A 57,671-nucleotide genomic window follows, 5' to 3' on the forward strand; every position below is an offset into this window, starting at 1 on the left:
CCACCGGGCAGGACCCCGAACCGGACCCCGACCGGCGACCCGATCCGGACCTTGACCGGACCCAGGGCTCCGAACCAGCCCCCGCCCCAGGACCCACCCCCGAACCCGCGGCACCGCACCATCCCGGCTCGCCCGGCTCGCTCACCCTCGCCCGCGCACTGCTGGGGGACGGCAAGTACGAGCAGGCCATCCGCGCCTCCCACCTCGCATGGCGCGAGGCACCCGACCGGCCCGATGTCTTCCTCGAAATGATCGACATCCACTGCGAGGCCGCCATGGCCGACCACAGCCCGGCGCACTTCCCCGACGCCGAGCGCTGGCTCAAGTGCGCCAACTCCCACGACCCCAGCAACCCCAAGGTCCGCGACCACCTGGCCGAGCGCAGCTACATCCAGGCCGCCGAACTCGCCCGCCAGGGACACACACGCCAAGCGCTGAAGACCCTCGCGAAAGCCCTCGAATGGTCCCCTGACCACCCCGCTTCCCGCGCGCTCCACCACCGCCTCACCAAGGACACGGCACGCCCCAAGCGCGGTAAACAGTGAGGTCGGGGTGGTGCTAGGTGCACCCCGGAGCCGGTGGCTCAGGCCAGTGCCCCGGTGCGGGTGCACGGCGCAGAATGGGAGCGTGCCCGGGGAGCGGGTGCGCCGAACACGAGCGGGAGCACCGGGGTGAAGGGCATGAACGGTCCATTGAAGAGCGAGGTGAGAAGCGAGGGCGCCGCGAGCACGGGCGGTACGGGCGGTACGGGCACGAACACGGCGACGCCGGGCGCACCGCGGCCACCGGCAGGACCCCGCAGGCCCTACGTAGTGGTGTCGCTGCTCAGCGGCGTACGCGGCCTCGGACTCGTCTTCATGTCGATCGGCGCCTCGATGGCCCTGTTCGTCCTGACGCTGGTCTCCCTCGTGCTGATGGCACTCGGGGTCGGCGTCTTCACGACTCCCTGGCTCCTCGGCCTCGTACGGACGCACGCCAACCAGCGCCGCATGCTGGCCCACGACTGGGCCGGCGTCGAGATCATGGAGCCCTACCGGCCGCTCCCGACGAACCCGGTGGGTGTGGCGGGGCACGTCGAGCGCTGCCTGATGATGCTCAAGGACCCTGCCACCTGGCGGGACTTCCTGTGGCTGATCGTCGACGGCATCGCCGGTTTCCTCCTGGCACTCTTCCCGCCCGCGCTGCTGTTCTACGGCATCGAGGGCTGGCTCCTCTTCCTCGGCCTGTGGCGCGCGGTGGCGGGCGGCTACTGGTACGGGTTCATCCACATCGAGCACTTCTCCGACGGTGTGCAGAGCGCCGCGCTCGGCACCGTCATCCTCGGCATCGCGCTCGCGGCCAACCCGCACATCCTGCGGGGCCACTTCGTCCTCGCCCGTTCCTTCCTCGCGCCCACCCGCGGCGCGCTCCTGGCCGAGCGCGTCGAGCGGCTCTACGAGACACGGCACGACGCGGTGGACACCTCGGCGGCCGAACTGCGCCGTATCGAACGCGATCTGCACGACGGCGCGCAGGCCAGGCTGGTGGCGATGGGCATGGACCTGGGCACCATCGAGGCCCTCATCGAACACGACCCCGCCAAGGCCAAGCAGCTCATCAGCCAGGCCCGCCAGAACTCGGCCGAGGCGCTGACGGAACTGCGGGACCTCGTACGCGGCATCCATCCCCCCGTACTCGCCGAACGCGGCCTGGGCGACGCCGCCGAGGCGCTCGCGCTGCGCATGTCCGTACCCGTAGAGGTCGACATCGAACTGCCCGGCCGCTTCTCCGAACCCGTCGAGTCCGCCGCCTACTTCGCGATCAGCGAGGTCCTCACCAACGCGGCCAAGCACGCGGACGCCGACCGCGTCTGGCTCGACATCCACCACACGTTCGACGCCGGCGGCATGCTCCGCATCAGCGTCACCGACGACGGCCACGGCGGCGCCGACCTCCGCAAGGGCTCAGGCATGGCCGGCATCGAACGCCGACTCGGCCAATTCGACGGCGTCCTGGCCGTCAGCAGCCCCCCAGGCGGCCCCACCATGGTCACCATGGAAATCCCAGCCCACCCCCTGACCCCCTGACGGCCCCCGCACAGGGCGCCCCGAAGGGGCGCGGGCCTGTCACATATGCGGCTCCGCCGCGCGAGCGCGCCAAGCCACAAACACAGCGGCAGCCCGCAACGCACAAACAGGGGCACGTCTCTCACGCACCGGGCAGCAGGGGGGAGCCCTAACGCCCCAACACACCCCGCACGGCATCATCGGTACGAGCCACGACCGCCGACCCATCATCGGCAGTGATGATCGGCCGCTGAATCAACTTCGGATGAGCCACCAAAGCCGCGATCCACTGATCGCGGCTATCCGCATCGCGCCCCCACTCCGCCACTCCCAACTCCCGCGCCACCGCCTCCCCGGTACGCGTGATGTCCCACGGCTCCAACCCCAGCCGCGCGAGCACATCCCGCAGCTCCGCCGCGTCCGGCGGGTCCTCCAGATACCTGCGCACCGTGTACTCCGCGCCCTCCTCAGCAAGCAGCTTCACCGCGCTACGGCACTTCGAACAGGCCGGATTCACCCAGATCTCCATGCGCACACCGTAACGCCGGCCCCTCGGCGCCCCGCGGGGGAACGGCGCGACCGTCAGCCGGTCGCCCACCGCTGCCGGGCCAGCGCCGCCAACTCCCGTACCGCACGCGTGGGACGCCGGCCCCTGTGCCGTACGAAGTAGACGTCCAGCACCGGTTCGCACGCCCACGGCAGCGCCGTCAGCTCGCCGCGCGTGATCTCCTCGTCCACCGAGCCCGCGGGGGCGAGCCCGACCCCGAGCCCGGCGGCCACGCACCGCCGCAGCGCCTCCAGGCTGAAGAACTCCACCGTCGGCGGGCGCAGTCCCGCCCTGCTCAGCTCCCGTTCCATCGCCGTGCGCTGTGCGCACCCCGGCTCCAGCAACAGCACGGTCTCGTGCGCCAGATCGGCCGTCTCCACCCGGGTGCGGGCGCCGAGCCTGTGCCCGGGCGCCGCGATCAGCCGCAGCGGTTCACGCAGCAGCCGTTCGGCGTGCACGCCCGGCTCGCGCACCGCCTCCTCCTGGAGGAAACCGGCGTCGATGGTGCCCTCGGCGAGCCCGTCCAGCAGCGGTCCGCGCGGCGCGGGCTGGAACGCCAGGCGCAGCAGCGGAAACCGCTCACGTACGGCGCGCAGTACCGGCGGCAGATGGTGCGCGCACAGGCTCTCGGGTGCCGCGATCCGCAGCGTGCCCCGTACCTGTTCGGGGTCCTCGCCCGCGCCCCGTACCGCCTCACGCGCCTGCTCGGCCTGGCCCAGCAGTACCCGCGCGTGCGCGCACAGCTCCCGCCCGGAGTCCGTGAGCACCACCCTGCGCCCCAGCCGCTCGAACAGCGCCACCCCCAACTCGGCCTCCAGCGCCTTCACATGCGCGGTCACGCTGGACTGCACAAAGCCCAACTCGCGTGCCGCGCGCGTGAAATGGAGGTGCCGGGCGACGACGACGAACGTCTCAAGCTGCTTCAGCTCCATGCCCTGAGTCTAGGAACGCATCGAGGATGCCGATCAGACATATCGGAAACCTTCGTTGGACGCGATGAGTCCGGCCCACCTACAACTCGTACATGCGCACCTCATGTCTTCGCGGTCCCCGCAGCACAGCGGGCCGCTCAGCTCGCGGGCCCGCGCCCCGCACCGGCCTCGCGGGGCGGGACTTCCTGCTGCTGCTCGCCGCCACGGCCGCCGTCTTCGGCAACTCCGCACCGCTCCTGTCCGTCGTACCGCTCTGGGCCGAACACGGCGGCAGCGGACACGGCGGCGCCGGTGCGACGACCGCGCTCACCATGGGCACCACCGTCGCGGCGCAGCTCGCCATGGGCCGTGTGCTGCGCCGCTTCCCCGCCCGCCACGCGCTCACCGCAGGGGCGCTGACCATGGGTCTGCCCGCCTTTGCCTACGTGGTCTCACCGGCGCTGCCCCTCACGCTGGCCGTCTCCGCCGTACGCGGCATCGGCTTCGGCATGGTCACCGTCGCCGGCAGCGCGCTCGTGGCCGAACTGGTGCCGCCCGCACAGCGGGGGAGGGCCGTCGGCTGGTACGGCGTCGCGGTCGGCCTCCCCGCCGTCGTCCTGCTGCCCGTTGCCGTGTGGTGTGCGACGGAGTTCGGCTTCGTGCCCGTCTTCCTGACCACCGCGGCACTCGGCGTGCTGGCGGCCCCGCTCAGCGCCGCCGTCGGCCACCGCACCGCCCCCGCCCACGACGCGGCAACCGGTCACGACACCGCCGGCCACCGCACCGCCGGTCACCCCACCGAAGCCGCGCCCCACGAGAACGGAACCCCCGGCACGCGCCCCGACTTCCGTACGCTCGCGACCCCCTGGCTGCTGCTGTTCGTCTCCGTATGCGCGCTCGGCAGCCTCATGTCGTTCCTGCCGCTCGCGCTCACCGCGCCCGGCGCGGCACCCGCCGCGCTCCTCACGATCTCCACGGCGCTGATCGCGGGCCGCTGGGCGGCGGGGGAGTGGAGCGACAGGCGCGGCAGCGCCGGAAGGCTCGCCGCGCCCTCGGCGCTGGCCTGCGCGCTCGGTACGGCCGGCTTCGCCGCGACCGGCACCCTCTCGGGAGCCGCTGCGTTCCCCGCGGGCATCGCGGCGGGCCTCGTCTTCGGCCTGGGCATGGGCGCCCTGCAGAACGACACCCTGGTGGCGATGTTCCACCGCGCGGGGCCCGCACGTCACGGCGCCGTCAGCGCGGCCTGGAACATCGGCTACGACGGCGGTTTCGGCGCCGGAGCCCTGCTCACCGGAGCGCTCGCGCAAACCCTCGCGCTCGCCCTCCCCACCGCGTTCCTCGTCCTTGCCACAGCCCTCGCCGCCGTACTGCTGGCGACGACGACCCGGGCGACGACCCGGCTGACGGCCCCGACGACGACCCGGCTGACGACCCGGCTGACGACCCGGATACGGGGACCGCGCGGCGGGGCTCGTAAGAACGCGCCAGGCATCGCCCGTAAGCACGCAACAGGCAGCCGCAGCGCGACGGGCGACGCCGACAACACGGGCGACGCCGACAACAGGGGCGGCAGGGAACGCCCGAGCCGCCCCAGCCACGCGGAGGGCTCGGGCGGCTCACAGGACGAGGCGTCGCGCGCGGCGTCACACGAGGGTTGAGACCTTCTCGCGGTACTGCCGTACCGCGGCGGCGTCCCGATAGGGCTCAAGCCGCCGCTCGAAGTCCCGCACATACTCGTGCGCCCGCACCGACCGCATCTCGGCCGCCTGGTGCGCTGCCTCGACACCGAGCGCACACGCCTGCTCGATCTCACCGAGCCCCAGCCGCGCCGAGGCCAGCACCACCCGGCAGAACAGCCTGCTGCGCGCGAACCCCGCCGCCCGTAGCTGGAGCGAACGCTCCGCGTGCTGCGCCGCGGCGCGGTACTGCTGGAGGTCACGGTGGCAGTGCCCGAACTCGTCCGCGAGCTGCGCCTCGTCGAAGAACCGTGCCCACTGCGGCACGTCCTCGCCGGGCCGTGCCGTCTCCAGCGCGCGCTCGGCCCGCGCCATCGAAGCCGTGCAGGCCCGCACCTCGCCGAGCACCCCGTGCCCCCTCGCCTCCGCCGCGTGCAGCAGCGCCTGGACGACGGGGGTGGCCGAGGCGCCCACGCCCTGCTGCGCCACCCGCGCCAGCTGGACGGCCTCCCTGCCGTGCCCGAGATAGACGGCCTGCCTGCTCATGGTCACCAGCACATAGCTGCCGAAGGCGCGGTCGCCCGCCGCCTGGGTGAGCCGCAGCGCCTGCACGAAGTAGCGCTGCGCGAGCCCGTGCGCGGCGATGTCGTACGACGTCCAGCCCGCCAGCCGCGTCAGGTCGGCGGCTGCCCCGAACAGGCGCCTGCCCAACTGCTCGCCGTAGACGCCCCGCAGCATCGGCTCGGCCTCGTGCTCCAGATACCGCACCAGCGCCTGCCGCGCGTGCCCGCCGCCGTAGGCGTGGTCGAGCGCTCTGAACAGTTCGCACACCGAGCGCAGCGCCGCCACGTCACCGCCGGAAACCCGCTGCCCCGGGCCGCGTTCGATGCGGTCGAGCCGTGCCGCCGACAGCGGTGCGCGTGCCACGGCGCCGGGCACCCGGGTCTGCGAGGGCACCCGTACCCCGCCGCCGTGCACCAGCGCGGGGCCCGAGCTGTGCCCCGCGGCGAGCGCGGCACTGTGTCCGGGGCCGTGCTGCCCGTGCCCATGGCCGTGCCCGTGTCCCGCCACGGGCCCCTGCTGAACGGGCAGCGCATGGCCCCCCGGCCCGTGCTGGCTGTGCTGGCCGGGATGCCCGTGCTGGCCGTGCTGGCCGTGCTGTGCGGGCGCCGCTGTGCCGGGGGCGCCGCCGGTTCCCTCGGGTTCGGGACCGCGCGCCACCCGTTCGTCGGCGCGGCCGATGAGCCAGTCCCGGCTGGGCACCACGAGCCCCGCGGGCGTGAACGCGATCTTCCGCAGTTCGGCGTGGCTCCCCGAGTCCTTGCGCCACAGCCCGCTGACGATGTCCACCGCCTCTGCGGGCGTCGCGGCGAACTCCAGCCCCGCGTACACCGGGGCACACGCGTCCAGGCCGAGATCCTGTGCGGTCAGCCGCCTTCCGAGGCGGCGGGTGAACACTTCGGCGATCAGCGCGGGCGTCGTGCCTCTTGGCTGTTGCCCGCGCAGCCAGCGGGTCACGGATGTCTTGTCGTAGCGCAGGTCGAGACCGTGCTCCAGGCCGAGCTGGTCCACCCGCCTGGCGAGGCCCGCATTGGAGAAGCCCGCCTCGGCGATCAGCGCGGCGAGCTGGCGGTTGGGGATGCGCTGCTGTGATGACTGGGTCGGCGAGTTCACAGTAGTGACAGCGCTCCCAGGTCGTTCCATCGTCATCGGAGTCCTTGCGTGGGAACGCCCGGCATGGGCCGGGGGAGGGAACGGATCATCGGCCGTGCGACGTGGAGTGCCAGGGCGCCCGGGAGAGAGCCCCTGCCGGGCTGTCGGCGCGGACGTGGCCGTCCGTTCGGTGCGGGAGAACGGGATACGGGTACCGGCGGCGCCGGACCCCGCCGGAACGGAAGCCGAGGCCGTGGAGCGCGTAGCCTCCCCGGCCGCGGGGAGGAACGTAGGGGTGGACAGGGCCCCGGGCGTGCACAGGGCCGGGGGCGCGGACGGGGACACCACAGGGAGGAACGGGTCCGGTGCCGAGCGGTGTCCCCGCGACACCGCGAGGGACACCTCTCCGCTCCCACGTGGCCGGAAGACAGGCACGGGCTCCGGGCCCGTGCGGCGTGCCGTGTCGGTGGTCGCCTTCCAGCGCTCCTCCTCCGTCGAGGGACTGGCGGGCCTTCCGTTCCCCGGGGAACGTAGCCACCTGGTCACCTCCCTGTTGTCGTGGCGATCTGTTGTCGTGGCGATGGGTCGTACTGGCGGCGGCGCCCGTGCGTCGGGCCGGAGGCCCTGCCCGGGGAGCCTTGGACAGGTGATCCCGCTACCAGGTTCTCGGTCTCCTGGCCCGCAATACGGCGAGGCCAGATGTCCTGCTGGAACGGCGCGAATGTAACGGGCCTTCGCACATCGTTCGCCCCCTTCGTCGCGTATTCATCCGTACGTGTGAGGAGGCAGCCACGTGCCGGACGCACACACCCCGCCCGTAGAGTGGCGGTGGGCGGGACCGCGGCACGACGCGGCACGGCCCGCGACAGCGCGTGTACGGAGGAGGAACGGCATGGGGCAACTCCCGGCCAACGGCCGGCCCGGCGACGAACTGCGCTTCGTCCACCTGGGGTTCGGAGCCGAAGCCGTCGAGTACCAGCAGGCGTGGCAGGAGCAGCGACGGGTGCACGCGGCGCGCTTCGCCGACGAGATCCCGGACACCTGTCTGCTGCTGGAGCATCCCCCCGTGTACACGGCCGGACGGCGCACCGAGGACAGCGAGCGCCCGCTTGACGGCACACCCGTCGTGGACGTCGACAGGGGCGGCAAGATCACCTGGCACGGCCCGGGACAGCTCATCGGCTATCCCATCCTCAAGCTGCCCCGCCCGGTCGATGTCGTCGCGCACGTCCGCCGCCTCGAAGAGGCCATGATCCGAGCCTGCGCCGAACTCGGCCTGGAGACCACACGCGTCGAGGGCCGCAGCGGGGTGTGGGTACTGGGCGACCCCGAAGGCGGGGCACCCGTGTCCGCGCCCGGCCTCGACCTCGACCTGGCCCCGCGGGTCGCGGGCGGCGGGGGCGGCGCAGGCGACGGGGACGAGCTGTACGACGCCCGGCTGCGCGGCCCCGAGTACGCGCCGTCCAACGCGGGCCAGCGCGGTGAGGACCGCAAGCTCGCGCAGATCGGCATCCGCGTCGCCAAGGGCGTCACCATGCACGGCTTCTCGCTCAACTGCGACCCGGACAACACCTGGTTCGACAAGATCGTCCCCTGCGGCATTCGCGACGCGGGCGTCACCTCGCTCTCCAACGAGCTGGGCAGGAATGTTCCGGTCGCCGAGGTGATTCCCCTCATGGAGAAGCACTTGCGTGAGGTCCTGGGGACGGCCGTCCCCGTCCCCCGCGCGGTCTGACCCGGATCTGACCCTGTCCGACCCGGTGAATGTCCTTAATGCAAAGGCGTAGGCTGGCCTACGCCGACGATTCGAAAGTACGTAGGGAGCCGGACGTGTCCGCTGTCGCACCCGACGGTCGCAAGATGCTCCGCCTGGAGGTCCGCAACAGCCAGACCCCCATCGAGCGCAAGCCCGAGTGGATCAAGACCCGGGCGAAAATGGGCCCCGAGTACAACGCCCTGCAGAACCTGGTCAAGAGCGAAGGTCTGCACACGGTCTGCCAGGAGGCGGGCTGTCCGAACATCTTCGAGTGCTGGGAAGACCGCGAGGCGACCTTCCTGATCGGCGGCGAGCAGTGCACCCGCCGCTGCGACTTCTGCCTGATCGACACGGGCAAGCCCCAGCCCCTCGACCGCGACGAGCCCCGCCGTGTCGCCGAGTCCGTCCGCACCATGGAACTGCGGTACGCGACCATCACCGGCGTCGCGCGCGACGACCTGGACGACGGCGGCGCCTGGCTCTACGCGGAGACGGTCCGCCAGATCCACGAGATGGTGCCCGGCACCGGGGTCGAGCTGCTCATCCCCGACTTCAACGCCAAGCCCGAGGCGCTCGCCGAGGTCTTCTCCTCCCGCCCCGAGGTACTGGCCCACAACATCGAGACGGTCCCGCGCATCTTCAAGCGCATCCGTCCGGGCTTCACCTACGAGCGCTCCCTTGAGGTCCTCACCCGCGCCCGCGAGGCCGGTCTCGTCGTCAAGTCCAACCTGATCCTCGGTCTCGGCGAGACCCGCGAGGAGATCAGCCAGGCCCTGCGCGACATGCACGAGGCGGGCGCCGAGCTGATGACGATCACCCAGTACCTGCGCCCGACCTCCCGCCACCACCCGGTGGAGCGCTGGGTCAAGCCGCAGGAGTTCGTCGAGCTGAAGCAGGAGGCCGACGAGATCGGCTACGCCGGCACGATGTCGGGCCCGCTCGTCCGCTCCTCGTACCGCGCGGGCCGCCTCTACAAGCAGGCGATCGAGGCCCGCGAGGGCGCCACCACAGCCGCCTGAGGACTGTGCGGCGCAAAAGGCATATGTGGCACATGCGGCGAAGCGGAGAGTGAGCTTCGCCGCATAGCCTTTCGCGGACTTTGACCCTCCGGTCACTCCCTGGTAACACCGATCCGTGACCCTGAAATCACGCACCGCTCACGGCTTACCGACGGAGGAGATCACCGTGCGGCCCACTCTCCGCGCCCTCGCAGGACTGGAACACCTCCTGCTCGGCAACGGCCACCGCACCGCACGCCGCAACGCGTGGACGGCGGTCCTCGAAGACCGCAGCCGGGCCCGCGCCCGCACCGAAGCCGAACACGTCCTGACCACGATGACCCCACTCCCCGAATCACGCCCCTCAGGCGCCTGACTCTCACCGGCGCCTGACTCCCCTGGGCGGGGGGCGCCTCTCGGGAGCGAGGGGGAGCCGCGAGGCTCCCGGTCCGCGAGGTACGTACGGGGGCACGGCGTACCCGGCGCCGGAGGACAGGGGACGGCACCCCACCAGGGCCCGGGCAACCGTGCGACAGCGACCCCCGGCCCGGGCGCCAAGCGCCGCTGGCGCACCGTAAACTTCCTCCCATGGCGAGGAAGGACAACACCGAGAACCCTGGGCGGCTCAAGCAGATCGCTCAGACGTACAAGATGACCCGGCGCGTAGACCGGAAGATCGGTTGGATCCTGGCCGGCGTGGGGCTTGTCACCTTCGGTGTACTCCTCGCGATCGGCTATCTGATCGGCCACCCCGTCTACGTCGGCATCCTTGGCGTACTGCTGGCAGTGCTCGCGTGCGCGATCGTCTTCGGACGCCGCGCGGAACGGGCCGCCTTCGGGCAGATGGAGGGGCAGCCGGGTGCGGCAGCCGCCGTGCTGGAGAACTTCAAGCGCGGCTGGCACTTCACCCCGGCCGTGGCCATGAACCGTAACCAGGACGTCGTGCACCGCGCCGTCGGCAAGGCGGGCATCGTCCTGGTGGCGGAGGGCAACCCGAACCGGCTGCGCAGCCTGCTGGCGTCCGAGAAGAAGAAGATGTCACGCATCGTCGGCGACGTACCGGTCTACGACATGATCGTCGGCAACGACGAGGGACAGGTGCCGCTCAAGAAGCTCCGCACGAAGATGCTGAAGCTGCCCCGCGTGCTCCAGGGCCCGCAGGTCACACAGATCAACGACCGTCTCCGCGCGCTCGGCGACCTCATGAGCAACATGCCGGTACCCAAGGGCCCGATGCCCAAGGGCATGAAGCTCCCGAAGGGCCCGAACGGCCGCTGACCACAGACGGGGCCGCTGACCACAGACGGTGGGGCTGACCGCAGACGGGTGGGCGCGGGCTACGACATATGTAGCCCGCGCCCACCCGTCTGTGTACCGAACAGGCCCGTCTGCGTACCGGACAGGCTCAGACCCGCACCTGAACGGCGCCGGAGAGCTGATCGTGCAGCCCCCGGTTGTCGCGGTCCCAGATGAGCGCCGGAACGGCGAGCCCGAGCAGCACCGTGCGGACCAGCACGCGCCATAGCGGCAGCCTGCCGAGGTTGTTGAGGGAGACGACGCGCAGCCCGAGCAGCCGCTTGCCGGGAGTGGAGCCGACCGTTCCGACGGTCAGCAGGCTCACCACGAGGAAGACGACGAGCGCCCAGTTGCTGGTGGTGTGCAACTCGCGGCCCGACAGCAGCCCGAAGGCGATGACGGACGAGTACGCCCAGTCGATGAAGAGCGCCCCGAGGCGGCGCCCGGGTGAGGCGAGGGACCCGGGACCCTCCTCGGGGAGACCGAGCCGCTTGCCGCGGTAGCCGACGTCGGCAATGCCCATGTCCTCGGCGGCGGCGCGAGGGCCGGAGAGCCACGATCCGATTACTTCCCTGTTGTCCACCCGTCAACGGTATCGAACGGTAAGGCGCCAGAGGATCGGGGTGCCCGCCGCTCGCCCCGGCGTCCAGCCGCACCGGCATCCAGTTTCAGCCGCAAGTGCAACCAGCACAGACCATCCAGCACACGCCACCCAGCGCCGCCCGAGCCCGCCGCACTGCCGTGGGCCGAGGCCGACCGCTCGGCCTCGCTGGTTAACTTCGGCGAAACAATTGGGTCACGCTGGAGAAATGGCCCCTGCCTATGGTCGGTCTGCAGGCACGCCACCGCTCTGGCCCGTGCCCCGGAGCAACCCCGTCCCGACGCGGCGGGACTAGGAGGAGTTGGATGTTCCAGAACGCCGACGAGGTCAAGAAGTACATCGCGGACAACGACGTCAAGTTCATCGACGTCCGCTTCTGCGACCTGCCGGGCGTGATGCAGCACTTCGCTGTTCCGGCATCCTCCTTCGACCCGGCCGAGAGCCTGATGTTCGACGGTTCGTCGATCCGCGGTTTCCAGGCGATCCACGAGTCCGACATGGCGCTGGTGCCCGACCTGAGCACCGCCCGTCTGGACCCCTTCCGCGAGGAGAAGCACCTCAACATCAACTTCTTCATCCACGACCCGATCACCGGCGAGCAGTACAGCCGTGACCCGCGGAACGTGGCGAAGAAGGCCGAGGCGTACCTCGCTTCCTCCGGCATCGCGGACACCGCCTTCTTCGGCCCCGAGGCCGAGTTCTACGTTTTCGACAGCGCCCGCTTCGAGACCAAGGCGAACGGCGCGTTCTACGAGATCGACTCCGAGGCCGGCGCCTGGAACACCGGCGCCCTGGAGGACGGCGGCAACCGCGGCTACAAGGTCCGCTACAAGGGCGGCTACTTCCCCGCCCCGCCGGTCGACCACTTCGCCGACCTCCGCGCCGAGATGTCCCTGGAACTGGGCCGCGCCGGACTTCAGGTCGAACGCCAGCACCACGAGGTCGGCACCGCGGGCCAGGCGGAGATCAACTACAAGTTCAACACGCTGCTGGCCGCCGCCGACGACCTGATGCTCTTCAAGTACATCGTGAAGAACACGGCCTGGCGCAACGGCAAGACCGCCACATTCATGCCCAAGCCGATCTTCGGCGACAACGGCTCCGGCATGCACGTACACCAGTCCCTGTGGACCGGCGGCGAGCCCCTCTTCTACGACGAGCAGGGCTACGCGGGCCTCTCGGACACCGCTCGCTACTACATCGGCGGCATCCTGCGCCACGCCCCGTCCCTGCTGGCCTTCACCAACCCCACGGTGAACTCGTACCACCGCCTGGTCCCCGGCTTCGAGGCCCCGGTCAACCTGGTCTACTCCCAGCGCAACCGTTCCGCCGCGATGCGCATCCCGATCACGGGCGCCAACCCGAAGGCGAAGCGCGTCGAGTTCCGCGCCCCTGACCCCTCCTCGAACCCGTACCTCGCCTTCTCCGCCCTCCTCCTGGCCGGCCTCGACGGCGTCAAGAACAAGATCGAACCCGCCGAGCCCATCGACAAGGACCTCTACGAACTCGCCCCCGAAGAGCACGCGAGCGTCCCCCAGGTCCCCACGTCCCTCCCGGCCGTCCTCGAAGCCCTGGAGTCCGACAACGAGTACCTCCAGGCCGGCGGCGTCTTCACCTCCGACCTGATCGAAACCTGGATCGACTACAAGCGCACCCAGGAAATCGCCCCGATGCAACTGCGGCCTCACCCGCATGAGTTCGAGATGTACTTCGACATTTAAAGGACCGTACGTCGGAGCAGGGCGCTGCTCCGACTGGTGCGTACATGGCCGTGGGCCGCACTTCCCCGGAAGGGAAGGGCGGCCCATAGTCGTTGCGGTGGTGTGTCGTAGGCACAGGCCCTGCGAGGTCAGTCAGAGGGACCGAAGAGTGCTCACACCTGTTCAGTTGGGCCCGGCCGAGAGCCGACTGCGCGACGCCGTTCAAGTGTGCAGGGAGCTCGACCTATGCGTTAGCGACGATGCCCTCGACGATCCGGCAGGAGACCAAAGTTGGGGGCAAGAGGGGTAGGCCCGAGGAGAAGTGCTTGCTGCTCTGGCAGTGGCGAGCGGCAACAGTCGGCTGATGTGCCGTACTGGACCTGGGGCAGCAACGGACATTCACTCCACAAGGTTTGGGGCTGTGGGGCGCATGGGCCTCTTCCTTGAGCGGCTGGCTGGTGGCCACCACGGTGGTCCCTGGAGGGATACCCGAGCGCTGGACCCACCTCTGACGCCCTATCATCGAGCTATCCGCAACGGCAGCGGTCAACCGAGCGGCGGGTGTCAGTCACAGTCAAGGCGTGGAGCGCCGTGTCAGGTGCGCCCCTCACGTAGGTGACGCGAGGCGGTCAGGCAGGAGGCGAGCCAGGTTGCTTCTTCGCGGTTGATGATTAGCCCTGCGGCGGTGATCATGCCCTTTAGTTCGCCGTCGGCCCGTATCGAACGGTCGCCGACCCGGTACAGTTCCCAATCCACGTCGCTGTGCCAGAGTCGGGCAGTCTTTTGGCCTCGGCGCTGAGCGAAGACCATTTCTTCGCCGTGTTCGTTCATGAAGTAGCCGACATAGTCCTTGTCGGTGATCTCGCCGCCGCACAGGCTGGCGAGGAACGGCTCGATCGCGTGCGGTGTGTCGTTCACGCGGTGGTCTCCTCGTCACTGTTGGGTTCCTGCCGTGCCGACGAGAGGGCCAGCATGCGGCCTGCGGAATCCAGCAGGGTCTCGTACGTGATGACTTCTATTCGGGCCGTGTGTGTGTTGTACGTCCGCAGGGTCTCCGCGACCTCTTTGGGCGTGATGCCGCCGGCCACGTACCGCGGATGACCGATCACGACCGTTGCAGAGGCCCGGCGGGTTTCGACGCCGTGGGCGTTCAGGATGCTCCGGCGGTTCTCGTCCATGGTCCTGAGATAGTTCTGTGCCTGGGAAACCGCGTGGTGTGCTGCGGCACCCAGCATGAGATGGCCGTCGAGCCGGATGACCAGGTTCTTGATGTTGGCGCGTTTGAGTTCCACCACGTGCAGCGAACCGTCGCCGCGCAACAGGGGAATGTCGAGGATGGTATCCGGGGTGTACTGACGGCGGGCCAACTCGGACACGTACACTCCGCCGAAGATCCATTCCTGATTCTTGAGGCAGGCGTGGAGCGCGCTCTCGGAGCTGTCCGGGTCGTCCACCGCGGCATCTAGGGCCGCGAGTCCGGCTTGTCTGGCCCGTAGTTCGAGCAACTGGGCCAGCAGCCCGGCGTCCACGTCGGCCAGGACGTCGTTCATCATCCGCGCTACTTCGGCGGAAGCGGGTCGGGGTAGATTGCGGAGAACTATTTCCATGTGCCCGTACCGCTGGAGTCGTCTCGCCTCCCGCGCGGAAAGTTGGATTCCTCCTTCGCCCTTACCGAGGCTCAGGTAGTCGGTGGAACGGGCGATGCCGCGGAACAGGTCACGAGCGTCGGCGGTGGTCGCACCCGGGTTCTCCTGGCACAGGACATCCAGAGCCGCGACCGCACGATCGGCCCCCATAGCAATCGTTCGCCGCATGCTTTCTTCGCTGCGCTGCCGTGCCTTTTCGTCGTAGTAGTGCTCCAGGATCTCCAGATACAGGTCGCCTCCGGCGTAGGAGGCGAAGTGCTGGAAGCGCCGGGTGATGTCGAAGTCACCGTGAAGAATGGACTCTTGTGCCACGTCCTCCAGCGAGTTGACCAACGGCCTGCCTTTGCCGTAATCCCCGCCCAGACCGCCCATGAGATGCAGCACCGCGTCGATGCGCTCCCGTACCCCTGCGTGCTCGGTGAGCTCGCGGGCTTCACTGACCATGCGCCACAGCGTGGAGCTGGAACGAAAGTTCGTCATACGAGGAACCTTAGAACTGGGCACTGACAAACCGAACTTGGCGGCATCCGAGTGCATCCGATCTGCTTGCCCCCTTGTGGGCCTGGCGTCGGTGTGTCACACGCGTTAAGCGAGCAGGGCATCTCGGTGAGGGGGTACTCGGGAAATAATGAGCTTCTCCCTTCGTCCTCGACTTGGGCCGTTGAGCGTTTCGGACGTCAGGCAAGCGCACTCCCCCTTGCGATACCGCTGCAGCTGGCGCGGGCCCACGCGCGAGCCCACGCCGTGCACCTCACTGCGGAGCTGAAGAGGGGAGGCCCCTACGGCGTCACCCTGGCGGAGCGCGTGCGTGTGAACTTCGCAGAGTAGGCGCGAGAGTTGGGTGAGCCGGTGCGCGAGTACGTCGATACGGATAACGCGGTGATCAACGAACACCTTCTCTTCCCGTACAAGTACGCGGCCCCGACCGCTCGTCCAGGCTCGTCTTCCTGCCAACGCCTCACCGACGAAGAGGCGGCTGTCCTGTTCCACGCGCGTGGGCCGGGACACCAGGAAGGGCTGTTCGAGCTCGACGACGACCTGGCGACAGAGGAGTACCACCATCTCCGGGAAGGTTCGAGGAACTAGGAGCGTCCACGAAGCTAGGGTGCGTGTTCTTCACCGTGGATTTGGCCCGGCTCCTTGACGGGCTGGAGGGCGCTGGTCTCGTTGTTGGCGGCCATCACCGAGACCGGGACCGTCTCTTCGACCAGCGCGGCGCCGAGCGCGTTGGGGACGAGTAGCCCGTTGATGGCGACGGGCAGCCGGCGAAGACGATCTCGCCGGAGCGGGCGCCGCCGACAAGGCGGCGACTCGGGCCCGTGTCTCGACGAGCGCGCGACGGGCACCTGGCTGTAGGAGTGACTGCTGGCGGGGTTGCCGAAGTGGTCGGTCAGGTAGGGCAGTATCCATATCGGTGGACAGTCCGGCCCGGTCATCCATCCCGCCCGAGCCGGGCTCGCCACCCCTGCACCGGAAACGGCGGTACGGAGCATGACGTGCTGAGGTCGGCCGAAACGGTGAAGCGGGCCCGACGGTTCGTGTCCCGTATGCCCCGCCGGCGCTCGTTGTCGGGAGCGCGGTGGACGCACGAGGGATCGGCGTCCCACGCGTACCCACCGGCTGACGGCCTGTGGGAGCCGGTGACCCGGCCTCGGCGGTACTCCGTCGTCTGGACGGCCTGATGACAACTGCGATCAACATCGACGAGCCGAAGTCTGTCGCGTCCTTGCCGTTTCGCTGCGAGAGGCCCGGAGGGCCACCGCTCCCCGGGTCGCCCGCAGGCCGTCGGCCGTGTTCTTCCGCTCTCGGAAGGCGCGGCCGGCGGCCTTTTGCGTGCTGGCGTGCGGGCGTTGCGGCCTGCAGGGGGCTCCGGACGTCCACGTCCACGGCCACAGCCAGGCGCCGGTGCGTAGGTGTCGGGCCGCGCCGCCGGGGCCCGACCGCGGGGCCCGTCAGGTGGTGCGGTGGTGGAGGTGGGTGGTGAGGGTGGTGAGGTCGCGGGTTGCTTGGGGGGTTAGGGGGGTGGTGTGGAGGTGGGTGTGGGCGGCGGTCAGGTGGTGGGTGGCTTCGGTGCGGGTGGCGGTGGTTCCGCCGGTCTCTTCTATGAGAGTGGCCGCTTGGGTGAGGGCGGCGTGGTCCAGGGGGGTGGGGGAGTTGAGGAGTTGGGCCAGTTCTTGGGAGGTGTGGTCGCCCTTGGCGAGGGCCGACAGGACGGGGTAGGTCTTTTTGCCGTTCTGCAGGTCGCTGTGGACGGGCTTGCCGGTGCGTGTGGGGTCGCCTTGGAGGCTCAGGAGGTCGTCGATGGCCTGGAAGGCCACGCCTAGGTGGCGTCCGGCTTGGTCGAGAGCGGTGACGGTTGCCGGGGGTGCGCCGCCGAGCAGGGCGCCCAGGGCGCCGGCGCAGCCCAGGAGGGCGCCGGTTTTGCGTTCTGCCATGGCGCGGTACTCGTCCGGGCGTACGGCGTTGGGGCCCGTCCAGGGGCGGGACTCGAAGAGGAGGTCTTCGGTCTGGCCGCGTACGAGTTCGGTAAGGGTGGCGCAGAGGCGGGGGAGCGCGGCGGGGCGGGTGGGGCACGCCTCGGCGAGGGTCTGCATCGCCAGGGCGAAGAGCGCGTCTCCGGCGAGGACGGCAGGACCGGTGCCGTACGCCTTCCATACCGTCTCGCGTCGGCGTCGCGTGCCGTCGCCGTCCATCACGTCGTCGTGCAGCAGCGAGAACGTGTGGATCAGTTCGACGGCGACGGCGCCGGCGGTCGCGGCCTCGCCGTCAGCTCCCGCGGCCTCGGCGCCGAGCACGGCGAGTGCCTGGCGTACGCCCTTGCCCTCGGACGCGTCGGAGGCGGGCACGCCCGTAGTGTCGCGCCAGCCGAGCGCGAAGGCGGCCATCTCGCCGGTCCACGGGTGGAGTTCGCCGATGGCCTCGACCAGCGCAGGGCGTACCAGCTCGCGGCAACGGTCGAGTATGGCGGGGGCCGAAGGGGCCGCGGGCTCCAGGAGCGGGGAGGTGGGGGTGCTCACCGCGGGGTGCCCTGCCCGGCCGCTGTCGCGGGTGCGGGCACCGGTCCCGGCAGGGGGCCGACGCCCAGCTCGGTGGCGGCCTTGGCGGCCATGTCCCGCGCGTGCAGCAGGCCGATGCGCTCCAGCGCGACGCGCAGTTCGGCCAGTTCGGTGGCGGTCTCGGCGCGGTCCCGGCCCAGGCGTGCGAGCGACTTCACCAGCCCGAGGCGGGAGAGCGCCGTGCCGCGCGGTTCGTCCATCGCGGCGAACTCCTCCAGTGCACGCGCGTAGGTGTCACGCGCCTCGGTGTAACGGGCGGCGCGGTAGAGAACATTGCCGCGCATCTTGTGGTTGTACGCCAAAGCGCTGGACAGGTCCATCTTGCGGCAGTCGCACTCGGCGTCGGAGAGGAGCGCGAGGGCACGTTCCGTATCGCCGTCGCGTACGGACACCACATCGGCGATGCCCCGCAGCGCCCAGGACCGCCCGCGCCGGTCGTCGGCTGCCTCGGCGGTCCTGGCCGCCTCCTCGAAGAGGTCCAGAGCGGTGTCGTAGGAGCCGGTGTTGCGGTGCATCTGCGCGATGCCCTCCAGCGCCCACACTGTGTGCCGCGCCTCCCCGCGCCTGCGGGCCTCGGCGAGCAGTTGTGCGTGCAGTTCACGGACGGCCTGGTAGTCACCCTGGATACGGCCGGTCTCCGCCAGCCCTGCGAGCGAGTAGCCGCGGGCCACGACGTCGTCCCCGCGTTCGCCCAACTCGGCCGCCAGGCCCAGCAGCCGGTACGCCAGCGGCAGCGCACCCCGCTGGCGTGCGAGCGTGCCGCCGCTCCACATGGCCCAGGCCATCGCCCCGGCGTCCTGCTCCGAACGGGCGGCACGGTAGCTCGCCTTCCACGCCTGGTCGGCCTCCGTGATCCTCCCGAGCCGCCGGTACGCCTCGGCGACGGCGAGCCCGCAGCGTGCTGTCTCCCGCTGCTCACCGGCGGCCTCCGCAGCCCGCAGCTCCTCAACTCCCTTGGCCAGTACGTCGGCCAGCGACGAGTTGACCGACAGCGAACCGAGCGCGCCCTGATACTCGGGGGCGACCGCCTTGCCCCAGACGCCTTCGCCCCGTACCGGGCTCTCCTGGGTCACCTGTGTCATCTGATCCACCGCCACGCTTGCCTTGTTGATCGCTCTTGCTCGCTTGCCTGTTGCCTGTTGCCTATCGACTGTTGGCTGTTGGCTGTTGCTTGCCGTCTGCCGTCTGTCGTCGCCGTCTTTCGTCGCCGTCTGTTGTGCGGCTCTCGCTGATCGCGACGTTTCTTGCTGATCAAGACGTTAGGAGCGCGGCGAGGGGCGCCGAATCCCTCTTCGCGCTGGTCAACGGGTCCTACCTGAGCGCTACATGAGCGCTCCTCCCTCATGACCGAGGATTACGGGGCGGCTCGGGCCCTCTGTCTTCGGGGAGAGCCGCAGGCCGCCCGCAGCGGGTCGCCGTGCGCTTCCGGGCCCGTGCCGGCCTTCGGGCCCGTGTGTGCGTCCGGGGTCAGGCCGTCACGATGCTCTGCCAGCCGCCTGCCGGTTTCTCGCCCACGTTGAGGGAGCTGAGCTTGTGGAGTACCGAGGGGCGTTGCAGATCGAGCCAGTCGCACAGTTCCCGGAAGGAGACGAAACGGACCTCCGAGCTGTCCGCGACATCGTGGAGGAAATCCTCGACGGCATCCATGTAGATGCCACCGTTCCACTTCTCGAAGTGGTTTCCAATGAAGAGGGGTGCACGGTTTCCGTTGTAAGCGCGCTGGAATCCCTCGCGATAGGCGCCCCGCGCCTCCCTGCGCCATCCCGGGCGCGAAGCGACGGGTCCCTGGGTCGAGTTCTTCGACTGGTTCGCGAGCATGTTGTAGTCCATGGTGAGGACTTCGAAGCTGTGCCCCGGGAAAGGAACAGCCTGGAGCGGGAAATTCCAGAGGCCGCCCAGCTTTCCTGGCCACACCTGGGTGCCGCCCGGCGAACTGGCGTCATAGCGCCAGCCCAACCGCTTGGCCGTTGGCAGAAGGTTCTTCTGGCCGAGGAGGCAGGGTGTACGTCCGCCGATGAGTTCCTTGTGGTAGTCGAAGGGCAGCGGTTCCAGATCGGTGAATCCGGTGTATGTCTTCCAGCGGGTGACGAAGGAGATCGCCTGCTCTATCTCGCTGCGCCACATCTCCGGAGTCCAGTCGGCCACGGAACCCTTCCCGGCGCAGAAGTGGCCGTTGAAGTGGGTGCCGATCTCGTGCCCCTCCAGCCAGGCGGCGCGTACCTGGCGAAGGGTCGACCGTATGTGGCCGTCGTCCAGGTAGCCGATGTCGGAGGCGCCCACGGGGTTGTTCGGCGGCCGGTACCTGTGCTTTTCCCGTTCGGGCAGCAGGTACAGGCCGGAGAGGAAGAACGTCATGTGCGCGTCGATGTCCTGGGCCACCTTGCGGAAGCGCTCGAAGAGCCCGTCGTCCAGGGAGCCGGCGCCGTCCCAGGAGACCACGACGAACTGGGGCGGCCTCTCGCCCTTCTCCAGCCGCCGCAGATCCGGGCGCTTCGGCTGCTTTCCGGTGTCGGCGGTCGAACCGTCGCCGATCGTGCGGGGATCGGAAACGCTCGGTCCGCCACCCTTCCCTCCTGAACCTGAGCCGGAACCTGAGCCGGAGTCCGCGCTGGACCCGGAGCTTTGGGATGCGAACGCGTAGGTCCCCGCTGCCGCGATTCCCGCGGTGCCGATACCGAGTGCGGTTCTGCGGCTGAGCTTCCTGCTCCTGTTCTTCCGTCCGACGGGAAGCCCGTCTCCGCCGTCGTGGTTCATTTCGTGCCGCATCGATGCCTCTCACTCGGTTCAGATCAGCGACGGATGGAGCGTTTTCCCGTCGCCTCTCTCTTGGGCGCACAGAACTCCCGTCAAGTTGTCACAAACGAATATCGACACGTGCGGTCGCATGAGTGCTGCGGAGAGTAAGAGGGGGAATTCGGCGCTCGCCGGCGGGGTGGCCGTGCAATCAACATCCTCCGAATGCGGGGAAGTTGACGGGCGCGCGACATCGGGGTGCCGGAGGGCGGAGGGCGGGGTGGTGCCGGAGGTGGTGCGGGGCGGTGGGGCATCTCACACCGGGACGGCCGGTGCTCAGGCGGCGGAGGCTGCGTGCTCACACCGGCACGGTCGGCGCTCAGGCGGAGGGCTGCGCGCTCACGCCGAGGGGTGTGTGCTCACACCGGGACGGCGGTCACTTGCTGAGGCGGCGGTCACTTGCGCTGAGGCGGCGGTCATCTGCGCCGAGGTGGCGGTCACCTGCGCCGAGGCGCCGGTCACTTGCTGAGGCGGCGGTCACTTGCGCTGGGGTGGCCGTCACTTGCGCTGAGGCGGCGGTCACCTGCGCCGAGGCTGCGGTCACCTGCACAGACGGGCGTGCAGCCGCACAGAAGGGCGTGGTTATCATGTGAGCGCCGCCTAGCTCGAAAGATAGATCTGTGACTGTCAATGAGGACGCGTTCACCAATTGGAAACACCGCGAGGAGATCGCGGAGTCGATGATCCCGGTCATCGGGAAGCTGCACAGGGAGCGGGACGTGACGGTCCTGCTGCACAGCCGCTCCCTGGTGAACAAGTCGGTGGTCAGCATCCTCAAGGCCCACAGGTTCGCCCGGCAGATCGCGGGCGAGGAACTGTCGGTCACCGGGACGATGCCGTTCCTGCGGGCGCTCACCGCGCTCGATCTCGGGCCCTCCCAGATCGACATCGGCATGCTCGCCGCGACGTACGAGGCCGACCAACGGGGCCTCTCCGTCGAGGAGTTCACCGCAGAGGCCGTCGCGGGGGCCACCGGGGCAAACAAGATCGAGTGCCGTGCTCCGCGCGATGTCGTCCTCTACGGGTTCGGCCGTATCGGCCGCCTTCTCGCCCGCCTGCTCATCGAGAAGGCCGGCTCGGGCAACGGGCTGCGGCTGCGCGCCATCGTGGTGCGCAAGGGTGCGGGCGAGCGTGCCCAGGATCTGGTCAAGCGGGCCTCGCTGCTGCGCCGCGACTCCATTCACGGCCAGTTCCAGGGCACCATCACCGTCGACGAGGCGAACGGCAGCATCATCGCCAACGGCAGTGAGATCAAGGTGATCTACTCCGACGATCCGGCGTCCGTCGACTACACCGCTCACGGCATCAAGGACGCCGTGCTCATCGACAACACGGGTAGGTGGCGCGACCGCGAGGGCCTCTCGCAGCACCTTCGCCCCGGCATCGACAAGGTGGTGCTGACCGCGCCGGGCAAGGGCGACGTGCCCAATGTCGTGCACGGCGTCAACCACGACATGATCAAGCCGGACGAGCGGATCATCTCCTGCGCCTCGTGCACCACCAACGCGATCGTTCCGCCGCTGAAGGCGATGGCCGACGAGTACGGCGTCGTGCGCGGCCATGTGGAGACCGTCCACTCGTTCACCAACGATCAGAACCTGCTGGACAATTACCACAGCTCCGACCGTCGCGGACGCTCGGCTCCGCTGAACATGGTCATCACCGAGACCGGTGCCGCCTCGGCCGTCGCCAAGGCGCTGCCCGATCTCCAGGCGAAGATCACCGGCAGCTCGATCCGCGTTCCGGTGCCTGACGTGTCGATCGCCATCCTCAATCTGCAACTCGCCCGCGAGGCAAGCCGCGAGGAGGTCCTCGACCACCTCCGTGAGGTCTCGCTGACGTCACCGCTCAAGCGCCAGATCGACTTCATCAGCGCGCCCGACGCGGTCTCCAGCGACTTCATCGGCTCGCGGCACGCCGCGATCGTCGACGCCGGAGCGACGAAGGTGGAGGGCGACAACGCGATCCTCTACCTGTGGTACGACAACGAGTTCGGCTACTCCTGCCAGGTCACCCGCGTCGTCCAGTACGTCTCGGGCACCGAGTACCCGACGTATCCGGCCCCGTTGGCCTGACGTCCCGTTGGCCCCCCGAGCCGGACTCCGCCTGACGCGAACGGCTACCGGCCCATGTGCGCGGGCCGGTAGCCGTGGGGTCAGGTCCGGGGGGCTGGGTCAGCTGAAGGTGACGTAGCCGCGGCCTTCCAGCGTACGGAGGCCGCGGGTGCCGCACTGGCGTACGTTGCTCGTGGGGTGGACGGCGCCGGTGGCGCGCTGGTGGGCGAGCCGGCCGGAGGAGACGGTGCCGTTGAGCAGGGTGCTGCCCGGCGTGTAGGTGGTCGCGCGTGAGCGGGGCGTGAGGGTGGAGGTGCCCAGGCGCTTGCCGCGTGCGCCGGGGGAGGCGTACCAGGTGATGGTCCCCTTGCCGCGCACGTGAGAGGCACGCGTGCAACTGGCCTTCGCGCTGCCGCGGAAGGTGAGCCGGCCGGACTTGATGTGGCGCTGACTGCCGTCGGGTGACGTGCACTTGGTCAGCAGGACCGTCCCGGCCGCGTGCACCGTACGGGGGGTGCTGGTCAGCCGTGGCCGGAACGTCAGCGGCCGGCCGGGGACGGTGCGTGCGGAGCACTTGAGGTGGACGCCGCCCGCGCGGACGGCACCCGTACGGGCCGCGTCCGTGCCGGCTGCGTCCGCCAGGGCCGCGTCCGTGTGCGCTGCCTTGTGCGGTGAGACCGCCGCCGGACGGGCCGTACCGCTGGACGGCTGTGCGTGGCCCGTGCTGGTGACGCCCGTCAGTACCACGGCTGCCGTCCCCAGGGCGGTGACGGCGCCGACGGCGGTACGGAGCCATGCCGGGCGGTGTCTGTGTGCTGCTGCGCGTGAGGTCATTGCTGACTACCCTTCGCTGTCGAGTGACTGCATAACGTGGTCAGTTTAGAGCGGGGGTTTCCTCCATGCGCGGTGTGACCTGCACCTTCTCCCGAACGAGTTCCGGTGGCGCCGGATACGCGGTGTGCGTGCGAGCGGGGAACGGGTGGGCCCGGTGACGCGGTGGCTGGTGCTGCATCCGTGGCGTGTGCTCGTCTGCGCCCTCCTGGCAGGCGTGGCACTGGCGTCGACGGCGGCGCTCGTGGGCGACCGGACGTCGTCGGGCGGCTACATCGCCCAGGACACCGAGGCCGTCCGTGCGGACTCCGTGCTGCGCGAGCGTTTCGGCGCGGGCGTGCCGGACCTGGTGCTGCGGGTACGGGCGGCCGAGGGGACCGTGACCCGCTCAGGGGCGGCCGGGGCCGGGCGTGCCATGGCGGTGCGGCTCGCACGGCAGCCCGGTGTGGGGCAGGTCTTCTCCTACTGGACGGAGAACGAGCCGCGGCTGCTGTCGCGTGACCGGCGCTCGGCCCTGATCGTCGCGGACCTGACCGGCGACGAGACGGCCGCGGCCCGTACCGCGCGGGAGCTGGTGCCGAGGTTCCACGGGGACCGTGGCCCGTTCGAGGTGTCGGCGACGGGGGCCTCGTGGGCGAGCGTGCAGGCGGCCGACGAGAGCGGTCGCGATCTGCGCAGGGCCGAACTGCTGGGCTTGCCGCTCGCCTTCCTCATCCTGCTGGTCGCCTTCGGCTCGCTGACGGCTGCGCTGCTGCCTGCCCTGGTGGGACTGCTGGCGGTGACAGGGAGCTTCGCCGTGCTGCGGACGGCCGCGCTGTACGTGCCCGTTTCCACCTTCGCGGGGAGCGTCACGATGGCCCTCGGGTTCGGCCTGGCGATCGACTACGCGCTGTTCGTGGTCACGCGCTACCGGGAGGAACTCGCCGAGGGCGCCGCGACGGGAGCCGCGATCCGTACGACCATGCGGACGACGGGCTGGGCGGTGCTCTGCTCCGCGGCGACCGTCGCTGTCTGTCTGAGCGTGCTGCTGCTCTTCCCCGTGCAGTTCCTGCGTTCCCTGGCGGTCGCCGGAATCACCGTCGTGCTCTTCGCCTCGGCTGCCACGCTGCTGGTGCTGCCCTCGCTGCTGGCCGTGATCGGGCCCCGTATCGACCGCTGGGACCCGCTGGCCCGCAGGCGGCGTGGCGGGGTGGGCGGGGTGGCGGGGTCGTCGGCGGGGGCCCGGTCGAGGGGGGCGCGATCGGTGGGGGCGCGGGTCGCGGCCCTGGCGGTCAGCCGTCCGGTGCTGGCCGGCGGCGGCGCCTCGCTTCTGCTGGCGACGCTGCTGCTGCCCTTCGGGCACGCGCGGTTCGGGCCGACCGACGAGCGTGTGCTGCCCGCAGGCGTCGAATCCCACGCCGCCGCACGGCACATCGAGGACGAGTTCGCGCTGCCGTGGACCCGCGTGGTGAGCATCGTGCTGCCACGCCTTGACCCCCTCGAAGGCCAGGCGGCGCTGGACGCGTACGCACGGCGGTTGTCCCGAGTAGAGGGGGTGGCCAAGGTGGAGGGCGCAGGCGGTACGTACCGGCAGGGGCGGCGCACGGCGGGACAGCCGACCGCCTCCCTGCTGTACGGGTCCGAGGGCGCGACCTGGCTGCAGGTACGGGGCAGCGGCCCGGCGACGCGGGACGAGGGGCTCGTCGAACGGCTGCGCGCGCAGGAAGCCCCGGGGCCCCGGCTGGTCGGGGGCCGTCCCGCCAGGGTGCTGGACACCAAGGAGGCGCTGGCGCACCGGCTGCCGCTCGCCGCCGGCCTGATCGGCGGCTGTGTGGCGCTGCTGCTCTTCCTGCTGACCGGTTCGGTCGTCGTCCCGCTCAAGGCCCTGGTGATGGGCGCGGTGAGCCTGGGCGCGAGCTTCGGCGCGATGGTGCATGTCTTCCAGGACGGCCATCTGGCGTGGCTGCTGGGCGGGTTCACCGTGACCGGGGAACTGGAGACCTCGGTTCCGGTGCTGATGTTCTGCGTCGCCTTCGCGCTCTGCGTGGACTACGAGGTCTTCCTCATCTCGCGGATCCAGGAGCTGCACCGCGGCGGCCTCGACCCGGTACGTGCGCTGGAGACCGGACTGGCCCGCACCTCACGGGTCATCAACACGGCAGCGCTGCTGGTCGCTTCGGCGCTGGTTCCCCTGGTCACCTCGGACATCACGCTGATCAAGCTCATCGGGTTCGGGCTCGCGCTGGCCGTACTGGTGGACGCCACCGTGGTGCGCGGCGTCCTGGTCCCGGCGTTCATGAGCGTCGCCGGACGCCTCAACTGGTGGGCGCCCGCACCTCTGGCCCGCTGGCACCACCGTTTCGCCCGCCGCTCGGGCCTGATTCCCGCGTTCACGCCCGCCCCCGGGCCCGAGTCGGCCCGCGGGTCCAAGTCGGCCCCCGAGCCCGAGTCCGAGCCCGGGCGTGCGCCCGCGCCACGGGACCTGGACCCGGCCCCGCACCCGGCCCCGGACCTGATGCCCGGTCCTCGCGGTGCGGCGGGGGAGCGGGACGCTGACCCGCGTTGACGGGCTGACCGGCGCTGAGGCGCTGACCGGCGCCGACGGGGGCCGGGCGGCTCGTGGCAGTGCCCGTGGGGGTGCCTCGTGCGGGTGGTCAACCGGGCGCTTCGCGTCACCCTTTGGGGGTGCCGTCGCGCGGCGTACGCCCCGCTGTTGCGGGACGTAGCGGCGAACGCACCCTCCGACGGTCGCTACACATCGTGATCAGATGGGGCGTGAGAGCACTCTCCGTGAGGGGCGGCTGTGTCTGTCAACAGTCCAGCCGTGCGACGAAACCGCACTATCAGGGCCGGATGTGGGACATGAGCGTGCAGCGGGACATGAGCGGGCGAGCGGGTCAGGCGATCGCCGTCGTAGGGGCGGCCTGCCGGCTGCCCGGCGGGATCGCAGGGCTGGACGACCTGTGGTCGGCGCTGGAGGACGGCCGGGACCTGGTCGAGGAGGCCCCCGGCGACCGGTTCGACCCCACGCGGTTCATCGACACCGGCATGCGGCGCCGGGGCAAGAGCTATACGGCTGCCGGGGGTTGGCTGACCGACATCGCCTCCTTCGACGCCGACTACTTCGGCATCACGCCGAAGGAGGCAGGGCAGATGGACCCCCAGCACCGGCTGCTGCTGGAGCTGGCGGTCGAGGCGCTGGACGACGCGGCGATCCCGCCCCACGCGTTGGCCGGTTCGGACACGGCGGTGTACGTCGGGCTCTCCGACGCGTCCTACGGCATGTCCCAACTGGCGAATCCGCGCTCCGTGAACCCGTACACCATGCTGGGCGCCGCGGCGTCCCTCGCGGCCAACCGGCTCTCGCACTTCTTCGACCTGCACGGACCCAGCATGGTCGTCGACACCGCGTGCTCCTCCTCGCTGGTGGCCTTGGACCGCGCCTGCGCGACCCTGCGCGACGGCACCTCGCGCGCGGTACTGGCGGGAGGCGCGAACGTGCTGCTCAGCCCGTACCCCTACGTGGGCTTCTCGCAGGCGTCCATGCTCTCTCCCCGGGGCAGGTGCGCCGCGTTCTCCGCCGAAGCCGACGGGTTCGTACGGGCTGAAGGCGGCGGGATCGTGGTTCTCAAGGGGCTGGACGACGCGCTGGAGGACGGCGACCGCATTCACGGGGTCGTCCTGGGCACCGGCACCAACAGCGACGGCCGTACGGTCGGCGTGGCCCTCCCCAACCCCGAGGCGCAGGAGGAACTGCTGCGCCGGGTCTACGCGCACGCCGGTGTGGACCCCGACGAGGTGGTGTACGTGGAGGCACACGGCACCGGCACGCCGACCGGCGATCCGGCCGAGTGCCGGTCGCTGGGGCGGGCCCTGGGGGTACGCCGCAGCGGTGGCGCGCTGCCCATCGGTTCCGTGAAGTCCAACCTGGGCCACCTGGAGCCGGCTTCCGGCATGGCGGGGCTGTTCAAGGCGCTGCTGGTGCTGCGGCACCGTACCGTTCCCGCCACCCTGCACACCCAACCGGCCCATCCCGGCATCGACTTCACGGCCCTGAACCTGGCCCCGGCCGACAGGCCCGTGCCCGTACGGCCCGAGGGCCGACCGGTCGTGGGCGTCAACTCCTTCGGCTTCGGCGGGACCAACGCCCATGTGGTCCTCGCAGCTCCCGACCCGGCCCCTGCCCCTGCCCCGGTCCTTGACCCGGCCTCCGCCGATGCCTTGGACGCGGGATCGCCCCCGGAGCCGCGGGAGCCGGACGCTGTCCGTACGCCGTTGCCCGTGCTGGTCTCGGCCCGTACCCCGCAGGCTCTGCGCGAGGCGGCGGTGCGCACGGCGGAGCGGCTGGCCCGGGCCGAGCCGGGGAGCTTCTACGACCTCGCGTACACCGCGAGCGTGCGGCGCGGCAGGCACAGGCACCGGGCCGTGGTGCTGGCCGACGGGCCACAGGCGGCGGCCGACCGGTTGAGGCACCTCTTCACCGAGAGCGAGCCCGAGCGCCGGAACGAGAGCGAGCCCGAGCCCGGTCCCGGGAACGGGAGCGAGCGAGGAAATGAGCCCGGCCCCGGCAACGAGCCCGGCCCCGGGAACGGCCCCGCGTCCTCACCCGCGCAGGGCGGGGCCGTGGGCGAGGCGACGGAGCGGGGCCGGGTGGCCTTCGTCTTCGCCGGGAACGGTTCACAGTGGGCGGGCATGGGCGCCGACCTCGCCGCCTGCGAAGGCCCGTTCCGCGAGGCACTGGCTGCGGCCGACGCGGCGTTGCTGCCCCATCTGGGCTGGTCGGTGGCGCGGCGGCTCGGCACCGTCACCGGGCAGGAGCTGGCCGCTACCGAGGTCGCCCAGCCGCTCCTGTTTGCCGTACAGGTGGCCGTGGCCGCCGTACTGCGCGAGGCCGGCATCGTTCCCTCGGCGGTCCTCGGGCACAGCGTCGGGGAAGTGGCGGCAGCGCACATCGCGGGGGCGCTGACCCTGGAGCAGGCGGCCCTGGTCATCGCGGAACGCGGCCAGGCACAGGCCGTGACCGCGGGCTCAGGCGGCATGGCGGCCCTCGCGCTCCCGGAGGACCAGGCAGCGGACCTTCTGCGCGCCTACCCGGGTGTGGAGGTGGCCGCCGTCAACTCCGACCGGGACGTCACGGTGTCGGGGCCCACGGCGGAACTGCGGCGCCTGGCAGGGGAGATGGCGGGGCAGCAGACACCGTGCACCGTGCTGGACCTGGACTACGCCTTCCACAGCGCCGCCATGGAGCCCGTACGGGACCCGCTGCTCAAGGGGCTCGACGGGCTGACGCCCTCGCCCACGCGGGTACCGCTGTACTCGACGGTCACGGGGCGGCAGACCGAAGGCGGTGAACTGGACGCCTTCCACTGGTGGCAGAACGCGCGCGCACCCGTCCGGTTCGCGCCTGCTGTCGAGGCGGCGCTCGACGCGGGTGCCGACGTGTTCGTCGAGGTGGGGCCGCATCCTGTGCTGCGCACCTATCTGCGCCGCGCCGTGGCGGCGCGGGAGGGCGCTCAGGCGGCCGTCGTGCCGACCCTGCGGCGCGCGCAGCCCTCGGGCCCCGCGCTGGGGGACGCGACGGCGGCCGTTCTCGCGGCAGGCGCCGGGATCGGGACGGACGTGTACTTCCCGCGGCCAGGCCGGGTGAAGGATCTGCCCGCCTACCCCTGGCAGCGTGCGCGCCACTGGTCCGGCGGCCCGCACGACTGGGTGCGCAGCAGCGGCAGCGGCGTGGCGGAACACCCGCTGCTGGGCGAGCGGATGCCCTCCCCGCTCCCGACCTGGCACGGCGCCGTCGAACCCGCGCTGATGCCCTGGCTGGCGGACCACACGCTGGCCGGCTCCGTGGTCGTGCCCGCCACGGCCTACCTGGAAATGCTCCTGGCCGCCGGCCGGCGCGCACTCGGGGCCCCGGCCGAGGCCGACCACGTGGAGATCACCCGCCCGCTGACCCTCCCCTGGGACGACGCCTCCAGCGTCCATGTCCAGCTGGCCCTCAACCCCGAGGACGGCACGGCGACCCTCTCCAGCACGGACGCGCACACCACCGAACCGCGCCCGCACGTACGCGCCCGGGTACGCGAACGCCTGGGCACGGCGCCCGTGCCGCTCGACCTGTCGGAAGCACGCGGCCGGTGCACCCGTACGCGCAGTGGCCAGGACCTGTACGAGGCGCTGCGACGACACGGCCTCGGCTACGGGCCCGCCTTCCAGGTCCTCACCGAGCTGCGTACGGGGCCGGGCGAGGTCGTCGCCTCCTACCGGCACCAGGCGCCGGACGACGCCGAGTTCGAGGCGCACCCCGCGCTGCTCGACGGGGCGCTCCAGGCCGGTGCTCCCTTGCTGGAGGACCTGATGGTCGACGGCGACACCTTCCTCCCCGCCGCGTTCGGCGCAGTACGGGTGTGGCGAACTCCCGCTTCCAGCGGGCTCGTTCACGTACGGGAGCGCGGGCGTACGGCGGGCGAGGTCTGCTGGGACGTCACCGTCACCGACGAGAACGGCACCGTCACCGTCGAGCTGGAGGGCTGCCGCCTGCGCCGCCTCGCGGGCCCTGCGCACACGCCGCTGACCCTGCACCGGACGGTGCTGCGGGCCGCTCCGCACCCGGGCGACCCCGCGCCGGGCAGCCCGCTGCCCGGCTCCCGGGAGCTGGTCGCCTCCTGCGAGGGTCAACTCGCCGCGCTGCGTGCCGAGTACCGTTCGGCGGAGCACGGCGAGGCGCTGAAGGCGGCCCACGAGGTCTTCGCCGGCCTGCTCGCGCACGCCCTCACGGAACTACTGCCCGACGGCGCCGACACCTTCACCCTCGCCGACCTGGCGGATGCCGGGGTGCGGGAAGCCCATCTGTCGCTGTGCCGCCTGATGCTGGCGAGCATGGAACGCCAGGGGCTGGCGGAAGCCGCGGGCGAAGAACGGTGGCGGCCGTCCTCCTCGCCCGGGGCCGTCTCTCCCGGGGCCGTGTTCGAGAGGTACCCGGCGCTGTGCAACGAGTTGGCCCTGGGCATGCGGAACACCGCCCACATGTCCGCGCTGCTGCGCGGAGAACGTGACCCGCTGGAGCTGCTGACGGAGGGCGGGACCGTACACGCGCTGGAACAGTTCTACGACAACGCGCCCGCCAGCCGCTTCCACAACCGCCTCGCCCAGGCGCTGGTGCGCGCGATGGTGCGGCACTGGCCCGCCGACCGGCCGTTGCGGGTGCTCGAAGTCGGTGCGGGTACCGGCGGCATGACCTCGGCCCTGCTCCCGCTGCTGCCCGCCGACCGTACGACGTACCTCTTCACCGACATCTCGGCCTACTTCCTGCCGCGCGCCCGACAGCGCTTCGCCGCCTACGACTTCGTCGACTACCGCACCTTCGACCTCGACGCGGAGCCGCGCGAACAGGGGCTGCCCGAGGGCGGGTTCGACCTCGTGGTGGCCGCCAACGCGCTGCACGCAAGCGAGGACCTGGAAGCCGCCCTCCGCAGGGTCGCCACGCTGCTGGCCCCCGGCGGCAGGCTGCTCGCGTCGGAGTACCACGCGGCCGACCAGCTCGCACCCGTCTTCGGGTTCCTCGACAGCTTCTGGCGCCACCACACCGACCGAGGGCTGCGCCCGGACTCGCCGCTGCTGCCCCGGGACCAGTGGGCGCCGCTGCTGGAGAAGTGCGGCTTCACCGACATCGTGCGGACGGGCGCCGAGGACACGGACGCCGAGGACACGGACGCCGCCCCGGGCGGCGGCCCCTCCGGCCCCTCCGACTCCTCCCCCGACTCCTCCGAGTCCTCCGTCTTTTCGGTGGTCCTCGCCTCCGCACCCTGGCGGGAACCCGCGAGGCCCGTACTGCCCACGCCGCCACCGGAGGCCGCCTGGATCCTCGCGACGGAGACTCCCGCCGAAGACCCGCTGGCCGACGAGGTGCGTACCCTCCTGACCGGTTCGCAAGGCGGCCCCGTACGCCGTGTCGCGGTGAGCGAGCACGCAGGGGACTGGCTGCGCCATGTGCCCGAGGGGCCGGGTGAGACGCACCTCGTGCTGCTGCTGGCCGGTACGGCGGAGAGTGGCGGGCAGGCGCCGGCCGAGCGCACCACGCGGCGGGCTGCCGTGCTGCGGGCGTTCGCCCAGGCGTCTGAGGACCGGGCGAAGCGGTCCGGCCAAGCGCGGGAGCACGAGCGGGAGTTGACGTTGTGGGTGGTCACGCGGCCCAGCGGTGCGTTGCCGCCGCCCGAGCTGCCCCAGTGCCCCGCCGACGCCGCCGTATGGGGTGCGGCCCGCTCGCTCAGCACGGAATGCGCGGGCGCCACGGTGCGGCGGATCAGCCTCCAGCGCTCCGGCGACGCGGCAACCGACGCGTACCGGCTCGCGGGGGAACTGCTCGCGCCGGGGCCCGAGGACGAGGTCGTTCTCGCCGGCGCCGGACGCTTCGTACCCCGTCAGCTCGCCCTCCCCGCTGCCCGTGACGACCGCGCCGCACCCGCTTGCGGCTACACGCTGGATGTACGGAACCGTGGCCTGTCCTACGAACTGGCCTGGGTGCCCAGGGCGGCACCGGCGCCGGGGCCGGGAGAAGTGGCGATCGAGGTGCGCGCCGCCGCGCTGAACTACCGCGACGTGATGGACGTGACGGGACTGCTGCCGTCCGAGGCCCAGGACCAGCACGTGGACACCGGCGTCGGCCTGGAGTGCGCGGGCGTCGTGACCGCCGTCGGCCCCGGCGTCGACACCGTGCAGCCCGGTGACCGCGTCTTCGCTGCGGCGACCCGCTCCCTGTCCTCGCACGCCACAGCACCGGAGTGCGCCGTCGGGCACATCCCGGACGGAATGAGCTTCACCGAGGCCGCCACCCTGCCGGTGGTCTTCACCACGATCCTGTACGGCCTGGACCATCAGGCACGGCTACGGGCCGGGGAAACCGTTCTGGTGCACGGCGGCGCCGGCGGTATCGGCCTGGCCCTGCACCAGTTCGCGCGGGTCCGCGGCGCCCGCGTCATCGCCACGGCGGGCAGCGAGTTCAAGCGCGACGTGCTGCGCGTGCTCGGCGTCGAGCACGTACTCGACTCACGCAGTCTCTCCTTCGCACCGCAGGTCAAGGAGCTGACCGGGGGCCGCGGCGTCGATGTCGTCGTCAACTCCCTCGCGGGCGCCGCCATCCCCCGCAGCATGGAACTGCTGGCGCCCGGCGGACGTTTCATCGAACTCGGCAAGCGCGACATCTACGAGAACAAGCCGCTGCCCATGGCCCCGTTCGGCCGTAACCTCGCCTTCTTCGGCATCGACGCGACGGCGCTGGTCCGCGCCCCGGAAACGGCCACGGCCCTGTTCGCGGAGATCACCCGGCAGGTGCGTACGGGCGCCTTCCGGCCGTTGCCGCACAGCGTCTTCCCTGCGGCACGGGTGGCCGAGGCGTTCCAGCTGATGCGCCACTCCCGGCACCTCGGCAAGGTCGTGGTCTCCTTCGACCCCCTGGACGAGACGGTGCCGGTCGCCGCGGCGCCGTGCGGGCGCACGCTGGACGAGAACGGCACCTACCTCGTCACCGGCGGCCTCAGCGGGTTCGGCGCGGCAACGGCCGAATGGCTGGCCGACCACGGGGCCCGCCACCTCGCACTCGTGAGCCGTCGCGGCGCCCAGGCACCGGACGCCGCCGGGATCGTCGGCGCGCTCGCGCGGCGCGGCGTCCTGGCCACCCCCGTCGCGGCCGACGTCACCGACCTCGAAACGCTGCGGAAGCTGGCCGACCAGCTGGACGAGGGGCCGCACCCGCTCCGTGGAGTGGCGCACTGCGCGATGCACCTGGACGACGCGCCACTGACGGAACTGTGCGACGAACGGATCGCCTCCGTGCTCGCGCCGAAGATGACCGGCGCCGATGTGCTGGAGGAGATCTCCCGGGACCGCGACCTCGATCTGTTCCTGCTGTTCTCCTCCAGCACCGCAGGGCTGGGCAACATGCAGCAGGTCCCCTACGCGGCCGGCAACCTCTATCTCGAAGCCCTCGCCCGAAGGCGCCGCGCCGACGGTCTGCCCGCGCACGCCGTCGCCTGGGGCGTCCTGGGGGACACGGGATACGTACACCGCAACAACCTGGCACCCGTGCTCTCCGCCGCCGGGCTCCGCTCCCTCGGCGTGCGTGAGGCGTTCACCGTGCTGGACGAGGTGACGGGACGGGACGTGCCCGTCGCGGGTGCCGAACGCTGCGACTGGTCGCGTGCCGCCGACTACGCGCCCCTTCTCAGGACCCCGCGCTACGGCCTGCTGGTACCGCCGCAGGCCGAAGGGGCGAGACAGACCCGGGACGAGGCCCTGCGGGAACTGTCCGCACTGCCCCCGGAAGAGGCGCTCGCCGTCGTGCGCGGCACCGTGGCACAGATGCTGGCCAAGGTCATGCACCAGGAAGCCGACGCACTCGACCCGCACCGCAGGCTCGACGAGTACGGCCTCGACTCCCTCATGGCCACCGAACTGCTGGTCGCCGTGCGCCAGCGGTTCGACATCGACCTGCCTCCCATGGAACTCGTACGCGGCGCCGGCACCCTCACCGATGTCGCCATCCTGATTCACCACCGCCTGGCCCTGACCCCCGCCCCCACCCCGCCGCCGACACCCCAACCCCACATCCCGGCCCAGCACCTCACGCTGTCAGTGGGCGCTGAGAGCATGCGCGGATGAGCGACTCACAAGCTGTGATCACCGAGTACTGGGATGTCGCGGCAGCGGCGTTCGACGAGGAACCTGACCACGGCCTGCGGACGGAGCGCACCCGCGCCGCCTGGGACGCGCTCCTGCGTACGTGGGCGCCGGCGGCGCCGAGCGACATCCTCGACGCCGGGTGCGGAACCGGTTCGCTCTCCGCGCTCCTGGCCGCGGCAGGGCACCGCGTGACCGGCGTCGATCTCTCGCCCCGCATGGTCGACCGTGCCCGCGCCAAGCTGGCTGCGGCGGGGCTCGCGGGCCGGTTCCTCGTGGGTGACGCGGGTGCGCCGCCCACGGGAGAGGAGCGGTTCGACATGCTGCTGTGCCGGCATGTGCTGTGGACGCTCCCCGATCCCGAGGCGGCGCTACGCGAGTGGACGGCGCGGCTGCGCCCTGGCGGCACGCTGCTGCTGGTCGAGGGGCGCTGGCGGGAGGCGGGCCAGGCCGGAGCGCCGTACGCGCCCGGGGCGGGGGCGCTGCCCTGGGGCGGGGGTGTCGGCGCCGCTGAACTGGCCGCTTGCCTGGAGCCGTTGGTCGCCTCCTTGCGTATCGAAACGCTCAGCGACAACGCGGACCTGTGGGGCGGCCCCGTGGAGGACGAGCGGTATGTGGTGGCCGCTCGGGTCTGAGCGGCTCGTTCCGGGGCCGTCGCACGGTGACGTACGCCGCCCACCGTCGCACCCGCATGCCGAGCGCGGGCAGACACCCGCTGACGCCGGAGCCGTGGGACGGCTTGCCCCGCCCTGATCGCCTCAGCCTTCGAGGGCGACCGTCGTCGGGTGGGGGAAGTGGCTGCCCAGGAGGAGGGCCTCGCTGTGGGTGGCGAGAAGGCGGTTGCGGGTGCGGACGGCCTCGGCGGGGTCGATGTCGACGCAGCTGGTGAGGTGGGGGTGCGCGAGCTGGACGGGGTGGTGGATGCTGTCGCCGGTGATCAGGGCTGTGGTGTCGGCGCCGCGCAGCTCGACGGCGACCTGACCAGGGGTGTGTCCGGGCGCGGGCAACAGGCGGATGCCCGGGGCGACTTCGATGCCACCGGCGCCCCTGCCGGCGCTGTCGGCCACGTCCACCAGGTCGAGCAGGCCCGCGTCGTGGATCGGGTGGACGGAGTCGCGGAACATCTGGGCGCGCGGCGGCTCCAGCTCCCTCGTTGTCCAGAACTCCCACTCCGTGCGTGAGGTGAGGTAGCGGGCCCGGGGGAAGGTCGGCACCCAGTCGCCGCCGTCCTCGCGGGTGTTCCAGCCGACGTGGTCGGCGTGCAGGTGGGTCAGAACGACGAGGTCGACGCTCTCGGGCGGGAAGCCGGCCGCCGTGAGGCGGTCGAGGTACGGGGTGTTCAGGTCGTGCCAGGCCGGGTTGGCGCGGATCTTGCCGTTGCCGATGCCGGTGTCGATCAGGACCCGCAGCCCGTTCGTCTCGACGGCGAAGCTGTGGCTGGACAGGCGGAGCACCCCGTCGGGGGTGGCGAAGTCCGGCTGGAGCCAGGGGGTGCCGCGTACGACGTCGGGGGTGGCGTCGGGCAGCAGCCACTGGCCGGTGGCGCCCGGCAGCTCCGCCTCGTCGATGCGGTGCACGCGCAGGTCGCCGACCGCCCAGGTCGGAGCGGTCGCGCCGGCCGTGAGGGGTGCGCTGGTGGCGACGGGTGTGCCGGTGGCGAGGGGTGCGGACGGGGCCGTGGCGGACGGGGTCATGGAGGTCTCCCTGATGGTTCCGGGCGGGGCGGACGGAGGGCCGCCCCGCATTTAAAGCTGTTTCTTTGCGTTAGAGAGACGGTATGCCGTACGGTCCCACTAACGCAAACCTTTCGCTTTTATGTGCCACGCGCTGTGGCACGGACCGCGGAAGCGCGTTGACCCACCCACGGGGGCGACCGCTCCCCGTACGTCCTGAAGGGATCAGCCGATGACCACCGCAGAAGCCCCAGAGGTCCCGGAGGCGGCGGAAGCCGCAGAGCCAGGGCAATCGCACGACGAGGAACAGGCCAGGCGGGAGGCCGTCGTCGCAACGGCCGGTCACATCAGGAACGTGATCGGCGTGCTCCACGCGCTGGACCTGGACGAGACCCCGCCAGCGGCCACGTACAGCGCGGCGGCTGCCGGGACGGCCGTGGCCGGGGAAACCGTACGTATCGAGGAAGAGGAGCAGGCACATGCGACCGTATGAGCTGTCGCTCGCCGGAGCGGCGCGCGCGATCGGGACCCGTGAACTCTCACCGGTCGAGCTGACCGACTCCGTACTGGAGCGGATCGAGGCAACGGAAGGGCACCTGGGCGCGTACGTCGCGGTCTTCGCCGAGTCCGTGCGCCAGGCGGCGGACCGGGCGGAACGGGACATCGCGGCCGGCCGGTACCTGGGCCCGCTGCACGGCGTGCCCATGGGGCTGAAGGACCTCATCGACGCGGCCGGAGTGCCGACGACGGCGAGTTCACGGGTGCGCCGGCACCACACGGCGGCCGAGGACAGCACCGTCGCCAGGCGCCTCAGGGAAGCGGGCGCGCTGCTGCTGGGCAAGACCCACACCCACGAGTTCGCGTACGGCCTGACCACGCCGCAGACCCGTAACGCGTGGGCGGCCGACCGGGTGGCGGGCGGCTCAAGCGGCGGTTCCGCCGTCGCCGTCGCGGCGGGCGGAGCCACCTTCGCGCTGGGTACGGACACCGGTGGCTCGATCCGCGTGCCCTCGTCGCTGAACGGTGTCGTCGGCCTCAAGCCCACCTACGGGCTCGTCTCCCGGCACGGTGTGACGCCCCTGTCGTGGTCCCTTGACCACGTGGGCCCCATCACGCGCACCGTCCAGGACGCCGGGCTCGTCCTCGCGGCGCTCGCGGGCCACGACCCGAACGACGCCACGTCGCTGAACACCCCCGGCGCCGCCTTCGCCGCCGGCCACGGCCCGTACGGCGCGGACGACGCGTCCGGCGCCGGCGGGGGAGCCGGCCACACGCGCGAGGACCTGAGGGGGCTGCGCGTCGGGGTGCCGCGCAACTACTACTTCGAGCGGGTCGACCCCGAGGTGGAGGCCGCCGTCCGCGCTTCCATCGACCATCTCGCCGCACTCGGCGCCCGGCTCGTGGACATCGACATCCCCATGGCCGCCTATGTCCAGGCCGTCCAGTGGGGCCACATGGTGCCCGAGGCCACGGCCTATCACGAGAAGACCCTGCGTACGTCCCCCGAGCTGTACGGCCCCGACGTGCGTCTCCTGCTGGAGGCCGGTGAACTCCTCCCGGCGGGCGACTACTTGCGTGCGCAGCGGGCCCGTACTCTCATGCGCCGGGAATGGGAGCGGCTCTTCGAAGAGGTCGACGTCGTGGCGGCGCCGACCGTGCCCTCCACCGCGGCGCTCAGCGACCGGCCGACGGTGACCTGGCCCGACGGGACCGAGGAGAGCGTCTCGGACAGCTATGTGCGGCTCTCGGCCCCGGCCAACATCACCGGCATGCCGTCCCTGTCCCTGCCCGTCGGCCACGACGGCGTGGGACTGCCCATCGGCATGCAGCTCATCGGACGGCCGCTCGGCGAGGCCACGCTGCTGCGTACCGGTGGCGCCTACGAGGCGACGCGAGGGGAGGTCACGCGCCTTGCACCGGTCACCGTGTGACCTCCAGCGCGCAACGTCTTTGCGTTAAGGTGTCTGTCATGAGTCCCAAAGCAGCCGCCCGTCCGGGCGGACGCAGCGCCCGCGTGCAGCAAGCGGTGCACGCGGCTGTGCGTGAACTACAGGCCGAGCACGGCCGCGCCGAGCTCACCGTTCCGCAGATCGCCTCGCGGGCCGGTGTGACACCCTCCACGGTCTACCGCCGCTGGGGAGACATCTCCGAGTTGCTGTCCGACGTCGCGGTGGAGCGGTTGCGCCCCGAGACGCCCCCGGCGGATCTCGGCTCCCTGCGCGAGGACCTGGAGCACTGGGCCGTCGACTTCCTGGAGGAGATGTCCTCGCCGCCCGGCCGCTCGTACATCCGCGACGCGCTCGCGGGGGACCCCGACGGGGGCAACGCGGGCCAGTGTTCCGCCTACGCCGTCGAGCAGGTGGACACCATCCTGGACCGCGCCACCGCACGCGGTGAACACGTGCCCGACACCGACACGTTGATGGACCACGTCGTCGCCCCCATGATGTACCGCATCCTCTTCCGCCCCGGTCTCCTCGACGCCCAGTACGCGCGCGACCTGGTCACCACGGTCTTCTACCGGCTGATGCCCCTGCCGTGACGTGCGCCGGCGTCTGCCGGGGGGCTGCCTCGGGTGTGTGCTGCCCGGTTACGCCCGGATGCTCGCCGGTCCGGTGCTGTCGGACGGTGTTTCCTACCAGAGCGTCGGAGCGGTCGCGGTGACGGTGGCCGGAGCCGGGGCCATGTCCGTGTCCGTGGCTGGGGCTGGGGCTGGGGCCGGCGCGAAGGTGCGGTGGACCGGGGCTGTCAGCGCGTACTTGGCTGCCTGGTCGGCCGCCTCGTTCAAGGGGTGGCCGTTGTGGCCGCGTACCCAGGTGAACTGGACGTCGCGGCCCACCATGAGGGCGGCGGCCTGCTCGATGAGATGGCGGTTGGCGACCGGCTTCTTGCTGGAGTTGAGCCAGCCGTTGCGCTGCCAGTTCGGCAGCCAGGTCGTCAGGCACCTGATGGCGTAGACGGAGTCGGCGTAGATGGTGACCGGTCCGGTGGTGTCCTCCAACAGGGCGAGTACGGCGGCCAGTTCGGCAACCTGATTGGTGCCGTGCCCCAGTGCGCCGGAGACGGTGCGGGCCGGTCCTCCGTCCGCGTCGGCGATGACGTACGCCCAGGCGCACGGGCCGGGATTGGGGTCGCACGATCCGTCGGTGGCAGCGATGATCCGTTCAGACATGTACGACAGCAGAGCACAGGTCGGGCCCGGTGCGTGCACCGGTGCCGGTCTCCGCAGCCCTGAGGAGGACGAAGCAGTGAAGATCGTGGTGAGTACGCCGACCGGGCAGGTGGGGTCGCGGGTCGTACAGCTGCTGGTGCAGGCGGGCGTGCGGCCCACCGTGCTGGTGCGGGACCCGGGCCGGTTGCCGGCACCCGTACGGGAGCGTGTCGACGCTGTCACGTGCGACCAGGGGGACGGCGACGCGGTGGTGCGGGCGACGCGGGGCGCCGAGGCGCTGTTCTGGGTCGATCCGCCCACGGGGGACGAGGACCCCGTGGAGGGCTACGCGCGCATGGGTGCCAACGCGGCGCGCGCCATGCGTGAGAACGCCATCACGCGGACGGTCTTCCTCAGCAGCGGGGGAGCCGAGCTGCGGTCGGGCGCGGGGGAGATCGACGGGCTCGCGCGTACGGAGGAGCTGCTGGACGCCACGGGCCGCACGGTGCTGCATCTGCGTGCCGGGTATTTCTTCAGCAACCTGCTCGGCGACCTGGACGCGCTGCGGAACGAGGGCGTACTGCGCACGCCGCTGCCGCTCGACCACCGGATGCCCTGGGTCGACCCCCGCGACATCGGTGACATCGCGGCGGCCCGGCTGCTGTCGACCGGCTGGTCGGGGCGCCAGGTGCAGGCGGTGCAGGGGCCGGAGGACCTGTCCTTCGCCGAGGTCGCCGCGATCGTGAGCCAGGCCGTCGCGCGCCCGGTGCGGGCCGAGCGGATCACCCAGGACGAGCTGCGCTCGGCACTGCGGGCAGCCGGGCTCGGTGACAAGCAGGTCGAGGGGATCGTGGGGATGACGGGCTGGATGCTGGCCGGGTTCGTGCCGGAGGACACCCGCACGGTGCTGACGACCACGCCGACACCCCTGGCCGCCTGGGCACACGCCCACCTGGCACCCCTGCTCTGACGGCCGGACCGGCGGCTGCCCTCCGGCGGTTGCCCTTCGGTGGCGGTCGTGCGGTCGCGGTCGTGCGGTGACGGTGGTGCGGTGGCGGTCGTGGTGCGGGGTGGCGGTCGTGCGGTCGCTGCCCCGCGGTCGCTGTCCCGCGATCGTTCCGGTGTCCCCGCCGCTCCTGTCCAGGAGGGCTGCGTGTCAGGGTGAGGTGGTTGGTGGGGGTACGGAACCCCCTGTGGCGCCCGTGGCGGCTGCGCCCCGGGCCCGACGTGGTGGAGGCACAACATGTCCTTGCACGAGGTGCAGATCGACGCGCTGACAGGCGGCCCGGCGAACCTCGCCGGCTACCAGGGCTCAGCGGTACTCGTGGTGAACGTGGCCTCGCGCTGCGGGCTGACCCCGCAGTACGCGGCCCTGGAGAAGCTGCACGAGCAGTACGCGGAGCGCGGGTTCACGGTGCTGGGGGTGCCGTGCAACCAGTTCATGGAGCAGGAGCCGGGTACGGCCGAGGAGATCGCCACGTTCTGCTCGGCGACCTACGGCGTCACGTTCCCGATGACGGAGAAGGTGGAGGTCAACGGCGAGGGCCGGCACGAGCTGTACCAGGGGCTCGTGGACGCACCCGACGCAGAGGGGCACACCGGTGACATCCGGTGGAACTTCGAGAAGTTCCTCGTCGCGCCCGACGGCACCGTGGCAGCCAGGTTCGCGCCGCAGACCGAGCCCGATGCCCCCGAGGTCGTCTCCGCGCTCGAACGCGTCCTGCCCGCCTGAGCGGCTTACCGCGCGGCGGGGCTCCGGCGACGGGGCGGGGCTTCCGGCGACGGTGCGAGGTTCCGGCGACGGTGAGGCTTCGCCGCAGCGGTAGCGGCGCTCCCGCACGTAGGGGGCGGGGGCGCCGCGACACTCCAGTACGGCGCGCGGCCAGCGCGTAAATGTGGGCAAATGGGAAAATCTCCAGAGCGGAGCGGCGTGCTGCGCACTGGTGACGAAACGACACAGGGAGGCCGGGTGCCCCGTAGCCCCCAGGTGCTGGTCAAGGTGCCGTACGTGGCGCCTGTGCTGCTCCTGCTCGGGGGCGCGGCGGCCGACGTGTTCGCGATGCGCCCCTATTACGGGCTTCCCCTCCTGTCCTGCGCGCCCCTGGTGGCGGGCATCGTCTTCCCTTTCGGCCTGAGCGTGCTGTTCGCGCTGCTGGCCTGCGGCTCGGCGGCCGGGCTCGCCTACTACACGGGCCGCGAGAGCTCCGCGATGATCACGGACGTGCTCGCCGTGCTGCTCGTGAGCATGGTGGGGCTGTGGATCAAGTGGCTGGTCGACCGACAGGGACGCAACCTGGCCGTCGCGCTGAACGTCGCCGAGGCGGCGCAGCGTGCCGTGCTGCCCGCACCGCCCGCGGGTGTGGGCCCGCTCGCGGTTGCCGACCGCTATGTCGCGGCCCAGTTGGGGGCCGCGATCGGCGGTGACCTGTACGCGCTCCAGGAGACCCCGTTCGGGATCCGGGCGATGATCGGTGATGTCCGGGGCAAAGGACTACGGGCCGTGTCGGCGGTCTCCGTCGTCGTCGGCGCGTTCAGGGAGGCGGCCGAGCACGCGCCGAGCCTGCACGACCTCGCCGACCGCCTCGACCGGGCGCTCGACCGTGAGGGCGCGCGCCGGCACGACACCCTGGACGACATCGAGGGCTTCGTCACCGCGCTGTTCGTACAGATCCCGCCGAGCGGTGCGACGGTCACCCTGCTCAACAGGGGGCACCCGGCGCCGTACCTCCTCCACGGAGGAGAGGTGACCTGCCTGGAGCCCTCCCACCCCGAACTCCCCCTGTCCACGGGCCTCGGGCGCGAGCGCGGCGAAGCCGCCGAGGAGACCTACACCTTCGCGCCCCTGGACTCCCTCGTGCTCGTCACGGACGGCGTCACCGAGGCCAGGGACCGCGACGGCGTCTTCTTCGACGTCGTCCGCAGCCTCGGCGGCACCCCGCTGCGCCACCCCGACGAACTGGCCGACACCCTGTCCGACTCCGTCACCCACTGGACCGGCGGCCAACGCCAGGACGACATGGCCATCCTCATCCTCACGCGCGTGGGCTCCTCAACGGGCGGCACGACGGACGCGCTCACGCCCTGAACACGTCGGCGTGCTCATGGGCCCAGGTGGTGAAGGTGCGGGGCGGGGTGCCGGTGAGGTCTTCGACGGTGGGGAGGGGGCGGGGTTCGCCGTGCGGGGGGTTGGTGCGCATGGTGAGGAAGAAGTCGATGTCCTCGTCGGAGAAGCCGGTGGCACGCCATTGGGCGACGATCTCGTCGGTGGACAGTTCGACGTAGCGCAGCTCCCGGCCGAGTGCCTTGCCCAGGATGCTGACCTGCTGCGGGACCGTGAGTGCCTCGGGGCCCGTCAGCCAGTGTTCCTGGCCCGCGTGTGACTCGGTGGTGAGGAGGGTGGCGGCGACGGCCGCGATGTCCGCCTCGTGGATCAAGGCGCTCTTCGCGTCGGGGAACGCCTCGCGGACGACGCCCTCCGTGCGGACCGTGTCCGCCCACTCCAGCGTGTTGGACATGAACTCGACCGGCGCGAGGCCCGTCCAGCCCAGGCCGCCGGCCGCGATGGCCTCTTCCAGCGGCGACTTCGCCACGTCGCCCTTGAGCAGGGTCACGCCGCGTATGCCCGAGCGCCGGGCGAGGTCGGCGATCTCCTCGCCGTTGGTCAGGGGGGCGAAGTCGGCGCCGCCGAAGGTGATGAGGTGCGCGGCGTGCACCCCTTCGAACGCGGCGGCGAGGCTCGCGGTGTCCGTCAGGTCGCCGCCGACGACCTCGGCGCCGGCAGGGAGGGCGGCCCGTTCAGGGGTGCGGGTGAGTGCGCGTACCTTGTGCCCGTCCGCGAGGAGCTGGGTGACGAGGTGGCGTCCTACGGTGCCTGTCGCACCGGTGACGAGGATGGTCACGGGGTTCTCCGTAAGTTGTCAGGCGGCCCGGGAGGGCCGGATGTGGCCTTTGTGGTCTGCGGGTTGGAGCGCCGCGTCTGTGCCGCGCGTTCCTGTGCGTTCCCGCGTACGTGCCGCGTGCGTGCCCCGTATGTGGGCGGCGGGTGGCGCGGGCGTGCTCCGGGTTCTGGTTGAGCTGGGGATGACGCTAGGAGCAATCGCGGCCGGATCCTGACCGCGATCGGTGCGAGGCTCTTCGCATGCTGGAGACATCGGGGCGGCTGCTACGGCTGCTGGGACTGCTGCAGGCGCATCGCGACTGGCCGGGCAGCGAGCTGGCCGGGCGGCTCGGGGTGAGCGCGCGGACGCTGCGGCGTGACGTGGACAAGCTGCGGGAGCTGGGTTACCGCGTGGACGCGATCGGCGGTGTGGGCGGCGGCTACCGGATGGCGGCGGGCAGCTCCGTACCCCCGCTGCTGCTCGACGACGACGAGGCCGTCGCGGTCGCCGTCGGGCTGCGTACAGCGGCGGGCAGCGCGGTCGCCCGGATCGCCGAGACCTCCGTACGCGCGCTGGCCAAGCTGGATCAGGGCCTGCCCTCCCGGCTGCGGCGCCAGGTCGGAGCGCTCAGCTCGGCGCTGGTGACGCTGCCCTCGCCGGGGCCGACCGTCGAACAGGACGTGCTCATCGCCGTCGCCGCGGCCGTACGGGACCATGAGCGGCTGCGGTTCGACTACGTGGCGCACGGTGGCGGCGAGTCCGTACGGGACGTCGAGCCGTACCGCCTGGTCCATGACGGACGGCGGTGGTACCTGTTCGCCTGGGACACCGCACGCGAGGACTGGCGGCGCTTCCGCGCCGACCGGCTGACGCTCCGCGTGCCGACGGGGCCGCGCTTCACACCGAGGAACCTGCCGGCGCCCGAGGAACGGCTGGGCGGGCACTTCGCCGAGGCGATGACCACCACGCGCTACCGCCACCGCGCCGTCCTCACCATGCACGCGCCCGCGCACGAGGTGGCCGACGAGGTGCCGCCCACGATCGGCGTGGTCGAGCCCTTGGACGCGGACACCTGCGTCCTCCGCATCGGCTCCGACAGCCTGGACCAACTCGCGGTGTGGACGGCCGCGTTCGGATTCGAATTCGAGGTGCGGGAGCCGCCCGAACTGGCCGCGCACATACGAGGGCTGGCCCAGCGGATGCTGCGCGCGGCGGACGCGGGGGAGCCCGCTTCGTGAACCAGGTGCTCGGGGCCAGGTACTCACCCGGCGTGTGCGTGGTGTCGGGGCCGCCGGTGGCCGGTGGCCCGGCGCGCGGTTCCCCGTGCCCCCTTTGGGGCGTCTTCCTCCCAACAGGGGTAGCGGCGGGGGGAGTTGTGTCTGATGCTGCGGGCATGGTTGAGACGTTGCCTTCCTATGTGTCCGGTACGGCGGACGTGCCTTTGCTGGGCGAGACGATCGGGGAGAACCTGCGGCGGGCCGCGGGGCGGTACGGGGAGCGGGACGCGCTGGTCGAGGTGGCCACGGGGCGGCGTTGGACGTATGCCGCTTTCGATGCCGCCGTCGACGAGGTGGCGCTCGGGCTGCTGGAGCGCGGGATCGGGCAGGGTGACCGGGTCGGCATCTGGGCGCCGAACTGTGCCGAGTGGGTACTCACGCAGTACGCGACGGCGCGGATCGGCGCGGTTCTGGTGAACATCAACCCCGCCTACCGTTCCCATGAACTCGCCTACGCCGTGGGCCAGTCGGAGCCGAGCCTGGTGGTCAGCGCCGTCGCGTACAAGTCCAGCGACTACCGGGCGATGCTGGCGGAGATCGGCTTCCAGGACGTGGTCTTCCTCGGAGAGCCCGGCTGGGACGGGCTGCTGGCGGCGGGGCGTGGCGCGGATCCGGCGCTGCTGCGTGAGCGCGCGGCGGCCCTGTCGTTCGACGACCCGATCAATATCCAGTACACGTCGGGCACCACGGGGTTTCCCAAGGGCGCCACGCTCACGCACCACAACATCCTGAACAACGGCTACTTCGTCGCCGAGCGCGTCGGCTACACCGAGGCCGACCGGGTGTGTCTGCCCGTGCCGCTCTACCACTGCTTCGGCATGGTCATGGGCAACCTGGCCGCGCACTCGCACGGCGCGTGCGTGGTGCTGCCAGCCGCCGGGTTCGAGGCGGAGGCCACGCTGCGTGCCGTGGAACAGGAGCGCTGCACCTCGCTGTACGGGGTGCCCACCATGTTCATCGCCGAGCTGAACCACCCGCGCATCGCCGAGTTCGACCTCTCCAGCCTGCGGACCGGCATCATGGCCGGCTCGCCCTGCCCGGTGGAGGTGATGAAGGGCGTCGTCGACAGGATGCACATGCGCGAGGTGGCGATCTGCTACGGCATGACGGAGACGTCGCCGGTCTCCACGATGACCCGCCGCGACGACGGTCTGGCCCGCCGTACCGGGACGGTGGGCCGGGTCATGCCGCACCTGGAGGTCAAGGTCGTCGACCCGGACTCGGGACTGGTGGTGCCCCGTGGCACCCCCGGCGAACTGTGCACCCGTGGCTACTCGGTGATGAAGGGCTACTGGAACGAGCCCGACAGGTCGGCCGAAGTCATCGACACCTCCGGCTGGATGCACTCCGGTGACCTGGCCACCATGGACGCCGAGGGGTACGTCAACGTCGTCGGCCGGATCAAGGACATGGTGATCCGGGGCGGTGAGAACGTCTACCCGCGCGAGGTGGAGGAGTACCTGCACACCCACCCCGGCATCGCCGACGTCCAGGTGATCGGGGTCCCCGACGCCAAGTACGGCGAGGAGCTGATGGCCTGGATCGTGCAGCGCCCGGGAGCCGCGCCGCTCGACGCCGAGGCCGTACGGAGCTTCTGCGCGGGCCGTCTGGCCCACTTCAAGATCCCCCGGTATGTCCATCTGGTCGACGCGTTCCCCATGACCGTCACCGGAAAGATCCGGAAGGTGGAGATGCGGGAGCGGGCCCTGGGCCTGCTCGGCCTCGACGATGCGTCGGTCACGGGCACTTGACGCGCGTCTCCGCCCGCTTGCCGGAAAAAGAGTTCGCCAATCTGGTACAGACCAATGCGGTTTCGGGGTCGGATCGGGAGAATGGGCGGCGCTTCCCCCCCCACCACGAGAGGTGAGTGCCGCCATGGTCTCCGAGGAGATGACCGAGCAGAGGGAGTCGCCCGGCGAACCGGAGGTCCCGGCGCCGCGCGGGGGCCGGGTGACGCTGCGGGAGGACGTACGGGCCGCGTGGCTGGACGCCGGGCTCGGGGTGCTGGTGACGGCTGGGGTCTTCGCGCTGCTGTACGCGCGGATACGGTCGGGGGCCTCGGACACCGTCTCGGTGATGCCGTTCATGAAGGACGCCGGAACCTTCTGGATGTACTTCCTCAGCCAGGCGTTCGGCTGGTCGGCGCTGCTGTGGGCCTGGGGCACGGTCATCCTCGGACTGCTGCTCTCCGGACCCGGAGTGCGGCGGACACCACGTTCACAGCGCGCGCTGGAGCGGCTGCACCGGACGACCAGCCTCAGTACGATCGCGCTGATCACGGCGCACGCGCTGCTCTTCGCCGCCGAACTCGTCAGGGACAAGGCCGAGTTGGGCTGGGCCTCGCGGTTCTGGGAGGCGTTCTGGGAGACGTTCGTGCCCGGCGGCTACACCTCGGGCACGGGACAGATCGCCATCCCCGTCGGGCAGGCGGCGCTCTACCTCGCCGTACCCCTCGGCCTGCTCTTCTACGTGCGCCACCGCATCGGGCCCCGCACCTGGCGGGTGCTGCACCGCTTCGTCATCGCCGTCTACGTGCTCAGCGTCTGGCACACACTGCTGTACGGAACCAACGTCTGGTACGACGGCTGGCCCCGCACCACGCTCTGGCTGCTCCAACTGCCCATCGCCGCGCTGTTCCTGCTGCGGCTGGCACGCCCGCTGCGCCGTACGGAACAGCTCACGCTGCCCGCGCCCCACCGGCGCGGCCCCCGCCGGCTCGCTGGCTGGAGCGTGCGGTGGGGCCTCACCGTCGCGGTGGCGGCGACCGCGGCCGTGCTCTGCGCCGTGGTGCTCACGGGGCACGACGGCGGACGCGAACGACCGGCCGCCGAGCCGACGGCCACACCTTGAGCGGTGCGTGCCGGATCGCGGGGCGCGGCGCCGCCGGGTGCCGGGCTACCGCAGGCGCTGTGCCCGCAGGACGGCGTCCCGGGTATGGTGGGTGCCTGCGGCGGCCGGAGGCGGCGTGCTGATCACGTCGGCCCGTGTCCACGCCACACGGCCTTCGGGGGCCGGGGCCGCCGCCGCGCGGCGCAGCGCTGTCGGGGAGACATCGACGGCGGTGACCTGCCAGCCGCGCCGGGCCAGCCAGAGTGCGTCGGCCCCTTCACCGCACCCCACATCGAGCGCCTGGCCAGGCGGCAGACCGGCGGCTTCCGTGACGAGCACCGCGTTGGGCTCGCCGCTGAAGACCTGCTCGCGGCTTCGGTACATCTCGTCCCGGTCCTGGGTATCCATGGCGCTGTCCTTGGTGAGGGGGGGGAGGGGCGGTGAGGGGGTGGCGGGGCGGAGGTGTCGCGGTCGCGGGGTGGTCGTGGGACCTCTGCGACCGCCTCCACGACCAACGTGCCCCGGCCCCGGGCATCCCGCACAGCTTTTTTGCGGAAAGCGCAAAGCGGGCGCCGAGTTCGACACCCACCTGCCGCACTGGTTCGGCAACGCCGACGAGCGCCCCGTGGAGTTCCTCAGCATCCTCGGCCCCCAGGGCGAGCGCGTCCACGTCAGGGCCAGCTACCGGCCCGACGGCCTCCCGCACAGGTGAGGGGTGCCCGGGGAGAGGATCAGGCGCCGGCGGGTGGTGCCGTGGCCCGCAGGACGAGGCGTTCGGCGTGTGCGTCGTAGGGGGTGGCGTCGAAGCCGCCGAAGACCTCGACCTTCGCGAAGCCCGCCTCCTCCAGCAGCCCGCGCAGTTCCACGGCGCTGTAGACGTACCACTCCAGGCACGCCCTGCGGGCCCGTTCGCCGCGCACGAGGATCCAGTCGCTGCGCATCCTGGACCAGTCGTCCAGGGCCGTGTCGGTCTGCACCACCAGCGCTTCGCCGCGCCTGACCACCTTGGACGTACGGACCCTGCGGGCCAGGATCTCCTTGCCCGCCAGGTCCAGCAGCAGCGAGCCGCCCGGTACGAGGGCTCTACGCATGGCGCGCAGTGCGGCGGCGTTCTCGGCCGGGTCCTCGGCGTAGCCGAACGAGGTGTAGAGGTTCAGGGCGATGTCGTAGGCGGCGGGCTCGTCGAAGTGCGCGGCTTCCGCCCGTACGAGCCGCGCCGTGGCTTCCGCCTCCCGGCAGCGGGCCGCCGCCATGTCGAGCATCGCGGGGCTGCGGTCCACACCCGTGACCCGGTGTCCGCGTGCGGCGAGAGGTGCGGTGAAGACACCGGCCCCGCAGCACATGTCGAGGATGCGGGTGCCGGGCGGGAAGGCGAACAGCGGGGAGCTGTCGAGGAGTTGGCGTGCGTGCTGATGGCGCTCGGGCGGGAAGAGGAAGTCGTGGAACTCCGTCCAGAACTCCTCGTTCTCGAACGTGAGAGGCGCGTCGGCGTACGTCATGTGCGGGTACCGGCCTTCCGGTTCTGGCGGGTGCGGGTGCGGGTGCGGGTGCGTATGCGGGGAGCGGTGCGGCGGGCGATGAGCAGGAGCAGCGGCGGGAGCAGCACGCACTGCGCCGCGGCCATGAGCCAGAACCCGCCCGTGCCGCCGCCCGCATCGGCCAGCGCGAAGAGCTGACCGCCGACGACACCGCTGGCGCACGCGCCGAGTCCCGCCGCGAGCCGCTGCTGCCCGAAGACGGCGGCGTCGGAGCGGCGCGAACCGGCCAGCGCCTCAAGGTCGTTCTTGAGGAACAGCACCAGGTCACCGAAGGTGATCAGCGCGGCCCCGAGCAGCATCGCGGGCCTCGTACCGACGGCGAGCACCGCAAGCCCGGCGGCCAGCGCGGTGAAGCCGGCCGCGAGCGCGGTCCCGTAGGGCGTCCGGGCGATCCGGCGTGCGGCGAGCGGCTGGACGACGATGACCTGGAGGAAACAGGTGAGCAGCACAAGGCTGTAGAACTCGGGTGAGGCGCGCTCGACGGCGAAGACCGCGAGGTAGTGCTGGAAGAAGAAGTACAGGTAGAAGGCGAGCGCCGTCGCCGCGAACGGCAGCGCCTGCGTGCCCTCCAGAAGCCGCAGCCCGCCCCCGCGCGCCGTGCCACGCGGCGCCCCTCCGCCCGGCGGAACCCCCTCGCCCGCCGGCGCCGTCCCGTCGTGCCCTGTCCCGTCGTGCCCTGTCTCGTCCGGCCCCGTCTGCGTACCGGTCGCACGGTCGGGGAGCCGGGCGTGGCCGGCCGTCAGCAGGAGGAACAGCGCGGTGACGGTGACAAAGAGCCCGCCGGGCGCCGAGAGGACGAACGGGCCAGCGATCAGGGGGCCCAGCGCCATACCGGCGTTGAGCGCCGCGTTGCCCACGGAGAGGAAGGCGGGGCGCCGCTCGTCCGGGATGCCGTGCACGAGGTACGCCTTGTTGGCCGGGAGGTAGAGCGCGGCGCCGCAGCACGTCAACAGCAGGGCGAACACGGCCAGTTGGGGCCGGTACAGCGCTGCGGCGAAGGCGGCGAACCCGGCCGAGCGCACCACGAGCGCGAGCACCATCGTGCGCCGCAGCCCCGCACGTTCGGCGAGCGCGCCGCCGAGGACGCCGCCGGAGAACTGGAGCAGCGAGGCGAGGGCCAGCACGATGCCGACGGTGCCCAGTGGCATGCCGAGCCGTTCGTGCAGGAAGACCGACATGAAGGGCAGCACCATGAAGCTGCCCAGCGGGATGAGGAAGGAGCTGACCAGCAGAAAGCGCGCGGCGCCCGTCAGCCCTCTCAGGTCACGCACCACTCGCCGGTTCGGCGCCCGCACCGAAGGCGCCCGCGTCGGAAGCGCCCGTGCGGGAAGCGTCCGTGCGGGAAGCGCCCGTGCCGACGACTCCCGCGCGTACGGACGGCACCGGGCCGGTCTCCACCGGACCGGGTCCCACCGGAACGGTCTCCACCGGAACGGTCTCCACGCGTACCGCGTTCGCCGCGGCGACGGCGCGGTGGGTGGCCAGTTCGGCCGTGGGGGCCTCCGCGTAGACGATGCCCGCGTAGCCACGGCTGTCGGTGAGGTGCTCGATCAGGTCTCCCGGGGCCTTGGTCGGGTACCAGCGCGGCGAGCCGGGCATGTCGGCGAGCCGGTCCAGGCCGCTCACGCGCGTGAGCGTGCCGGGGCGCTCCGGGTAGCCGAGTACGAAGGCGACGGCGGGCCCGCGCCCGTCGAGCGCGGCGTCCATCAGTGCGGGGCGCCTGCCGAGCGCCGCTTCGACCAGCGCCGTATGGACGTTGTGGCCCAGTGCCCTGCACATGCCCTCCGCGACGAGGGCGCCGCCGATGCGCGGGTTGACCTCGATGACCTCGGGGCCCTGCCGGGTGAGGGCGAACTCCAGGTGTGCGAAGCGGTCGGTGTAGCCGAGTGTGGCCAGCACCTTGTCCAGCCAACTGCCCAGCGCGTGCAGTTCGTTCGGGGGAAAGGCGACGGGGAAGGCGGTGACCTCTTCGCGGAAGAGCGGCTCGTGGGACATCAGGCGGCTGGAGACACCGAGCAGCCGGGTGTGCCCTTGCCAGGTGAGGGTCTCGGCGCTGTAGACGGGGCCGCTGAGATACGGCTCGGCGAACAGCCTGCCCTTGAGGCCGGGGAACGGTTCAGCCAGCGCGGCGCGCAGTTCGTCAGGGCCCGTGACCATGCGGACGTTCATGCTGCCTGTGCCCGCCGTGTCCTTGAGGACGGCGGGGAACCCGGTCTCCTTGACGACGAGTTCCGCGAGGCGTTCGGGGTCGGGGTCCTCCACGGCGCGGCCCCTGCTGAGCCCCGCCGCGTACAGCAGGTCGCGTACGCGTGCCTTGTCGCGGGTGAGCGAGAGCGTGGCCGCGTGGAGCCCTGGCAGACCGAGGCGCGCGGTCAGTTCGGCGCCGTGGGAGAGCCAGGTGTCGGTGGAGCTGATGAGCCCGCGCAGCCCGGGCAGCCGGGTGAGCGCGCCGGCGACCGCCTCGGTGTCGAAGGTGTCGACCCGTACGACGTCCAGCGCCTCCCGCGGGAGCGCGTCGAGTTCGTGGCGGTAGTACGTGGGGTCGCGGGTGAGCAGCGCGATCCGCTCGCCCAGCGCGGTCGCTCCCTCGACGAGATGGCCGAGGCCGAAGGTGAGGGATTCCAGCGAGGCGACGGTCATGAGCACGGCTCCCTGTCCCGGCCGGAGAAGGGCGCGCGGTTCCAGTCCATCGCCGACCACGGCATGACCATCTCGGTGAGCGAGCCGATCTCGGTGGGCCGGAGCGCGGCGGCGTCCGGCGCCTCGGTGTGCCGCGCGAAGACCCGCTCGACGTAGCGGTGCCCGGTGTCGGCGCCGATCACCAGGTGGAGCCGGTCGGGGGAGCGGGCCGCCTCCCATGTGGCGGCGAGGTGCGCGGCGCCCGTGGAGAGCCCGGCGAACACGGCGTGGTCGCGCAGCAGCGCGACGGTGCCCGCCATGGCGTGCGTGAAGTCGAGCCAGTGGATGCGGTCGTAGAGCCCGTGGTGGACGTTGCCGAACGGGATGGAGGAGCCGATTCCGGCGATGATGGCGTCGGGGTCGTGGTGCTCCTCGCTGCCGAACGTGACGCTCCCGAACGGCTGGAGCCCCACCAGGCGTGCCGTCGGCTCGTGCCGGCGCAGCTCCCGTGCGAGCCCACCGGTGGAGGCGCCCGAGCCGACGCCGCCGACGACGGTGAGCGGGCGTGCGGGCAGCGAGGGGAGCAGGGTGCGGGCGAGTTCGCGGTAGCCGAGCTGGTGGATGCCGTCGTGGTACTGGCGCATCCAGTGCGCGTCGGGGTGTTCGGCGAGGATCTCCTTGACCCGTGCGACCCGTAGTTTCTGGTCGAGCTTGAGGTCGGTCGAGGGCGCCACCTGTTCGACGGTGGCGCCCAGCACCTCCAGTTGGGCGCGGGTGGTGGCGTCCACGGTCGCTGAGGCGACGATGTGGCAGCGGGTGCCGTAGCGGTGGCAGGCGAGCGCGAGCGCGTACGCGTAGATGCCGCTGGAGCTGTCCACGAGGGTGTGGCCCGCGCGTACCGTGCCCCGCGCGAGCAGGGCGCCGACGGCGGTGAGCGCCGAATAGATCTTCATGGACTCGAACCGCACGAGCAGCACGTTCTCGGAGAGGCGGACCAGCAGAGGCGACTTGAGCGCGTCGGCGATGTGGTCGTGGATCACCAGCAGCCTCCGTGTGCGAACGAGCACTGGTGCCCCAACGTCCTGAAGAAGGCGGAGAGTTCGCTCTTGAGCGCGGGCGAGGGGCGCCTGGCGTAGAGGTAGCCGAGTACGGAGCCCGTGTGCGCCACGAAGACGCCGTCGGCGGCGAAGCTCTCCCGTGCGGCGTACACCGCCTCGAACTCCGCCTTGGGCAGGGCCTCCTGGGCGAGGACGGCGCTGGTGGTCGCGGCGCGCGCGACCGTGTGCGGGTCCCGCGCCGAGAACCCCTTCAGGAGGGTGTTGAGGCAGTCGATGTACGCGGCAGGCCGGCGCGCGTAGTGGCGCAGCAGGGTTCCGGTGACGGCCTCGGTGTCGACGGGTTCGGGACCTGTGACGTACGCGGTGTGGAAGCGCAGACTCGTGCCGAGGCCGCGTACGACGTGGTGCAGATCGCTGAGGTAGAGCGCGAACTCGTCCAGGAACACGCTGTCGGCGCGCTCGATCTCGGCCAGCGTCTCGACCAGAACGCGCTGGTCGTACGGGAGGCCGAGGACCTGGCGCAGGCAGCGCAGCACGGCGACGACATCGGCCGTCGAACTCGCCATCCCCACGCCCACGTCCAGCTCCGAGTGGTGGCTCCACTCGCCGGGCGGCAGCGTGAGCCCGTACCGCTTGAGGAACAGGTCGGCGGCGCGCGCCGACTTCTCACCGTGCGGCCGTGGCTGCCCGCGCGATGCCGCAGCGTGGGGCGGTGGCTCGCCCGTGTACGGGGTGAAGTGGTGCCAGGTGTGGCGGTCGACGGGCAGCGAGACCAGCGCGATGTGCGGGCTGCCCTGGTAGGTCAACGGGCCCTGGAACAGCTCGCCGAGGGTGCCGTGGCAGGTCCCGGAGAAGGTCTGGGGCGGCGTACGTGACGGCGGCGGCATCGGACACCTTCCGGTGGGCGGCGCGCGGGCGTTCGCTCGTGGTACGGACCAGGCTGCTATTGGTCGAGACCAATATGGCCCACGGGGCGCCGTGACGGAAGAGGGCGGCGGGCCACGAAGATGTCCTCGTGGCCCGCCGTGAGGGTGGGTCCGCCAGGCCGCCGCTCCTTACGGCCGCCTGGCCTGCCGTGCTGCCGGTAGTTGCCCGGCCGGGGGAGCCGCCCGGGAGCCGCCGCGCGCCGACTCGCGCCCGGCGCCCCCGCCGTACTGTCAGGCAGCGGGCTCCTGTTGGGTCAGCCCGAGCAGCGAGGACACCAACCGGTCCACGTCCTCAGGGGTGTTGTAGAGCGCGAGGGACGCCCGGGTGGCGCTGTCCAGGCCGTAGTGGCGCAGCGCCGGCTGTGCGCAGTGGTGTCCGGCGCGTACCGCGATGCCCTCGCCGTCCAGCCGGGACGCCACGTCCGCCGGGGTGTGCCCCGGCAGCGAGAAGGTGAGCACGCCCACCCGTTCGGCCACAGGACCCAGCACCTCCAGCCCCGGGACCGCGCCGAGCGCGGCCATCGCGTACCGGGTGAGCGCCGTCTCGTACGCGGCCACGGCCTCCCTGCCGAAGCCCGAGAACCACTCCAGCGCGGCCAGCAGGCCCACGGCGCCGCCGATATGGCCGGTGCCCGCCTCGAAGCGGTGCGGCGCCGGCGCGAAGACCGTACGTCCGAACTCCACGGACTCGATCATGTTGCCGCCGCCCTGCCACGGCTGCATCGTCGCCAGCACCTCCGGCTTGGCCCAGAGCGCTCCGATGCCCGTGGGCCCGAAGATCTTGTGGCCGGAGAAAGCGTAGAAGTCCGCGTCCAGCGCCGTCACGTCCACCGGAAGATGGGCGACGGCCTGTGCGCCGTCGACCAGCACGCGCGCACCGTAACGGTGCGCGAGCGCGGTCATCTCGCGTACCGGTGAGATGGTGCCGAGCACATTGGAGGCGTGGCTGATCGCGACGAGCTGGGTGCGGTGGGACAGCAGATCCGCGTACGCGTTCTGGTCGATCGTGCCGTCGGGAAGCAGCGGCACGGGCACCACGCGCGCCCGCCGCTCCGCCGCGATCTGCTGCCAGGGAACGATGTCGGAGTGGTGCTCCAGTACGGGCACGAGGATGTCGTCCCCGGGGCCCAGATGGGTGCGGCCCCAGCTCTGCGCGACCAGGTTGACCGCTTCCGTCGTTCCCCGTACGAAGATGACGCCGTCGGGCGAGGGGGCGCCGAGGAACTCGGCGACCTTCGCGCGCGCCGCCTCGTACGCCTCCGTCGCCTCGCGTGCCATGGTGTGCGCGCCGCGGTGGATGTTGGAGTTGGCCGAGCTGTAGTACGTGCCGAGCGCCTCGATGACCTGGCGCGGCTTCTGCGTCGTCGCCGCGTTGTCGAGCCACACCAGCGGATGCCCGTTCACCGTCCTGTGCAGCACGGGCACGTCCTCACGTGCCGCGTTCGGGGTGAAGGTGCCGGCCGGGGCCGAACCGGAAGCCGGTGTCGGCGGAACCGCCGGGAGCGGCTCGGTCCCCTGGGCGGCGGGGGTGGCGGGAACGGTGGGAGCGGCGGGGCTCGCAGCCGTCGCCGGCGCCGTAGGGGTCGCGGGGGTCGCGGGCACTGGGGGCGCCAGGGCCGTCGTGGGCGTGGCGGGTGTCATGGGTGCCACGGATGCCGTGGGTGTGACGGGCGTCAGGGGGGTCCGGGACAGCGGCGGCGTCGCCGGAAGCGGTGACTTCAGTGGTGAGGTGAGGTCAGGAGTAGTCATGGTACTTGCCCACCTCGACGTTCTGGAGAACGGCGATGGCGTCCTCGACCAGCACGGCGGCGTTGAAGTAGGCCGTCATGAGGTACGAGGTGATGCCCTTCGCGTCCACACCCATGTTCCGCATGGACAGGCCGGGTTCGACCTCGTCCGGCACACCCGAGGGGCGCAGCCCGACCACGCCGCGCTCCTCCTCGCCGACGCGGACGAGCAGGATCTCCGTCGTACCGGCGCCGGCGCCGGTCAGCCGTACCTTGTCCGAGGGCAGCAGCGGCACGCCGCGCCAGGTGAGCAGCGGACTGCCGAACCGCGAGTCGATGACCGGGGGCACACCCCGGCGCGTACATTCCCGGCCGAAGGCGGCGATCGCCCTGGGGTGCGCCAGGAAGTAGGCGGGCTGCTTCCATACGCGGGTGAGCAGTTCGTCCAGGTCGTCGGGGGTGGGCGGGCCCGCGAGGGTCTGCACGCGCTGACCGGCCGACACGTTGTGGAAGAGCCCGAACTCGGGGTGGTTGAGTATCGACCACTCCTGGCGCTCACGCAGCGCCTCGACGGTCAGACCCGCCTGGACGCGGGTCTGGTCCATGGGCTCGTTGTAGAGGTCGGAGACGCGTGTGTGGACGCGGAGCATCGTCTGCGCCAGGCTCATGTGGTATTCGCGGGGCACGTCCTCGTACTCCACGTAGGTGCCCGGCAGTTCGACCTCGCCGACGTGTCCCGCGCTCAGGTCGACCGGGTGCTCCTCGCCGCGCCTGATCCGCTCGGAGGAGCAGTAGGCGCTGACGGAAGCCTCCAGGGCGCCCTCGCGGTCGCACAGCCGGGACAGGGCGGCACGGTCGGCGCGCAGCGCGACACCCGCCGTGATGGCCCGCACGCTGTACGGCATGGGCTCGGAGCGCGTCCACGCCTCCAGGTCGAAGTAGTGGCCCTCGCCCGCGACTTCGAGGAGGGTGTCGTCACCGTAGCGGCCGGCCGCGCGCTTCTCGGCCCGGCCCTCGACCAGCACCCACAGCCGCTCGGCCGGGCTGCCCTCGGCCTCCAGCTCCTGCCCCGGCTCGAAGGTCACCTCCTCGAAGGAGTCGGCCAGCTGGGAGAGCAGCGCCCCGTCGACGTCGCGCAGGTACGGGAGTTCGCGCAGGTCCTCGGCGAGTACGTGGCGGACCCCGTCCTGGGTGTAGACGCTGACCTTGTCGTCGCCGAGTACGAAGGAGCGGCGCCGGTTGACGCGGTAGACACCGGACTCGACATCGACCCACGGCAGCGCACGGAGCAGATAGCGGGGTGTGATGCCGCGCATCTGCGGGCGGGTCTTGGTGGTGGTGGCGAGCTGGCGTGCGGCGTCGGGGCTGAGGCTGAGCCGGTCGGTCATGGGCGTCTCCCGATCAGTGACAGTGCGAACAGACGTGGCCCAGGCAAGGAGCACAGCCCTGCCGGGGACCACGTCGGGATGGCCCGATCGTCCGGTCGGGCGCCGCCCTGTCACAAGGGGTCACGTATCCAGCACGGGCTGGAAACAGGCGCCGTACATCAGGGAAAATGTCATGGAGTTTTCAACAAAGGGCTCTTTAGGGGGAGCTGGCCACGGGTTGTGCAGACCGCACACCCGTACGGCATATGCCTCCAGCCCCTCGTGACCTCTGCAGCGCTCCCCGGAAACGGCCTATTCCGGGTGCCTCATCTCGCCTCACGGCAGCGCTCACGCCACGTAGGTGCTCACCTCGCCGGCTCCCTGGTCTGCTCACGCCGCCGAGAGGAGCACCACCCACGCCTCCAGCGCCGGTTTCTCCGCCAGCTCGGCGAACGCGGCCTCCACGCCGTGCTCGCTGCGCCAGCGTTCGCGCAGCGTCATGAGGCGTACGGAGTCCAGGCCGTAGTCCACGAGGTTCTCGTCCACGGGGATGTCGTCCGGGTCCTCGCCCAGTACGTCGGCGACATCGGCGCGGAGCTGTTCCAGGGTGAGCGCCACCGCTCTCACTTCCCTTCCGGTGATGCGAAGACGGCGTCTGTCGCGGTGACGGTGTCCGCCGTGGAGAGGGTGTCCGCCGTGAAGACGGTGTCCGTCGTGGTGACGACGGAGCAGCGGCCCGCTGCCCAGCGCAGGGCCATCGCATGCTCCTCGGCGGAGAAGTCCGCTACGGCGTCGGCCACCACGAACGACTGGATGTCCCGCATCCACGCGTCGCACGCGGTCATCAGCACGCCGATGTGCGCGTAGACGCCGGTGAGGACGAGCTGGTCGCGGTCGAGCGCCCGCATGCGCTCTTCCAGTTCGGACCGTACGAAAGCGCTGTACTTCCACTTGGTCAGCACGGTGTCCCCGGCCCCGGGCGCGACCTGTGCGGCGATGGCCTCGGCGTGCGGGTCGGCGGGCAGTCCAGGGCCCCAGAAGTCCTGCTGGAGCCCGCGCTCGTCCGGGGTCTGGCCGCCCGGCTGCGCGGTGTAGACGACGGGCACGCCGAGAAGGGCCGCGTCCTTCTTCAACGCGGCCACGTTGGCGAGCAGTTCGGGCACGGGGGAGCGGTCGGCCTGGTACGCGGAGAGGAAGTGGTTCTGGAGGTCGTGGACCAGCAGGACGGCGCGGGAGGGGTCGACCTTCCACGGGACACGGTTGGCGGGCAGCGCGTCGCGTGCGGGCAGGGGATAGGGCGCGATGGCGGGCAGGGCCATGGTGTGAGAGCTTCCGTTCAGGTGTCGCTGGGCTGGTCGCCGGGGCCGGGGCCGGGGCCGGGACGGTCGGTGGGGCGTGCGGCGTCGGACCGCAGG

Annotated in this window: 46 protein-coding genes and 2 pseudogenes (1 of these 48 running past the window's edge); 23 read left to right on the forward strand and 25 right to left on the reverse strand. The window is 71.4% G+C overall.

Translation table 11 applies throughout. From position 1 onward, the window contains the following. Both NMN56_RS34760 and NMN56_RS34765 read left to right on the forward strand, forming a co-directional pair. The coding region (locus NMN56_RS34760) for a tetratricopeptide repeat protein (RefSeq protein WP_283742537.1) at positions 1-545 on the forward strand (545 nt) is incomplete at its 5' end. Positions 546-857: 312 nt separating this feature from the next. Further along, positions 858-2,066, forward strand: coding sequence for a sensor histidine kinase (locus NMN56_RS34765; protein WP_274039953.1), 1,209 nt, complete (start codon positions 858-860; stop codon positions 2,064-2,066). 148 nt (positions 2,067-2,214) lie between these two features. Here NMN56_RS34765 and NMN56_RS34770 read toward each other — a convergent pair whose 3' ends face one another. Together NMN56_RS34770 and NMN56_RS34775 are read right to left on the reverse strand one after the other, a co-directional pair. Beyond that, positions 2,215-2,574 (reverse strand): arsenate reductase family protein, encoded by a 360-nt coding sequence (locus tag NMN56_RS34770; protein WP_274039435.1) that lies wholly within the window; start codon positions 2,572-2,574, stop codon positions 2,215-2,217. A 53-nt stretch (positions 2,575-2,627) separates the two neighbouring features. Then, positions 2,628-3,524, reverse strand: a complete 897-nt coding sequence (locus tag NMN56_RS34775) for a LysR family transcriptional regulator (protein ID WP_274039434.1) — start codon at positions 3,522-3,524, stop codon at positions 2,628-2,630. A gap of 92 nt (positions 3,525-3,616) precedes the next feature. Here NMN56_RS34775 and NMN56_RS34780 point away from each other — a divergent pair, with 92 nt between their 5' ends. After that, positions 3,617-5,161, forward strand: a complete 1,545-nt coding sequence (locus tag NMN56_RS34780; RefSeq protein WP_274039433.1) for an MFS transporter — start codon at positions 3,617-3,619, stop codon at positions 5,159-5,161. On the opposite strand, the gene NMN56_RS34785 is transcribed toward NMN56_RS34780, so the two are convergent. Beyond that, positions 5,147-6,889, reverse strand: a complete 1,743-nt coding sequence (locus tag NMN56_RS34785; RefSeq protein WP_430542790.1) for an NsdA family TPR-like regulatory protein — start codon at positions 6,887-6,889, stop codon at positions 5,147-5,149. The two genes, NMN56_RS34780 and NMN56_RS34785, sit on opposite strands and share 15 nt — an antisense overlap. An 835-nt stretch (positions 6,890-7,724) precedes the next feature. Here NMN56_RS34785 and lipB point away from each other — a divergent pair. The 4 genes from lipB (at position 7,725) to NMN56_RS34805 (ending at position 10,864) form a co-directional block, all read left to right on the forward strand. After that, on the forward strand, positions 7,725-8,567 hold the full coding sequence (lipB, locus tag NMN56_RS34790; protein WP_274039432.1) for a lipoyl(octanoyl) transferase LipB: 843 nt from the start codon (positions 7,725-7,727) through the stop codon (positions 8,565-8,567). A 95-nt stretch (positions 8,568-8,662) separates the two neighbouring features. After that, positions 8,663-9,607, forward strand: coding sequence for a lipoyl synthase (lipA, locus tag NMN56_RS34795; RefSeq protein WP_274039431.1), 945 nt, complete (start codon positions 8,663-8,665; stop codon positions 9,605-9,607). A 166-nt stretch (positions 9,608-9,773) separates the two neighbouring features. Next, positions 9,774-9,962, forward strand: a complete 189-nt coding sequence (locus NMN56_RS34800) for a hypothetical protein (protein WP_274039430.1) — start codon at positions 9,774-9,776, stop codon at positions 9,960-9,962. A gap of 212 nt (positions 9,963-10,174) precedes the next feature. Further along, on the forward strand, positions 10,175-10,864 hold the full coding sequence (locus NMN56_RS34805) for a DUF4191 domain-containing protein (RefSeq protein WP_274039429.1): 690 nt from the start codon (positions 10,175-10,177) through the stop codon (positions 10,862-10,864). Between the two features lie 127 nt (positions 10,865-10,991). Here NMN56_RS34805 and NMN56_RS34810 read toward each other — a convergent pair whose 3' ends face one another. Further along, a complete protein-coding gene (locus NMN56_RS34810) occupies positions 10,992-11,465 on the reverse strand; it encodes an RDD family protein (protein WP_274039428.1) in 474 nt (157 codons plus the stop codon). Between the two features lie 323 nt (positions 11,466-11,788). On the opposite strand from NMN56_RS34810, the gene glnA reads away from it, so the two are divergent. Beyond that, positions 11,789-13,204 carry a type I glutamate--ammonia ligase gene (glnA, locus tag NMN56_RS34815; RefSeq protein ID WP_274039427.1) on the forward strand — a complete coding sequence of 472 codons (1,416 nt, stop codon included), beginning with the start codon at positions 11,789-11,791 and terminating at the stop codon, positions 13,202-13,204. 573 nt (positions 13,205-13,777) lie between these two features. Here glnA and NMN56_RS34820 read toward each other — a convergent pair. Together NMN56_RS34820 and NMN56_RS34825 are read right to left on the reverse strand one after the other, a co-directional pair. Continuing rightward, positions 13,778-14,101: a hypothetical protein gene (locus tag NMN56_RS34820; protein ID WP_274039426.1), complete on the reverse strand. Its 324-nt coding sequence runs from the start codon at positions 14,099-14,101 to the stop codon at positions 13,778-13,780. After that, the gene (locus tag NMN56_RS34825) at positions 14,098-15,309 is read right to left on the reverse strand and encodes a Shedu anti-phage system protein SduA domain-containing protein (RefSeq protein WP_274039425.1); all 1,212 of its coding nucleotides are present in this window, start codon (positions 15,307-15,309) and stop codon (positions 14,098-14,100) included. Before NMN56_RS34825 ends, NMN56_RS34820 begins: the two co-directional genes overlap by 4 nt. Positions 15,310-15,678: 369 nt before the next feature. Here NMN56_RS34825 and NMN56_RS34830 point away from each other — a divergent pair, with 369 nt between their 5' ends. Beyond that, a complete protein-coding gene (locus NMN56_RS34830; protein WP_283742538.1) occupies positions 15,679-15,915 on the forward strand; it encodes a hypothetical protein in 237 nt (78 codons plus the stop codon). 14 nt (positions 15,916-15,929) lie between these two features. On the opposite strand, the gene NMN56_RS34835 is transcribed toward NMN56_RS34830, so the two are convergent. The 4 genes from NMN56_RS34835 to NMN56_RS34850 form a co-directional block, all read right to left on the reverse strand. After that, positions 15,930-16,265: a hypothetical protein gene (locus NMN56_RS34835; protein ID WP_274039423.1), complete on the reverse strand. Its 336-nt coding sequence runs from the start codon at positions 16,263-16,265 to the stop codon at positions 15,930-15,932. Positions 16,266-16,781: 516 nt separating this feature from the next. Continuing rightward, positions 16,782-17,846 (reverse strand): polyprenyl synthetase family protein, encoded by a 1,065-nt coding sequence (locus NMN56_RS34840; protein ID WP_274039422.1) that lies wholly within the window; start codon positions 17,844-17,846, stop codon positions 16,782-16,784. Beyond that, a complete protein-coding gene (locus NMN56_RS34845; RefSeq protein WP_274039421.1) occupies positions 17,843-18,967 on the reverse strand; it encodes a tetratricopeptide repeat protein in 1,125 nt (374 codons plus the stop codon). The genes NMN56_RS34840 and NMN56_RS34845 overlap by 4 nt, the downstream gene beginning before the upstream one ends. Positions 18,968-19,352: 385 nt before the next feature. Continuing rightward, positions 19,353-20,639, reverse strand: a complete 1,287-nt coding sequence (locus NMN56_RS34850; protein WP_430542793.1) for a polysaccharide deacetylase family protein — start codon at positions 20,637-20,639, stop codon at positions 19,353-19,355. 659 nt (positions 20,640-21,298) lie between these two features. Between NMN56_RS34850 and NMN56_RS34855 the strand changes: the two genes are divergently transcribed. Beyond that, on the forward strand, positions 21,299-22,753 hold the full coding sequence (locus NMN56_RS34855) for a glyceraldehyde-3-phosphate dehydrogenase (RefSeq protein WP_274039419.1): 1,455 nt from the start codon (positions 21,299-21,301) through the stop codon (positions 22,751-22,753). Between the two features lie 99 nt (positions 22,754-22,852). Here NMN56_RS34855 and NMN56_RS34860 read toward each other — a convergent pair whose 3' ends face one another. Beyond that, on the reverse strand, positions 22,853-23,566 hold the full coding sequence (locus NMN56_RS34860) for a hypothetical protein (RefSeq protein WP_274039418.1): 714 nt from the start codon (positions 23,564-23,566) through the stop codon (positions 22,853-22,855). Between the two features lie 154 nt (positions 23,567-23,720). Here NMN56_RS34860 and NMN56_RS34865 point away from each other — a divergent pair, with 154 nt between their 5' ends. The 3 genes from NMN56_RS34865 to NMN56_RS34875 all read left to right on the forward strand — a co-directional run bounded on the left by NMN56_RS34865 (position 23,721) and on the right by NMN56_RS34875 (position 34,848). Then, the gene (locus NMN56_RS34865) at positions 23,721-26,108 is read left to right on the forward strand and encodes an MMPL family transporter (RefSeq protein WP_274039417.1); all 2,388 of its coding nucleotides are present in this window, start codon (positions 23,721-23,723) and stop codon (positions 26,106-26,108) included. A 296-nt stretch (positions 26,109-26,404) separates the two neighbouring features. Continuing rightward, a complete protein-coding gene (locus NMN56_RS34870) occupies positions 26,405-34,195 on the forward strand; it encodes a type I polyketide synthase (RefSeq protein WP_274039416.1) in 7,791 nt (2,596 codons plus the stop codon). Further along, positions 34,192-34,848, forward strand: a complete 657-nt coding sequence (locus NMN56_RS34875) for a class I SAM-dependent methyltransferase (RefSeq protein ID WP_274039415.1) — start codon at positions 34,192-34,194, stop codon at positions 34,846-34,848. Before NMN56_RS34870 ends, NMN56_RS34875 begins: the two co-directional genes overlap by 4 nt. 123 nt (positions 34,849-34,971) lie before the next feature. Here NMN56_RS34875 and NMN56_RS34880 read toward each other — a convergent pair whose 3' ends face one another. Continuing rightward, positions 34,972-35,907: an MBL fold metallo-hydrolase gene (locus tag NMN56_RS34880; RefSeq protein WP_274039414.1), complete on the reverse strand. Its 936-nt coding sequence runs from the start codon at positions 35,905-35,907 to the stop codon at positions 34,972-34,974. 211 nt (positions 35,908-36,118) lie between these two features. On the opposite strand from NMN56_RS34880, the gene NMN56_RS34885 reads away from it, so the two are divergent. Genes NMN56_RS34885 through NMN56_RS34895 form a run of 3 tightly spaced genes read left to right on the forward strand, consistent with a single transcriptional unit; the run spans position 36,119 to position 38,428 of the window. Next, complete coding sequence (locus tag NMN56_RS34885) at positions 36,119-36,379, forward strand: hypothetical protein (protein WP_274039413.1); 261 nt, start codon at positions 36,119-36,121, stop codon at positions 36,377-36,379. Continuing rightward, a complete protein-coding gene (locus tag NMN56_RS34890; protein ID WP_274039412.1) occupies positions 36,366-37,817 on the forward strand; it encodes an amidase in 1,452 nt (483 codons plus the stop codon). Before NMN56_RS34885 ends, NMN56_RS34890 begins: the two co-directional genes overlap by 14 nt. A 38-nt stretch (positions 37,818-37,855) precedes the next feature. Next, positions 37,856-38,428 (forward strand): TetR/AcrR family transcriptional regulator, encoded by a 573-nt coding sequence (locus tag NMN56_RS34895; protein WP_274039411.1) that lies wholly within the window; start codon positions 37,856-37,858, stop codon positions 38,426-38,428. 93 nt (positions 38,429-38,521) lie between these two features. Here NMN56_RS34895 and NMN56_RS34900 read toward each other — a convergent pair whose 3' ends face one another. Continuing rightward, positions 38,522-39,058: a ribonuclease H family protein gene (locus NMN56_RS34900; protein ID WP_274039410.1), complete on the reverse strand. Its 537-nt coding sequence runs from the start codon at positions 39,056-39,058 to the stop codon at positions 38,522-38,524. Between NMN56_RS34900 and NMN56_RS34905 the strand changes: the two genes are divergently transcribed. From NMN56_RS34905 to NMN56_RS34915, 3 genes are all read left to right on the forward strand, one after another. Beyond that, a complete protein-coding gene (locus NMN56_RS34905) occupies positions 39,042-40,007 on the forward strand; it encodes an NmrA family NAD(P)-binding protein (RefSeq protein ID WP_347178695.1) in 966 nt (321 codons plus the stop codon). The genes NMN56_RS34900 and NMN56_RS34905 overlap by 17 nt on opposite strands. Positions 40,008-40,280: 273 nt before the next feature. Further along, positions 40,281-40,769: a glutathione peroxidase gene (locus NMN56_RS34910; protein WP_274039409.1), complete on the forward strand. Its 489-nt coding sequence runs from the start codon at positions 40,281-40,283 to the stop codon at positions 40,767-40,769. A 237-nt stretch (positions 40,770-41,006) separates the two neighbouring features. Further along, positions 41,007-42,122, forward strand: a complete 1,116-nt coding sequence (locus NMN56_RS34915) for a PP2C family protein-serine/threonine phosphatase (RefSeq protein ID WP_274039408.1) — start codon at positions 41,007-41,009, stop codon at positions 42,120-42,122. Here the strand turns inward: NMN56_RS34915 and NMN56_RS34920 are convergent. Continuing rightward, positions 42,112-42,936 carry an NmrA family NAD(P)-binding protein gene (locus NMN56_RS34920; RefSeq protein ID WP_274039407.1) on the reverse strand — a complete coding sequence of 275 codons (825 nt, stop codon included), beginning with the start codon at positions 42,934-42,936 and terminating at the stop codon, positions 42,112-42,114. The genes NMN56_RS34915 and NMN56_RS34920 overlap by 11 nt on opposite strands. 239 nt (positions 42,937-43,175) lie before the next feature. On the opposite strand from NMN56_RS34920, the gene NMN56_RS34925 reads away from it, so the two are divergent. The 3 genes from NMN56_RS34925 (at position 43,176) to NMN56_RS34935 (ending at position 47,042) form a co-directional block, all read left to right on the forward strand. Further along, complete coding sequence (locus tag NMN56_RS34925; RefSeq protein ID WP_274039406.1) at positions 43,176-44,153, forward strand: helix-turn-helix transcriptional regulator; 978 nt, start codon at positions 43,176-43,178, stop codon at positions 44,151-44,153. 155 nt (positions 44,154-44,308) lie between these two features. Next, complete coding sequence (locus tag NMN56_RS34930) at positions 44,309-45,943, forward strand: AMP-binding protein (protein ID WP_274039405.1); 1,635 nt, start codon at positions 44,309-44,311, stop codon at positions 45,941-45,943. 124 nt (positions 45,944-46,067) lie between these two features. Next, the gene (locus NMN56_RS34935; RefSeq protein WP_430542791.1) at positions 46,068-47,042 is read left to right on the forward strand and encodes a ferric reductase-like transmembrane domain-containing protein; all 975 of its coding nucleotides are present in this window, start codon (positions 46,068-46,070) and stop codon (positions 47,040-47,042) included. A gap of 108 nt (positions 47,043-47,150) precedes the next feature. On the opposite strand, the pseudogene NMN56_RS34940 reads toward NMN56_RS34935, so the two are convergent. Continuing rightward, a pseudogene (locus tag NMN56_RS34940) lies at positions 47,151-47,429 on the reverse strand (class I SAM-dependent methyltransferase); the annotation flags it as partial. A gap of 163 nt (positions 47,430-47,592) precedes the next feature. On the opposite strand from NMN56_RS34940, the pseudogene NMN56_RS34945 reads away from it, so the two are divergent. Next, a pseudogene (locus tag NMN56_RS34945) lies at positions 47,593-47,733 on the forward strand (XRE family transcriptional regulator); the annotation flags it as partial. A 19-nt stretch (positions 47,734-47,752) separates the two neighbouring features. On the opposite strand, the gene NMN56_RS34950 reads toward NMN56_RS34945, so the two are convergent. The 10 genes from NMN56_RS34950 to NMN56_RS34995 form a co-directional block, all read right to left on the reverse strand. Next, a complete protein-coding gene (locus NMN56_RS34950) occupies positions 47,753-48,520 on the reverse strand; it encodes a class I SAM-dependent methyltransferase (RefSeq protein ID WP_274039404.1) in 768 nt (255 codons plus the stop codon). Beyond that, positions 48,517-49,833, reverse strand: coding sequence for an MFS transporter (locus tag NMN56_RS34955; RefSeq protein WP_430542792.1), 1,317 nt, complete (start codon positions 49,831-49,833; stop codon positions 48,517-48,519). The genes NMN56_RS34950 and NMN56_RS34955 overlap by 4 nt, the downstream gene beginning before the upstream one ends. After that, a complete protein-coding gene (locus NMN56_RS34960; protein WP_274039402.1) occupies positions 49,823-51,199 on the reverse strand; it encodes an ATP-grasp domain-containing protein in 1,377 nt (458 codons plus the stop codon). Before NMN56_RS34960 ends, NMN56_RS34955 begins: the two co-directional genes overlap by 11 nt. Continuing rightward, entirely contained in the window at positions 51,196-52,218 is a 1,023-nt protein-coding gene (locus NMN56_RS34965; RefSeq protein ID WP_274039401.1) for a pyridoxal-phosphate dependent enzyme, read from the reverse strand. The genes NMN56_RS34960 and NMN56_RS34965 overlap by 4 nt, the downstream gene beginning before the upstream one ends. Then, complete coding sequence (locus NMN56_RS34970; protein WP_274039400.1) at positions 52,215-53,123, reverse strand: GHMP family kinase ATP-binding protein; 909 nt, start codon at positions 53,121-53,123, stop codon at positions 52,215-52,217. The genes NMN56_RS34965 and NMN56_RS34970 overlap by 4 nt, the downstream gene beginning before the upstream one ends. 270 nt (positions 53,124-53,393) lie before the next feature. Beyond that, a complete protein-coding gene (locus NMN56_RS34975; protein ID WP_274039399.1) occupies positions 53,394-54,911 on the reverse strand; it encodes a SufS family cysteine desulfurase in 1,518 nt (505 codons plus the stop codon). Then, entirely contained in the window at positions 54,898-56,277 is a 1,380-nt protein-coding gene (locus NMN56_RS34980) for a family 2B encapsulin nanocompartment shell protein (RefSeq protein WP_274039398.1), read from the reverse strand. The genes NMN56_RS34975 and NMN56_RS34980 overlap by 14 nt, the downstream gene beginning before the upstream one ends. 369 nt (positions 56,278-56,646) lie before the next feature. Beyond that, positions 56,647-56,874: a phosphopantetheine-binding protein gene (locus tag NMN56_RS34985; RefSeq protein WP_274039397.1), complete on the reverse strand. Its 228-nt coding sequence runs from the start codon at positions 56,872-56,874 to the stop codon at positions 56,647-56,649. Positions 56,875-56,879: 5 nt separating this feature from the next. Continuing rightward, on the reverse strand, positions 56,880-57,575 hold the full coding sequence (locus NMN56_RS34990) for an isochorismatase family protein (protein WP_274039396.1): 696 nt from the start codon (positions 57,573-57,575) through the stop codon (positions 56,880-56,882). Positions 57,576-57,592: 17 nt separating this feature from the next. Continuing rightward, positions 57,593-57,671 carry the final stretch of a (2,3-dihydroxybenzoyl)adenylate synthase gene (locus NMN56_RS34995; protein ID WP_274039395.1) on the reverse strand. The gene runs 1,631 nt beyond the window's last position, so 79 of the gene's 1,710 nt are visible here — the last part of the coding sequence; its start codon lies off the right edge, out of view; it ends in the stop codon at positions 57,593-57,595.

Source organism: Streptomyces iconiensis (assembly GCF_028657195.3).
GTDB lineage: Bacteria > Actinomycetota > Actinomycetes > Streptomycetales > Streptomycetaceae > Streptomyces > Streptomyces iconiensis.

Bases quoted from the DNA above. Each gene is read 5' to 3' on its own strand.
- NMN56_RS34765 (WP_274039953.1), top strand. From the start codon at position 858: ATGTCGATCGGCGCCTCGATGGCCCTGTTCGTCCTGACGCTGGTCTCC.
- NMN56_RS34770 (WP_274039435.1), bottom strand. From the start codon at position 2,574: ATGGAGATCTGGGTGAATCCGGCCTGTTCGAAGTGCCGTAGCGCGGTG.
- NMN56_RS34775 (WP_274039434.1), bottom strand. From the start codon at position 3,524: ATGGAGCTGAAGCAGCTTGAGACGTTCGTCGTCGTCGCCCGGCACCTC.
- NMN56_RS34780 (WP_274039433.1), top strand. From the start codon at position 3,617: ATGCGCACCTCATGTCTTCGCGGTCCCCGCAGCACAGCGGGCCGCTCA.
- NMN56_RS34785 (WP_430542790.1), bottom strand. From the start codon at position 6,889: ATGACGATGGAACGACCTGGGAGCGCTGTCACTACTGTGAACTCGCCG.
- lipB (WP_274039432.1), top strand. From the start codon at position 7,725: ATGGGGCAACTCCCGGCCAACGGCCGGCCCGGCGACGAACTGCGCTTC.
- NMN56_RS34805 (WP_274039429.1), top strand. From the start codon at position 10,175: ATGGCGAGGAAGGACAACACCGAGAACCCTGGGCGGCTCAAGCAGATC.
- glnA (WP_274039427.1), top strand. From the start codon at position 11,789: ATGTTCCAGAACGCCGACGAGGTCAAGAAGTACATCGCGGACAACGAC.
- NMN56_RS34825 (WP_274039425.1), bottom strand. From the start codon at position 15,309: ATGACGAACTTTCGTTCCAGCTCCACGCTGTGGCGCATGGTCAGTGAA.
- NMN56_RS34835 (WP_274039423.1), bottom strand. From the start codon at position 16,265: ATGACCGGGCCGGACTGTCCACCGATATGGATACTGCCCTACCTGACC.
- NMN56_RS34845 (WP_274039421.1), bottom strand. From the start codon at position 18,967: ATGACACAGGTGACCCAGGAGAGCCCGGTACGGGGCGAAGGCGTCTGG.
- NMN56_RS34850 (WP_430542793.1), bottom strand. From the start codon at position 20,639: ATGAACCACGACGGCGGAGACGGGCTTCCCGTCGGACGGAAGAACAGG.
- NMN56_RS34860 (WP_274039418.1), bottom strand. From the start codon at position 23,566: ATGACCTCACGCGCAGCAGCACACAGACACCGCCCGGCATGGCTCCGT.
- NMN56_RS34870 (WP_274039416.1), top strand. From the start codon at position 26,405: ATGAGCGTGCAGCGGGACATGAGCGGGCGAGCGGGTCAGGCGATCGCC.
- NMN56_RS34875 (WP_274039415.1), top strand. From the start codon at position 34,192: ATGAGCGACTCACAAGCTGTGATCACCGAGTACTGGGATGTCGCGGCA.
- NMN56_RS34880 (WP_274039414.1), bottom strand. From the start codon at position 35,907: ATGACCCCGTCCGCCACGGCCCCGTCCGCACCCCTCGCCACCGGCACA.
- NMN56_RS34885 (WP_274039413.1), top strand. From the start codon at position 36,119: ATGACCACCGCAGAAGCCCCAGAGGTCCCGGAGGCGGCGGAAGCCGCA.
- NMN56_RS34890 (WP_274039412.1), top strand. From the start codon at position 36,366: ATGCGACCGTATGAGCTGTCGCTCGCCGGAGCGGCGCGCGCGATCGGG.
- NMN56_RS34895 (WP_274039411.1), top strand. From the start codon at position 37,856: ATGAGTCCCAAAGCAGCCGCCCGTCCGGGCGGACGCAGCGCCCGCGTG.
- NMN56_RS34905 (WP_347178695.1), top strand. From the start codon at position 39,042: ATGATCCGTTCAGACATGTACGACAGCAGAGCACAGGTCGGGCCCGGT.
- NMN56_RS34900 (WP_274039410.1), bottom strand. From the start codon at position 39,058: ATGTCTGAACGGATCATCGCTGCCACCGACGGATCGTGCGACCCCAAT.
- NMN56_RS34910 (WP_274039409.1), top strand. From the start codon at position 40,281: ATGTCCTTGCACGAGGTGCAGATCGACGCGCTGACAGGCGGCCCGGCG.
- NMN56_RS34925 (WP_274039406.1), top strand. From the start codon at position 43,176: ATGCTGGAGACATCGGGGCGGCTGCTACGGCTGCTGGGACTGCTGCAG.
- NMN56_RS34930 (WP_274039405.1), top strand. From the start codon at position 44,309: ATGGTTGAGACGTTGCCTTCCTATGTGTCCGGTACGGCGGACGTGCCT.
- NMN56_RS34935 (WP_430542791.1), top strand. From the start codon at position 46,068: ATGGTCTCCGAGGAGATGACCGAGCAGAGGGAGTCGCCCGGCGAACCG.
- NMN56_RS34950 (WP_274039404.1), bottom strand. From the start codon at position 48,520: ATGACGTACGCCGACGCGCCTCTCACGTTCGAGAACGAGGAGTTCTGG.
- NMN56_RS34960 (WP_274039402.1), bottom strand. From the start codon at position 51,199: ATGACCGTCGCCTCGCTGGAATCCCTCACCTTCGGCCTCGGCCATCTC.
- NMN56_RS34970 (WP_274039400.1), bottom strand. From the start codon at position 53,123: ATGCCGCCGCCGTCACGTACGCCGCCCCAGACCTTCTCCGGGACCTGC.
- NMN56_RS34975 (WP_274039399.1), bottom strand. From the start codon at position 54,911: ATGACTACTCCTGACCTCACCTCACCACTGAAGTCACCGCTTCCGGCG.
- NMN56_RS34980 (WP_274039398.1), bottom strand. From the start codon at position 56,277: ATGACCGACCGGCTCAGCCTCAGCCCCGACGCCGCACGCCAGCTCGCC.
- NMN56_RS34990 (WP_274039396.1), bottom strand. From the start codon at position 57,575: ATGGCCCTGCCCGCCATCGCGCCCTATCCCCTGCCCGCACGCGACGCG.